Source organism: Photorhabdus akhurstii, from assembly GCF_018448925.1.
Taxonomy (GTDB): domain Bacteria; phylum Pseudomonadota; class Gammaproteobacteria; order Enterobacterales; family Enterobacteriaceae; genus Photorhabdus; species Photorhabdus akhurstii.
On the sequence record NZ_RCWE01000004.1, the window covers coordinates 346030 to 403700 of the forward strand.

The 57671-nt window shown below is 41.6% G+C and carries 53 protein-coding genes (1 of these 53 running past the window's edge); 27 read left to right on the forward strand and 26 right to left on the reverse strand.

The features are described 5' to 3' along the window. Window positions 1-24: 24 nt before the first annotated feature. From gstA to pspF, 9 genes are all read right to left on the reverse strand, one after another. Window positions 25-630, reverse strand: a complete 606-nt coding sequence (gstA, locus tag EAE93_RS08025; protein WP_110086983.1) for a glutathione transferase GstA — start codon at window positions 628-630, stop codon at window positions 25-27. Window positions 631-1005: 375 nt separating this feature from the next. Beyond that, entirely contained in the window at window positions 1006-1764 is a 759-nt protein-coding gene (locus EAE93_RS08030) for a hypothetical protein (RefSeq protein ID WP_105395166.1), read from the reverse strand. Window positions 1765-2202: 438 nt separating this feature from the next. Beyond that, on the reverse strand, window positions 2203-2991 hold the full coding sequence (gene fabI / locus EAE93_RS08035; protein WP_036805451.1) for an enoyl-ACP reductase FabI: 789 nt from the start codon (window positions 2989-2991) through the stop codon (window positions 2203-2205). Between the two features lie 174 nt (window positions 2992-3165). Further along, window positions 3166-3975, reverse strand: coding sequence for a putrescine export ABC transporter ATP-binding protein SapF (gene sapF, locus EAE93_RS08040; RefSeq protein ID WP_036805454.1), 810 nt, complete (start codon window positions 3973-3975; stop codon window positions 3166-3168). Then, on the reverse strand, window positions 3976-4968 hold the full coding sequence (gene sapD, locus EAE93_RS08045; protein WP_036805456.1) for a putrescine export ABC transporter ATP-binding protein SapD: 993 nt from the start codon (window positions 4966-4968) through the stop codon (window positions 3976-3978). Beyond that, complete coding sequence (sapC, locus tag EAE93_RS08050) at window positions 4968-5858, reverse strand: putrescine export ABC transporter permease SapC (RefSeq protein ID WP_105395167.1); 891 nt, start codon at window positions 5856-5858, stop codon at window positions 4968-4970. Before sapC ends, sapD begins: the two co-directional genes overlap by 1 nt. After that, window positions 5845-6810 carry a putrescine export ABC transporter permease SapB gene (gene sapB / locus EAE93_RS08055; RefSeq protein ID WP_105398747.1) on the reverse strand — a complete coding sequence of 322 codons (966 nt, stop codon included), beginning with the start codon at window positions 6808-6810 and terminating at the stop codon, window positions 5845-5847. The genes sapC and sapB overlap by 14 nt, the downstream gene beginning before the upstream one ends. Beyond that, window positions 6807-8471, reverse strand: coding sequence for an ABC transporter substrate-binding protein SapA (sapA, locus tag EAE93_RS08060; RefSeq protein ID WP_214039462.1), 1665 nt, complete (start codon window positions 8469-8471; stop codon window positions 6807-6809). The genes sapB and sapA overlap by 4 nt, the downstream gene beginning before the upstream one ends. Before the next feature lie 263 nt (window positions 8472-8734). Further along, window positions 8735-9754 (reverse strand): phage shock protein operon transcriptional activator, encoded by a 1020-nt coding sequence (gene pspF, locus EAE93_RS08065; RefSeq protein WP_214039463.1) that lies wholly within the window; start codon window positions 9752-9754, stop codon window positions 8735-8737. Between the two features lie 186 nt (window positions 9755-9940). On the opposite strand from pspF, the gene pspA reads away from it, so the two are divergent. From pspA to tyrR, 8 genes are all read left to right on the forward strand, one after another. Further along, window positions 9941-10615 (forward strand): phage shock protein PspA, encoded by a 675-nt coding sequence (gene pspA, locus EAE93_RS08070; RefSeq protein ID WP_036805472.1) that lies wholly within the window; start codon window positions 9941-9943, stop codon window positions 10613-10615. A 37-nt stretch (window positions 10616-10652) separates the two neighbouring features. Continuing rightward, on the forward strand, window positions 10653-10871 hold the full coding sequence (gene pspB / locus EAE93_RS08075) for an envelope stress response membrane protein PspB (protein WP_036805474.1): 219 nt from the start codon (window positions 10653-10655) through the stop codon (window positions 10869-10871). After that, entirely contained in the window at window positions 10871-11224 is a 354-nt protein-coding gene (pspC, locus tag EAE93_RS08080) for an envelope stress response membrane protein PspC (protein WP_110087406.1), read from the forward strand. Before pspB ends, pspC begins: the two co-directional genes overlap by 1 nt. Before the next feature lie 187 nt (window positions 11225-11411). Next, a complete protein-coding gene (locus EAE93_RS08085; RefSeq protein ID WP_040149902.1) occupies window positions 11412-11879 on the forward strand; it encodes a hypothetical protein in 468 nt (155 codons plus the stop codon). Then, a complete protein-coding gene (locus tag EAE93_RS08090) occupies window positions 11876-12166 on the forward strand; it encodes a type II toxin-antitoxin system RelE/ParE family toxin (protein ID WP_229000786.1) in 291 nt (96 codons plus the stop codon). Before EAE93_RS08085 ends, EAE93_RS08090 begins: the two co-directional genes overlap by 4 nt. Before the next feature lie 26 nt (window positions 12167-12192). Continuing rightward, window positions 12193-13590, forward strand: a complete 1398-nt coding sequence (locus EAE93_RS08095; RefSeq protein WP_036805481.1) for a YcjX family GTP-binding protein — start codon at window positions 12193-12195, stop codon at window positions 13588-13590. Further along, the gene (locus tag EAE93_RS08100; RefSeq protein ID WP_110091272.1) at window positions 13587-14651 is read left to right on the forward strand and encodes a YcjF family protein; all 1065 of its coding nucleotides are present in this window, start codon (window positions 13587-13589) and stop codon (window positions 14649-14651) included. Before EAE93_RS08095 ends, EAE93_RS08100 begins: the two co-directional genes overlap by 4 nt. 257 nt (window positions 14652-14908) lie before the next feature. Then, window positions 14909-16492, forward strand: coding sequence for a transcriptional regulator TyrR (gene tyrR / locus EAE93_RS08105; protein ID WP_036805486.1), 1584 nt, complete (start codon window positions 14909-14911; stop codon window positions 16490-16492). Window positions 16493-16659: 167 nt separating this feature from the next. Here tyrR and tpx read toward each other — a convergent pair whose 3' ends face one another. Next, window positions 16660-17163: a thiol peroxidase gene (gene tpx, locus EAE93_RS08110; protein ID WP_036805487.1), complete on the reverse strand. Its 504-nt coding sequence runs from the start codon at window positions 17161-17163 to the stop codon at window positions 16660-16662. 173 nt (window positions 17164-17336) lie between these two features. Between tpx and EAE93_RS08115 the strand changes: the two genes are divergently transcribed. After that, window positions 17337-18977: a peptide ABC transporter substrate-binding protein gene (locus tag EAE93_RS08115; RefSeq protein ID WP_214039464.1), complete on the forward strand. Its 1641-nt coding sequence runs from the start codon at window positions 17337-17339 to the stop codon at window positions 18975-18977. Window positions 18978-18993: 16 nt separating this feature from the next. Continuing rightward, on the forward strand, window positions 18994-19977 hold the full coding sequence (gene zntB / locus EAE93_RS08120) for a zinc transporter ZntB (RefSeq protein ID WP_036805490.1): 984 nt from the start codon (window positions 18994-18996) through the stop codon (window positions 19975-19977). Window positions 19978-20347: 370 nt separating this feature from the next. Here zntB and ttcA read toward each other — a convergent pair whose 3' ends face one another. The 7 genes from ttcA to EAE93_RS08155 form a co-directional block, all read right to left on the reverse strand. Continuing rightward, window positions 20348-21277: a tRNA 2-thiocytidine(32) synthetase TtcA gene (ttcA, locus tag EAE93_RS08125; protein ID WP_200883249.1), complete on the reverse strand. Its 930-nt coding sequence runs from the start codon at window positions 21275-21277 to the stop codon at window positions 20348-20350. Between the two features lie 711 nt (window positions 21278-21988). After that, window positions 21989-22399, reverse strand: a complete 411-nt coding sequence (locus EAE93_RS08130) for a hypothetical protein (protein WP_214039465.1) — start codon at window positions 22397-22399, stop codon at window positions 21989-21991. 1287 nt (window positions 22400-23686) lie between these two features. Then, window positions 23687-24106, reverse strand: coding sequence for a hypothetical protein (locus EAE93_RS08135; RefSeq protein ID WP_214039466.1), 420 nt, complete (start codon window positions 24104-24106; stop codon window positions 23687-23689). Between the two features lie 29 nt (window positions 24107-24135). Beyond that, on the reverse strand, window positions 24136-24543 hold the full coding sequence (locus EAE93_RS08140) for a hypothetical protein (protein WP_214039467.1): 408 nt from the start codon (window positions 24541-24543) through the stop codon (window positions 24136-24138). A gap of 29 nt (window positions 24544-24572) precedes the next feature. Beyond that, on the reverse strand, window positions 24573-24839 hold the full coding sequence (locus EAE93_RS08145) for a hypothetical protein (RefSeq protein WP_250150935.1): 267 nt from the start codon (window positions 24837-24839) through the stop codon (window positions 24573-24575). Between the two features lie 92 nt (window positions 24840-24931). Further along, window positions 24932-25336: a hypothetical protein gene (locus EAE93_RS08150; RefSeq protein ID WP_214039468.1), complete on the reverse strand. Its 405-nt coding sequence runs from the start codon at window positions 25334-25336 to the stop codon at window positions 24932-24934. 2 nt (window positions 25337-25338) lie between these two features. Continuing rightward, window positions 25339-26340 carry a hypothetical protein gene (locus EAE93_RS08155; RefSeq protein ID WP_214039469.1) on the reverse strand — a complete coding sequence of 334 codons (1002 nt, stop codon included), beginning with the start codon at window positions 26338-26340 and terminating at the stop codon, window positions 25339-25341. Window positions 26341-26720: 380 nt separating this feature from the next. Here EAE93_RS08155 and EAE93_RS08160 point away from each other — a divergent pair, with 380 nt between their 5' ends. From EAE93_RS08160 to EAE93_RS08170, 3 genes are all read left to right on the forward strand, one after another. Then, window positions 26721-27200 (forward strand): Hcp family type VI secretion system effector, encoded by a 480-nt coding sequence (locus EAE93_RS08160; protein WP_036805511.1) that lies wholly within the window; start codon window positions 26721-26723, stop codon window positions 27198-27200. A 602-nt stretch (window positions 27201-27802) separates the two neighbouring features. Continuing rightward, window positions 27803-28135 carry a DMT family transporter gene (locus tag EAE93_RS08165; protein WP_036780782.1) on the forward strand — a complete coding sequence of 111 codons (333 nt, stop codon included), beginning with the start codon at window positions 27803-27805 and terminating at the stop codon, window positions 28133-28135. A 53-nt stretch (window positions 28136-28188) separates the two neighbouring features. Continuing rightward, window positions 28189-28506, forward strand: coding sequence for a putative hemolysin (locus EAE93_RS08170; RefSeq protein ID WP_214039470.1), 318 nt, complete (start codon window positions 28189-28191; stop codon window positions 28504-28506). A gap of 119 nt (window positions 28507-28625) precedes the next feature. On the opposite strand, the gene dsbB is transcribed toward EAE93_RS08170, so the two are convergent. Together dsbB and nhaB are read right to left on the reverse strand one after the other, a co-directional pair. Then, entirely contained in the window at window positions 28626-29135 is a 510-nt protein-coding gene (dsbB, locus tag EAE93_RS08175; RefSeq protein ID WP_040153989.1) for a disulfide bond formation protein DsbB, read from the reverse strand. Between the two features lie 178 nt (window positions 29136-29313). Further along, window positions 29314-30861 carry a sodium/proton antiporter NhaB gene (gene nhaB, locus EAE93_RS08180; protein ID WP_214039471.1) on the reverse strand — a complete coding sequence of 516 codons (1548 nt, stop codon included), beginning with the start codon at window positions 30859-30861 and terminating at the stop codon, window positions 29314-29316. Between the two features lie 222 nt (window positions 30862-31083). On the opposite strand from nhaB, the gene fadR reads away from it, so the two are divergent. From fadR to EAE93_RS08200, 4 genes are all read left to right on the forward strand, one after another. Further along, the gene (gene fadR / locus EAE93_RS08185; protein WP_036780790.1) at window positions 31084-31812 is read left to right on the forward strand and encodes a fatty acid metabolism transcriptional regulator FadR; all 729 of its coding nucleotides are present in this window, start codon (window positions 31084-31086) and stop codon (window positions 31810-31812) included. 512 nt (window positions 31813-32324) lie between these two features. Beyond that, window positions 32325-33635 carry a D-amino acid dehydrogenase gene (locus EAE93_RS08190; protein ID WP_214039472.1) on the forward strand — a complete coding sequence of 437 codons (1311 nt, stop codon included), beginning with the start codon at window positions 32325-32327 and terminating at the stop codon, window positions 33633-33635. Between the two features lie 6 nt (window positions 33636-33641). Further along, complete coding sequence (gene alr / locus EAE93_RS08195) at window positions 33642-34724, forward strand: alanine racemase (RefSeq protein ID WP_214039473.1); 1083 nt, start codon at window positions 33642-33644, stop codon at window positions 34722-34724. 262 nt (window positions 34725-34986) lie between these two features. Beyond that, window positions 34987-35739, forward strand: a complete 753-nt coding sequence (locus tag EAE93_RS08200; RefSeq protein ID WP_214039474.1) for a MipA/OmpV family protein — start codon at window positions 34987-34989, stop codon at window positions 35737-35739. 80 nt (window positions 35740-35819) lie between these two features. Here EAE93_RS08200 and EAE93_RS08205 read toward each other — a convergent pair whose 3' ends face one another. Both EAE93_RS08205 and gapA read right to left on the reverse strand, forming a co-directional pair. Continuing rightward, window positions 35820-36698, reverse strand: coding sequence for a D-hexose-6-phosphate mutarotase (locus tag EAE93_RS08205; RefSeq protein ID WP_110087401.1), 879 nt, complete (start codon window positions 36696-36698; stop codon window positions 35820-35822). A gap of 115 nt (window positions 36699-36813) precedes the next feature. Continuing rightward, window positions 36814-37809: a glyceraldehyde-3-phosphate dehydrogenase gene (gene gapA, locus EAE93_RS08210; protein WP_105398769.1), complete on the reverse strand. Its 996-nt coding sequence runs from the start codon at window positions 37807-37809 to the stop codon at window positions 36814-36816. Window positions 37810-38276: 467 nt separating this feature from the next. On the opposite strand from gapA, the gene msrB reads away from it, so the two are divergent. After that, entirely contained in the window at window positions 38277-38687 is a 411-nt protein-coding gene (gene msrB / locus EAE93_RS08215) for a peptide-methionine (R)-S-oxide reductase MsrB (RefSeq protein ID WP_040154000.1), read from the forward strand. An 83-nt stretch (window positions 38688-38770) separates the two neighbouring features. Then, complete coding sequence (locus EAE93_RS08220) at window positions 38771-39040, forward strand: YeaC family protein (protein WP_036780796.1); 270 nt, start codon at window positions 38771-38773, stop codon at window positions 39038-39040. Window positions 39041-39096: 56 nt separating this feature from the next. On the opposite strand, the gene pncA is transcribed toward EAE93_RS08220, so the two are convergent. From pncA to sppA, 3 genes are all read right to left on the reverse strand, one after another. Next, window positions 39097-39735, reverse strand: coding sequence for a bifunctional nicotinamidase/pyrazinamidase (pncA, locus tag EAE93_RS08225; protein ID WP_036780797.1), 639 nt, complete (start codon window positions 39733-39735; stop codon window positions 39097-39099). A gap of 12 nt (window positions 39736-39747) precedes the next feature. Continuing rightward, the gene (gene ansA, locus EAE93_RS08230) at window positions 39748-40767 is read right to left on the reverse strand and encodes an asparaginase (RefSeq protein ID WP_036780798.1); all 1020 of its coding nucleotides are present in this window, start codon (window positions 40765-40767) and stop codon (window positions 39748-39750) included. Window positions 40768-40892: 125 nt separating this feature from the next. Beyond that, window positions 40893-42758: a signal peptide peptidase SppA gene (sppA, locus tag EAE93_RS08235; protein WP_214039475.1), complete on the reverse strand. Its 1866-nt coding sequence runs from the start codon at window positions 42756-42758 to the stop codon at window positions 40893-40895. A gap of 171 nt (window positions 42759-42929) precedes the next feature. Here sppA and EAE93_RS08240 point away from each other — a divergent pair, with 171 nt between their 5' ends. The 3 genes from EAE93_RS08240 to EAE93_RS08250 are packed head-to-tail and all read left to right on the forward strand — an operon-like array spanning window position 42930 to window position 46471. Continuing rightward, window positions 42930-43481, forward strand: coding sequence for an NAD(P)H nitroreductase (locus EAE93_RS08240; RefSeq protein ID WP_214039476.1), 552 nt, complete (start codon window positions 42930-42932; stop codon window positions 43479-43481). A 12-nt stretch (window positions 43482-43493) separates the two neighbouring features. Then, window positions 43494-44537, forward strand: coding sequence for a selenide, water dikinase SelD (gene selD, locus EAE93_RS08245; RefSeq protein ID WP_214039477.1), 1044 nt, complete (start codon window positions 43494-43496; stop codon window positions 44535-44537). A 5-nt stretch (window positions 44538-44542) separates the two neighbouring features. Continuing rightward, window positions 44543-46471: a DNA topoisomerase III gene (locus tag EAE93_RS08250; RefSeq protein ID WP_036780803.1), complete on the forward strand. Its 1929-nt coding sequence runs from the start codon at window positions 44543-44545 to the stop codon at window positions 46469-46471. Between the two features lie 65 nt (window positions 46472-46536). On the opposite strand, the gene xthA is transcribed toward EAE93_RS08250, so the two are convergent. Beyond that, a complete protein-coding gene (xthA, locus tag EAE93_RS08255; RefSeq protein WP_036805539.1) occupies window positions 46537-47343 on the reverse strand; it encodes an exodeoxyribonuclease III in 807 nt (268 codons plus the stop codon). Window positions 47344-47845: 502 nt separating this feature from the next. Here xthA and EAE93_RS08260 point away from each other — a divergent pair. After that, complete coding sequence (locus tag EAE93_RS08260; protein ID WP_036780805.1) at window positions 47846-48709, forward strand: helix-turn-helix domain-containing protein; 864 nt, start codon at window positions 47846-47848, stop codon at window positions 48707-48709. A 268-nt stretch (window positions 48710-48977) separates the two neighbouring features. On the opposite strand, the gene EAE93_RS08265 is transcribed toward EAE93_RS08260, so the two are convergent. Next, window positions 48978-49934, reverse strand: coding sequence for a hypothetical protein (locus EAE93_RS08265; protein WP_105398721.1), 957 nt, complete (start codon window positions 49932-49934; stop codon window positions 48978-48980). Between the two features lie 1176 nt (window positions 49935-51110). On the opposite strand from EAE93_RS08265, the gene EAE93_RS08270 reads away from it, so the two are divergent. The 4 genes from EAE93_RS08270 to EAE93_RS08285 form a co-directional block, all read left to right on the forward strand. Further along, window positions 51111-53636 (forward strand): type VI secretion system Vgr family protein, encoded by a 2526-nt coding sequence (locus EAE93_RS08270; protein WP_214039478.1) that lies wholly within the window; start codon window positions 51111-51113, stop codon window positions 53634-53636. 3 nt (window positions 53637-53639) lie between these two features. Then, a complete protein-coding gene (locus EAE93_RS08275; protein ID WP_214039479.1) occupies window positions 53640-55262 on the forward strand; it encodes an esterase/lipase family protein in 1623 nt (540 codons plus the stop codon). Window positions 55263-55356: 94 nt separating this feature from the next. Next, complete coding sequence (locus EAE93_RS08280; RefSeq protein ID WP_235319346.1) at window positions 55357-56361, forward strand: T6SS immunity protein Tli4 family protein; 1005 nt, start codon at window positions 55357-55359, stop codon at window positions 56359-56361. Between the two features lie 549 nt (window positions 56362-56910). Further along, window positions 56911-57671, forward strand: partial view of a hypothetical protein gene (locus EAE93_RS08285; protein ID WP_214039481.1) — the 5' portion only. Its footprint extends 358 nt past the window's final position; the window shows 761 of its 1119 coding nt (coding positions 1-761); its start codon is at window positions 56911-56913; its stop codon lies off the right edge, out of view.

Below are 57671 nucleotides of genomic sequence, written 5' to 3' on the forward strand. Positions count from 1 at the left end.
ATTGTGTGGAACGGTTTTTTACTCTTAAATTAACCCTTCTGCTTTCAGGGCATCATGAACACTTGGACGTTCTGCAATCTTCTTTTGATAAGCTTTAAGATGAACCAGATCAGATAGATCCAATTGCACTAAAGGCGCCCAGTTACTGAGGGTGAATAAGTAAGCGTCAGCAACAGTAAAGTGCTCCCCGGCAATGTATGGCTGTTCTGCTAATACTTTGTCTATATACTTGAATCTCCTGAGTAGATTATTAATAGCAACAGGACGATAATTTTCTGGTGTTCCCGGGAAAAATAGGGGAGAAAATCCTTTATGGATTTCACTGGAAAGATGGCTAATCCATTCAAGTTGATGATATCGTTCCATCGTTCCGGTTGGTGCGATTAATTTTTTGTCCGGTTTCTGGTCGGCAATATATTGGACAATAACAGCTCCTTCGGTGAGGATCTCATTGTTATCTAACAGAAGAGTTGGTATCTGGCCTTTTGGATTAATTGCGAAAAAATCGTCGCCGTTCTCCATTTTTTTAGTTTTCAGATCAACTTTAATCATGCTGAAATCAAGTCCTGCTTCACGAAGTATGATGTGAGGTGAGAGAGAACAAGCTCCAGGTTGGTAATAAAGTTTCATGTGCCGCTCCTTAAAAGTTTCCGGTAATAGATATAATAGGACAAAGGAACTCAGTAAGGCATTGCTATAGCCTTGATATATACTACCACGACAGATGGAAATAAATGAATGATTAAATAGATATAAGGTGGTGTGATTGTATCGTGAATAATCCTTTTCTATATTCTGGTATAGAGGCGATTATTTATTTTTTTATCATTATTTTCAAATAGATTGGTTACGTTAATTTAGAAGTTTAGGGAAAGATTTTGGATGAAGTGACTTATCCAAAACTTCCCCGTATTTTGTGTCATATAGTATATTTTGCAATTGGTTATATTATATGGAATAAATAATGGCGATTATTGATAGTTACAAGAATTCATTTTATATTGGTTATAAGATAATTAATATATTATTCTTGTTAAATGATTTGTAATCATAGGAAAATAAATTGAATTTATTTGTAAAGTCACTAAAATAAATCATGCATTGTCTATAGTTTCTTGTAAAAATATCTTTTTTATTCTCTTGATTAAAGTTTTCGACTAACTTCTTATAAATATTATTAATTGTTTCTATTTGTCCGTTAAGTCTATTGACGGAATTATTTATATTTCTAAGACTAAATGAAACGTCTGATATATTTAATGTGATTTCTTCCATCAATAAAGAGACTTTGTATATTTGTTTTTTATCTTCTCCATCGGGAATATTCTTTAATAATTGTTGTATTTTTATGTGTGTTTTTTCTGCGAAGTTTTTCTTGTGTTCAAAATCAATTTGAGATATTTCAAATAGTTGTGGTAGTTTTGAGATGAAATCGTTTAGCTTACTAAAATCTGATTCAATTTCTTTCAATGCATGATCGACTCTGGCAATATAACCATGACCTAAATATCCACTGCTAAGTGAACCTAAATAAGTTGTTGCTTTGTGTATATTTTTAATAATTCTATCAATATCTTGTTCATCGGAATTATATGCATATTCATAATCTTCCAATGCTGATGGCCAGTGATATAATGATTCCTTAAACTCATTCCAAGAAACTGCAATTCCTTGGGATGGATCATGATTTTTCAGACATTCTGGAAATTTTATATTGGTGATTGATTTAAACATATTAGATATAATTAAAAAATCATTTTTCATTTTATGCACCTTGCTAAAATAATAAATATCATTAAATTGTATAAAAGCGTGAAATATAATATTTAAACTAAAAGGGTAAAATAATAAAATATTGCATTAAAAATATTTAACTGAAAATATTGTACTGATAATCGATTTAATGAAATTAAGTTATTGATTATATTAAAGGACATATTACTGATTAGCGCAAGGAAACAAGATGATATTTTTTATTTCAGTAAAATAATTATAAAGTAATGTCGTTTAACTCTTTAATTACAAAGGGTTTAATAATTCGTTCCAATAGGTTTTTTATATTTTGACTTAGAATTAATTTTTACCTATTAGTGATGATTTAATGAAGTAATTAATTTGTTATTTTATTGATAATAAAAGGCCCGAAAAACTAGCTCTTCGGGCCTTGTTTTGTGAGTTGAAATTTACTGATTATTAATCAGATTATTTCAATTCCAGTTCATTCATTGCGACAATGCTGAAACCACCATCAACATGCAGAATTTCACCGGTAATACCACCGGACAGATCCGAACACAAGAATGCCGCAGCGTTACCAACATCTTCAGTTGTTACAGTGCGGCGAATTGGGTTAACGGTTTCACAGTGAGCCAACATTTTACGGAAATCTTTGATGCCAGACGCAGCCAAAGTGCGGATAGGGCCAGCAGAGATACCGTTAACACGAATACCTTCGGCACCCATAGCGTTAGCCATATAACGAACGTTAGCTTCCAGAGATGCCTTTGCCAGACCCATTACGTTGTAGTTAGGGATTGAGCGCTCTGCTCCCAGGTAGGTGAGAGTCAGTAAAGCAGAATTTGGGTTCAGCATTTCACGGCAAGTTTTTGCCATAGCGACAAAGCTGTAAGAGCTGATGTCGTGTGCGATTCTGAAACCTTCACGGGTAACGGAATTTACATAGTTACCATCCAGTTGATCAGCCGGTGCAAAGCCAATGGAGTGAACAAAACCATCGAATTTTGGCCAGACCTTACCCAATTCGGTGAATAGGGCTTCGATGCTTTCATCTTCAGCTACATCGCATGGCAGAACGATAGTAGAGTTCAGGGAAGCTGCAAATTCTTCAACACGAGGTTTCAACTTGTCATTTTGATAAGTGAAAGCCAGCTCAGCTCCCTGGTCATGCATTGCTTTTGCAACACCATAAGCGATGGAGAGTTTACTGGCGACGCCAGTGATCAGAATGCGCTTGCCGGTCATAAAACCCATAACAGTATCCTTGTGTGATAACGCCGGTAATGATATTAATGGATTAAAATTGCTCATAGAGACAATATCAATATGACGTTTTATTGTTAATAAACCCAGTAATTCTATCACGCTAGAGAGAAATATGCTGTATTTTGCGTTCTGCTCCGAGCAGTGATTATCGTTTTCTATATGTCAAGGAATATCCTGCCGCCAGGCATCAGCGGTGAGTGGCTCACCAAAATGGCTGGCGATCAGACGGCGGGTCATATCATGCAGAGGAGAAGCCAACACTTCTGCGGTATTTCCCCGTTCGACAACTTCCCCCTGATGCATGACCAGCACCTGATCGCTGATATGTTTCATCATGCCAAGATGCTGGGTGACATAGAGGTAAGAAATACCCTGTTTTTCCTGTAATTCCAACATCAGATTAATGATTTGAGATCGCATAGACATATCGAGTGATGCTAATGCCTCATCAGCAATAATAATCTGCGGTTGTAATATTAATGCGCGCGCCAGTGCTACCCGTTGTTTTTGGCCTGAGGCTAACATATGCGGATAATAATTGGCATGGTCCGGTAACAGGCCAACTTGTCGCAATGTCTGGTTGATCCGTTTTTCCCGCTCCATTGTATTGAGGGCTGTATTAAGTAGAAGGGGAATATCAAGAATTTGCCCAATACGCTGACGAGGATTTAGCGATGTACTTGGGTCTTGAAATATCATGCGAATGCGTTGGCTGCGATAACTGTAATCACCGTAAGTGAGTTTATGGCCTTCGATCATGATTTCGCCGGAAGTGGGTTCAATAACACCTGAAAGCATTTTTGCCAGTGTTGATTTCCCGGAACCGTTTTCACCAATAATCGCCAGTGTCTGTTTAGCTTTTAAAGTAAAACTAACGGGTTTTACCGCATCAAGATGTTGACGGTGAAAAAACCCCGTTCGATAACGAAAAGTTTTAGCCAAGTTCTTGACTTCTAGCAGAGTATTAACCAATTACTGTTCCTCCAGATTCAATGGAAAGTGGCAGGCAAAAGCATGGTTTTTAATCACCCGCAACCGTGGTGTTTCAATACACGTTTTTTGCGCATAAGGGCAACGCGGACCTAAACGGCAGCCGATGGGTAGGTGCTCAAGGGATGGAATAGCGCCGGGTAAGGTGTTTAACCTACTTTTATGAGGCAAAGAGCTGCCAAAATCAGGAATAGCGCGGCTTAACGCTTGTGTGTAGGGGTGATGTGGCGTTATCAGTAATTCATCGGGAACGGCGCTTTCGACCGTTTGACCACAATACAGAACATTAATGCGATCCACCAGTTTGCTCATGACTTGCAAGTCATGACTTATCAGTAAAATGGTGGTGTTATTGTTCTGATTCAATCGTGCTAACAGACGGAAAATCTGAGCTTGGGTGGTCGGTTCCATCGCATTGGTTGGTTCATCTGCAATCAGCAGACGTGGCTGGTTAGCCAATGCGATAGCGATCATGACCTTCTGACATTCTCCTTCCGTTAATTCGCAAGGGAAGCTATTCATGATGTCTTTATGATCTTTAATTCCCACACGGTGGAGTAATTCAATAGCCCGGCGTTTTCGCCATTTGAAACGTTGCCACCAACGGCCTTTGTAAGTCCAGCCGGGGATGGCTTGAATGAGTTGCCGACCAATATTTTCAGAAGGATCAAGACAGGATTGTGGTTCCTGAAAAATCATTGAGATATTGTGGCCGATCACTTTTCGGCGCTGCCGTGGAGTCAGACGGAGCAGGTCAATATCATCGAAGCGAAAACGGTCAGCCGTCACTTTAAGATTATCTTTAGTGACTCCACTTATTGCTTTGGCAATCAGACTTTTACCGGAGCCGGATTCACCAACCAGACCGCGTATTTCGCCTTCTACCAGTGAAATACTGACGCGATCAACCGCTTTAACTGGCCCTTTGGCAGTCATAAATTCAATAGTGAGATTGCGAATGTCGAGTAATGGCATTATTCCACCCCGGAATTAATTGCACGGTGTAATCCATCACCTAATAAATTGACTAACAAGACACTGAACATGATTGCCGCGCCGGGCAACATAACAGTCCAGGGCGCAACATAGATTAGTTCCAGTGAATCGCCCAACATGGCTCCCCATTCGGGTGAGGGAAGTTGGGCGCCAAGATCAAGAAAACCAAGTGAAGCGATATCAAGTATGGCGATAGAAATGGCGCGTGTTAACTCGTTGACCAAGGCGGCGGTAATGTTTGGTAATACGGCATACCATAGAATATGGTAATTAGAGGCGCCATCCAGACGAGCGGCAATAACATATTCTTTATCTAGCTCATCGTGAACGGCGCTGTAAACCGTGCGAACGATACGTGGTAATAGCGCCAACCAAATAGCGATTATTGCATGTTGCAAACTGGCCCCCACAAAGGCGACGACAATAATTGCCAGCAATAGAGATGGGATAGAGAGTAATGTATCGAGAATATGATTGAGTATCGCGGATTTCAGTCCTCGTGTCATACCTGCCAGACAGCCGATGATCAGACCACACAAAGCGGCGGCTAAAGTGACTAACAGCGCTGAACCGAAGGTGGATGCGGTACCTATTAGTAATCGGCTAAGAATATCGCGCCCAAGATCGTCGGTACCTAGAAAAAATGCGATATTACCGTGATATGACCATGAAGGCGGCAGTAGTTGGTGACCAAGAAATTGTTGATCGAGCTGATAAGGGGCCAGATAGCCACCAAACAGACTGAGGGCAATCAGAATAAGCACCCCATAAAACCCCATCATTGCCAACATGTCGGAATAGAAAAAGCGCCAGATGACCTTTATCGGTGACGGCATTTTCTTTTCACGATAAAAATTATCTAAGGGCATACCATTCCTTATGCTTCAGAGGGTTAGTTATTGCGCCAATAATATCAGATAGAACATTGACAGAAATCACCAGTGTGCCAATCACCATAACACCGGCAGAAATGGCGGAATAATCTTGCTGACGAATGGCGCTGACTAACCAGTGGCCAAGTCCCGGCCAGTTAAATACGAGTTCTGTCATCATTGCCAGTGTCAGCATGGTGGAAAATTGTAATCCTAGTTTCGGAATGATAGGGGGCAACGCATTGTGTAACACATGACGACGGATAATTGTCAGCCTTGATAAACCGCGGGTTGCGGCGGCTTTGATATAGTTTTCACCAAAAACCTCTTCTGTACTGTTTCTCATCAACCGAATAACTTCGGTGGTCGGTGCAACTGCGAGGGTAATCACGGGTAGCAGCAAGTGTTGCACGGCGCTAATGATCATCTCATTACGATGGGGTGATTTTGATAACCAGGCATCAATTAATGAGAAACCTGTCACCGGTTCAATCTGATATAGCAGATTAAAGCGCCCTGAGACCGGTAGCCAGCCGAGATAAAGAGAAAAAAATAGGGTGAGCAGTAATGCTAGCCAAAAAATCGGGATGGAAAATCCGACTAGAGCAATGGAAGTGATAACCGTATCCGCTGGTTTGTTACGCCATACCCCCGCAATAATCCCGAGTGGGATGCCGACTAGCAAGGCGGCAGAGAAAGCCAGAATACAGAGTTCCATTGTGGCGGGGAACACTTCCCATAGTTGTTCGCTGATAAGTTCACCGTTGACGCTGGATACGCCAAAATCCCATAGTAATAAGCTGTGGAAAAAGAATATATAAGCATCAAACAGGGATGCTCCGCTGAGAGGGGCATTAGGGGTGAAGTAGCTGAGGCTAAAGCTTATCAGCGACAGGAAAAACAGGGTGATAATCAGCAAAAGCAGACGACGGAGAGTATAAATAATCATTTGCCATCCTTCTGAGTCATTTGATCAGTCTCTTTTTCCCGATAAACACCGGCGAAAGAGGTATTACCAAATGGACTGAGTACTAGCCCTTTAATATCGTAACGGTAAGCCTGTAAATGCAGAGAATAGGCTAATGGTAATACAGGCAATTGCTGTTCAAGGATTTGTTGAGCCGCATGGTAATACTTAATTCGGGATAATAATTGCTGGTTAATCAAAGCCTCCCGCAAAGTTTTATCAAATTCTGGATCACACCAATGGCTGAAATTGGTCTGTGAAGCAATAGCGGCACAACTTAACAGTGGCCGGAAAAAACTGTCTGGGTCATTACTATCAGTCGACCAGCCTGATAGGGTCATATCGTGAGATTTATCCATCAGCTTGGTTTCCTGAAAGCGGCCCTCAACAGGTTTAATACTCATGGTAATGCCAACTTGTGCTAAATCGGCCTGAATCAGCTCTGCCATTTTGAGTGGACTTGGATTATATGATTGAGAGGCGGAAGGTACCCATAAGCTCAATTGCAAACCGTTTAATCCAAGACCATTAAGTATTTTGCGGGATTTTTCTGGGTTGTATTCCGTAATTTCAGTTTGATTATCATAAGCCCATGACGCTCGAGGTAAAATTGATGAGGCTGTTTCCGCCGTACCATAATAGATGGATTGCATCAGCCGTTGGTTATTAATAGCGTAGGCAATGGCTTGGCGAACCTGTAGTTTATCAAGTGGCGGCTTGCTGGTATTGAAAGCCAGATAAGCGATATTCATTCCTGGGCGTAAAGTCAGACGCAAGCGGGGATCATCTCGTAAAACTGTCAGTTGGCTGGCAGCGGGATACGCTAATACATCACATTCACCGGTTAAAAGCTTAGACATTCTGCCGGTGCCGCCAGCGCCGACATCAATAACTATTTGCCGCATTTGTGGTTTGCCTTTCCGGTATTTATCATGGCGAACCAGACGGATAAATTGTCTGGTCCGATGATCTTTCAACATAAACGGGCCGGTGCCGACAGGTTTCCAATCAATTTGTTCATGGCGGTTCATTTGATGCAATTGTCGCCCATATTCTTGTGAAAGTATCGGGGCATAGTGGGTTGCCAAATGCCAAAGAAAAGAGGCGTCTGGTTCGTTCAAGCGAAATTCCACCGTATATTCATTAATCTTACGGATACTTTGAATAGAGTCGGCCAGTTGGAGACTGTCAAAATAGGGGTAATGCCCGCCGTTGACGTTATGATAATAGTGCTGCTTATCAAACAGACGCTTAAAGCTAAAGATGACATCATCAGCATTCATTGTCCGGGTCGGAGTAAACCAGTCTGTTGATTGAAATGAGACATTACGGCGCAAATAAAAACGGTAAGTAGCGCCGTTATCCAGTATCTCCCAATGGGAAGCTAATTCAGGGAGCAAACGGTAAGTATAGGGATCAACATCTAATAGACGTTCGTAAAGTTGGGCGGCCAGTGTATCGACAGTTAAGCCACTACTAGCCAGTTGGGGATTAAAGGTATTTAGATTGCCATTAACGCAATAAATAAACCCGTGTTGCTGAATGTCAGCCGGAACGTGGGGCTGTTTTTCAGGCACAGCCATTGTTTCTGCAATAGCTGGGGCTGAAAGGGATAATATGATCCAATAAATCAAACTGCGCATATAAGGCATCTGTTATTAATTAGAATTGACACATTGTATCTCAAGTAGCGCTTGAGCCCAAAAAAACGCGGTGGTGATGATAATGAGAAAAATTCTCAATAAAGTGCTTTACAAATCGTATTGAGAACCATTATCATCTATACCGCACTTCCGGGGAACAGTTACAGTTTCTATGTCCCAGGAAAGGCACGACATTGCTCACATTGCTTCCAGTGTTTTTTTAGCCAGCTCGGGTGCTGGCTTTTTTTTATCTGTCATTCGGATCACTTATCGCCGACGTTGATATCATGTTTCTTCATTAAGCCTCGTAATTGATAATAGGTCAGCCGTAGTTTCTCTGCCGCTTTTCTTTGGCTAAACTTGCTCTCTTTTAGTGATAACTCTATTAATTGTCGTTCGCTGTCATGTTGCCACTGTTTCAAATCAACAGGCAGTGACGGCAGAGGTTGCGAAGATAAATCATTACTGTCATCAATATTACTATCATCAACATTGGCTATAAAATGCGGTGTGGAGGCGAATGGGTTAATAATAATATTATCAAGTTGATCAGCATTCTCGCCGTGACGATAAACGGATCGTTCCACAACATTTTTCAGTTCACGGATATTACCGGGCCAAGTGTAATTCTGTAACTGTTGTTTTGCTTGGTCAGTGAAACCGGGAAATAGCGGCAAATCAAGTTCCCGGCACATCTGAATAGCAAAGTGTTGCGCTAGCAACATGATATCCTGTTGTCGCTGGCGCAATGGAGGAATTTTGACCACATCGAAAGCCAGTCTATCGAGCAAATCAGCGCGGAATTGCCCCTTAGCGGCCATTGCGGGCAGATCATCATTGGTTGCGCATATTAATCGAACATCGACCTGCAATGGTTGTCTGCCGCCAACGCGTTCAAGATGCCCATATTCAATGACGCGCAACAGCTTTTCCTGAACTTGCATTGGCGCGGTTGCCAACTCATCAAGAAATAGCGTTCCCCCATCGGCACGTTCAAATCTGCCTTGGTGCTTTTTTTGTGCGCCGGTAAATGCGCCAGCCTCATGACCAAATAACTCTGAATCCAATAGATTTTCATTCAACGCCGCGCAGTTTAGGGAGATAAATGGCCCTTGCCAGCGGGGGGATAAATAATGCAAACGGCGGGCAATCAGCTCCTTGCCGGTTCCGCGTTCCCCAATAACAATAACGGGTTTGCTTAATTTTGCGAGTGTGGATACTTGTTCCAAGATTTCGACAAAGCTGTTTGCTTCACCTAATAGATTTTCTGTGGCGTCATTCATGGTTATTTTCACCAATAATTGGTTATTTAGACCACTTTATTTTGTTGTGATAAAAAGTCAAATAAAAAATTCTCTTTGTATTTCATGAGAATAGAACAAATAAAAAGTTGGCACGATTCTTGATAATAAATTATAGGAGTGACATGAATAGTATTAACTAACCTTAACCAAAGAGGATAATTTATTATGGGTATTTTCTCTCGTTTTGCCGATATCGTGAATGCCAATATCTCTTCATTATTGGATAAAGCGGAAGATCCGCAGAAAATGATTCGTCTGATGATTCAAGAAATGGAAGACACTTTAGTTGAAATTCGCTCAACTTCCGCCCGCGCTCTGGCAGAGAAAAAGCAGTTGTCTCGCCGTATTGCCGCAGGTGAACAGCAAATGCACGATTGGCAGGAAAAAGCGGAACTGGCGTTGAATAAAGAGAGAGAAGATTTGGCGCGAGCAGCGCTGATCGAAAAACAGAAAGCGGCTGCTTTAGTGGATACATTGAAGCATGAACTCACCATACTGGAAGAGACGCTTGAGCGGATGAAAGGGGAGGTTGTGGAGCTTGAAAATAAACTGAGTGAAACCCGAGCAAGACAGCAAGCGTTGGCTTTGCGTCATCAGGCGGCGGCCTCTTCCCGACAAGTTCGTCATCATTTAGACAGCGGTAAAATTGATCAGGCAATGGCTCGCTTCGAGCAATTTGAGCGGCGTATCGATCATATGGAAGCGGAAACAGAAGCCGTGGGCATGGGAAAACAGAAATCTCTGGATCAACAGTTTGCTGAATTAAAAGCAGACGATGAAATCAGTGCGCAGTTAGCGGCAATGAAGGCTAAAATAAATGCTAATAAAGAACAACATTAAGTGTTGGCGCACTCAACTAACCGTTTAAGGAAAAGTGATGGGCTCGATATTTCTCGGCATTCCACTGACTATCTTTGTACTTTTTGTATTACCCATCTGGTTGTGGTTGCATTATAACAGCCGGAATTCCAATCACAGCCAGTTGGATCAGAATGAAATTCAGCGTCTGGCAGAGCGTGTACAACATATGCAGACACGAATCAAAACATTGGAAGATATTCTGGATGCAGAACATCCTGATTGGAGGCAATCATAATGTCGAATAGTAACCGTAGGAAACTGTATCGAATGCCCGAAAAGGGCAAAATTAAAGGTGTTTGTGCCGGGCTGGCCGATTATTTTGATGTACCAGTGCGCTTGATTCGTGTCATCGCGGTATTGTCACTCTTTTTTGGTCTGTTTGGTTTTGTGGTTGTCGCTTATATTGTACTGGTTTTCGTCCTTGACCCGGCACCGCCGGGTTATACCCAAGAAGCTCATTTTTCAGCGCAAAACTTGCTGAATGAAATCGATTATCAATTGAAATCGGGAGAGATTCGTCTGCGCCAAATGGAACGTTATGTTACCTCAGAAACGTTCAGTGTTCGCAGTCGTTTCAGGCAGCTTTGATATTGACCTTCGTCCACAAAAAGTGAAGAGTGCGCTTTTTCATCTATTCATCGTTGCTGCCGTTTGGTTTTTTGTTCTCGGTTTGATGAGTGGAATCTCTTGAGAGGAAAAGGCAATGGAGTATCTTTGCATGTTAATTATTATTTATGTACATTGATAATAATTAACCATGCATATGGAGATAACCATGTACACGCTTACCTTGGAGCAGTTACGAGCTACTACAAATTCTGGCGGTGTCGCCAGTGTTACTCTCAAGGCAGAAGGCGGCTCTTTCATTGTTCAAATAGACACCCTAAAAGGGGGGGAGGCGGTGCTTACTAAAGCGCGTAGCAAGGAACCGCGCCGTTTTGGCAACCCTGTGCAAGCTTTCACACTACTGAAAGGTCTTGGGCTAGTTGTGGGGGCATTTAATGTTGAGCAATGGGAGCCGGATCAGAAGGTTACCCACAGAACCCGACCTGACCGCGCCGAGGCGTTGAAGCGAGCTCACGAAGCGGTAGAACACGATAAATGGTTCCGGGAACAAGTGAAACAGGGTCTCAATGAAGCAGATGATCCTAACACTGTTTGGGTTTCTCATGAATCGGCCAAACAAGAGATGCAGCGTCAACGAGAAGTCCTGCAAGCACGAATTGCAGGAAAAGTTAAATGATGGAGTTGGTATGGACACCTCGTGCTAACCGTGTCCGAGAAGCTGCAATCGATTTTATTGCACAAGATGATCCTATTGCAGCATTAGGCCAGCTAGACGAAATCGAATATCAGACTGACTTGCTGCCCTACCAGCCTGAAATGGGCCGACCGGGGCGCGTCAAAGGGACTCGCGAATTAGTTATCAACGGAACTCCTTTTATTGTTGTGTATCGAGTTAAACCACGTTTAAAGCGTATTGAAGTTATCCATTTTCTGCATGGGGCACAGCAGTGGCCTAAGGTTTGAAGTGATAGATCTTACACAGGAGAGATATGAAACGGCTGCAAAATGAATTAACTGCGTTGGTTAATCGTGGGATGGATCGCCATTTACGGTTAGCGGTGACAGGATTAAGTCGTAGTGGGAAAACAGCATTTATCACATCTCTGGTTAATCAGCTACTTAACCTCCATAGCGGCGCCCGGTTGCCGCTATTTTCTGCTGTACGTGATGGTCGCTTGTTGGGTGTAAAACGGGTTCCTCAACGCGATTTAGGCGTTCCTCGTTTTACTTATGATGAAGGATTGACCGCGCTTTACAGCACACCACCTTCATGGCCGACCCCGACAAGGGGTGTCAGTGAAATCCGTCTGGCGCTTCGTTACCGTTCTGAGGATTCTCTGCTGCGTCATTTTAAAGAAACAGCCACGTTATATCTGGAAATTGTGGATTATCCCGGTGAATGGCTGTTAGATCTACCGATGTTGGCACAAAGTTATTTAACATGGTCCCACCAGATGAATAGCTTATTGCAGGGACAAAGAGCTGAATGGGCAAAGCCTTGGCTGGAGCTTTGCAAACAGTGCGATCCACTGGCGCCAGCAGATGAGAATCTATTGGCTGCTATTGCTCAGACCTATACGGAATATTTGATTAAATGCAAAGAGCAAGGGTTGCATTTTATTCAGCCGGGGAGATTCGTTCTGCCCGGTGATATGATGGGCGCTCCAGCTTTACAATTTTTCCCGTGGCCGGATATCAACTCTATCACTGAGTCACAATTTGCTCAGGCAGATCAACACACCAATATCGGTATGTTGCGTCAGCGCTTTGAATATTACTGCCAGTCGGTTGTGAAAGGGTTTTATAAAGCACATTTTCTACGTTTTGATCGGCAGATTGTGTTGATAGATTGTTTACAGCCATTGAACAGTGGACCACAAGCATTTAATGATATGCGTTTGGCGCTGACACAATTAATGCAGAGTTTTCATTATGGTAAACGCACTCTCTTCCGCCGCCTGTTTTCCCCTTGTATAGATAAATTAATGTTTGCTGCCAGTAAGGCGGATCATGTTACCGCAGATCAACATGCTAATTTGGTATCTTTACTGCAACAATTGGTTCAGGAAGCCAGACAAAATGCGGCTTTTGAAGGTATCAGCATGGATTGTGTCGGCCTGGCATCGGTACGGGCGACAGAAAGCGGCATGATTGAACATCATGGTGAAAAGATTCCGGCGTTGAAAGGATATCGACTTACAGATGGTAAATCACTGACATTTTTTCCCGGTGAAGTGCCGCGGCGTTTACCTGACGATAATTTCTGGCAAAAACAGGGTTTCTCTTTCGAGGAGTTTGGCCCTTGTCCGGTAGATACTGATAGACCATTGCCTCATATTCGGTTAGATACCGTGCTGGAGTTTTTAGTGGGAGATAAAGTGAAATGACGGAACCCTTGAAGCCAAGAATTGACTTTGAAGAACCCTTATCAGGGCCACAAGAGCCGGTTTTAAAACCCGCTCAGATTTTCGATGAAAAAGATATGGTCAATTTCTATTCTGTATCGCCAGAGCTTGAGACGGAAGAGCGTGAAGGTCAGGTAGAAGGGATAGTTAATGCAGCGCTGAAACCTAAGCGTAGTTGCTGGCGTAAAATGGTATATGGCGCTCTGACTTTACTGGGCGTGAGTGTTGTTGCTCAGTTTGTGCAGTGGATTTATCAATCATGGCAGCAACAGGACTGGAGCGCATTAGGTGTCGCGGCGGCAGGAGGCATGATTGTCTTTGCCGGCATAGGTTCTCTTGCCAGTGAGTGGCGTCGTCTTTATCGGTTAAGAATGCGGTCTGAAGAACGCGATACGGCTAAGGCGTTATTACAGCATCATGGTGTGGGTAAAGGTCGAGAATTTTGTGAGAGATTGGCAAGTCAAGCGGGTATCGAACAGCATAACCCTGCGTTACAGCGCTGGCGGGCCGCTTTACATGATACACACAACGATCGTGAAGTGGTGTTGTTGTACAGTAAATGGGTTCAACCTGTTTTGGATGCTCAAGCCAGAACGGAAATCAGCCGCTATGCTGCGGAATCGGCATTAATGATAGCTGTTAGCCCGTTGGCGGTTGTCGATATGGCATTTATTGCCTGGCGTAATATCCGGCTAATTAATCGAATTGCAGCTTTATATGGTATTGAACTGGGATATTTCAGTCGTATTCGGCTTTTCCGCCTTGTTCTGCTGAATATTATTTTTTCTGGTGTCTCAGAAATGGTGCGGGAAGTGGGTATGGATTGGTTATCGCAGGATATCACCGCGCGTCTTTCTGCCAGAGCCGCCCAAGGGATCGGTGTAGGTTTACTGACCGCCCGGTTGGGTATTAAAGCGATGGAATTATGCAGACCATTACCTTGGATAGAAGGTGATAAACCTAAATTAGGAGATTTCCGTCGTCAGCTAATCACTCAACTTAAGAATATCCTGCCAAATAAATCTAAGAATATAGTTGATTAAATGATATATACTTTAATTCTATATGAAGGCACAAAATATCCAGATAACAAAAACGTTTTACGTTATTTTATTAATCTGTCTTATAATCAATTGTAGAATTTGTTTATTTTAGTGAAAGTTTCAAATGCTATGTTATTTACGACATTGAAAAAACCGGAGTCTGGTCAATTTTTACTGACAGAATGCTTCATATGAATAATCGTAGAGAGTAGTATTTTAAAAAATTATATGTATTAGTGTAAATAAGGTCAAAACAGATGCGCTTAGAAGTTATTTGCCATGATCGAATTGGGCTTACCCGTGAATTACTCGATCTACTGGTATTAGAGAATATTGATTTAAAAGGGATAGAAATATCCCAAATCGGCCGGATTTACCTTAATTTTTCACCTGTTGATTTCAATGTATTTCGTAAATTGATGGCGGAAATTCGCCGTATTAACGGTGTTATTGATGTTCGTACCGTCTCTTTTATGCCTTCGGAAAGAGAACACAAAGCGATGTGCGCACTGTTGGAGTCCTTGCCTGAGCCTGTTTTTTCAGTTGATCTGAAAGGAAATATTGAGCTTGCTAACTCTGCGGTGTTTAAGTTGTTTGGTGTGAGCGAGGAACAAACTTATCAAAAGCCTATAGGGCAGTTTATCAGCGGTTATAACTTTTCACGCTGGTTTGAAAATAAAAATGTCCAACAACGAGTGGAAAGGATAACTCTCAAAGGTCTGGACTACCTGATGGATATTACGCCCATCCAACTGATGGATGAAAAGCAGAAAATGCAGTGTGTTGGCACGGTGATTATGCTCAAATCTGCTGCTCGAATAGGGAATCAATTGAAAAAACTGGCTGTCAATGACGGGAGTGAGTTTAAGAAAATTATCTCTGTTAGCCCAAAAATGACTCAAGTCATTGAACAGGCTCGTAAAATGGCGATGCTGGATGCGCCGCTGCTGCTGATTGGCGAGACAGGAACGGGCAAAGATATTCTGGCAAAAGCTTGTCATTTGCACAGCTTACGCGGAAAACAGCCCTTCTTGGGGTTGAATTGCGCATCGATGCCGGATGATGTAGTAGAAAGTGAACTGTTTGGCTATGCTGCCGGCGCTTATCCTAATGCGATTGAAGGAAAGAAAGGTTTCTTCGAACAGGCTAATGGCGGCACTGTTTTACTGGATGAAATTGGTGAAATGTCACCACAGATGCAAATTAAGCTCCTGCGTTTTCTGAATGATGGGACTTTTCGCCGAGTAGGGGAAGAAAACGAAGTCAAAGTGAATGTCAGGGTTATCTGTGCTACGCAAAAAAATCTGGTTGAATTAGTCCAACGGGGGGAATTTCGCGAAGATCTCTATTATCGCCTTAATGTGTTGGCGATTACACTTCCGCCGTTGCGTGATCGTAAAGCGGATATTATGCCGCTGGTGGAGTATTTTATTGAGCGTTTTGCTGAAGAACAGGGGGTATTGAAGCCTAAACTGTCCCCGGAACTTCCCCATTTCCTGACCAGTTACAGTTGGCCCGGTAACGTAAGGCAGTTACAAAATTCCATCTATCGGGCATTGACTCAGCTCGAAAATATGGAGCTGACGCCGCGGGATATACAACTACCGGAGTTTGAAACAGAGGTGTCTTTTAGTGAAGATGTGTTCAACGGTTCTCTGGATGAAATCAGTAAACGTTTTGAACGTTCAGTATTGACGCGTCTTTATCGGCACTACCCAAGCACGCGTAAACTGGCTAAACGTCTTGGGGTATCGCATACTGCGATTGCCAATAAACTGAGAGAATATGGCCTGAGTAGCAGGAAACATGCTACTGAATATGAACCGGATGATGACGAGTAAATTAATGCCCACCGGAAGTGGGCATTATATATATCCGTCGTCTTTCAAGTTGCCTCTTTGTTGGCTGCGCTCGCTCACCCCGGTCACATAGTTACCTATGCTCTCGGGGATTCACTCCCTTGCCGTCGCGATGCATCTTGAAATCCATAGGGTATAAATCACGGGATCTATTTCAGTACGGCCAGTGCGCTATCGTAATCTGGCTCATTAGTGATTTCATCCACCAGTTGGCTATAAATCACGTTATCGTTTTCATCAAGCACAATGACAGCACGGGCTGTGAGACCACTCAGAGGGCTGTTGCTGATGGCAACGCCATAATCTTCACTGAAAGTACCGCCACGCAGGGTAGAGAGCGTGACGACATTTGATAACCCTTCCGCGCCACAGAAACGGGACTGAGCAAAAGGCAGATCGGCGGAAATGCATAGAACGACAGTATTTTCTAAATCATTCGCTGCCTGATTGAATTTACGTACTGATGCCGCGCAAACACCGGTATCGATACTTGGGAAAATATTCAGCACCTTACGCTTTCCGGCATAGTGGCTAAGAGAGACATCGGAGAGATCTTTGGCTGTCAGAGTAAAATCTTGCGCTTTCTCCCCTGATTTTGGGAACTGGCCGCTTACGGAGATATCATTGCCTTGAAATTTTACTGTTTGTGTCATCGTTTTCTTCCTCTGATAAATGAACCACGATTGCCCAGTGTAGAAGAATATTCGGCTCTTGCCCATCAAAAATAGTACTTGTGAGAGTAAAATTGTCTGATTGTGTCATTTCGACAATGGCTTATAATTTAACAACGGGATATTTATTTTATAACAGGGCAGATTATTACCTTATGCGTTATTTCAATCTGATTTCTTGTGCACTACTTATCAAGAGTTCTTTTATCATCAGTAGTTCTCTTATCACTGTTTCTGCTTTTGCTGCGGAAATTCCTCCTGGCACTCAGCTTAACGACAGACAGGAACTGGTGCGTCACCTAAAAGACGAACCGGCGTCCTTAGATCCGATTAATGCGGTGGGTCTGACAGAAGCGCAAGTTCAGCGTGATCTGTTTGAAGGGTTGGTGAATCAGGATGCGTATGGCAAAGCCATTCCCGGCGTCGCAACAGCGTGGAAAACCGTGGACAACAAAACTTGGTTTTTTACATTGCGTTCTGATGCCCGTTGGTCAAATGGCGAATCGGTTACTGCGACAGATTTTGTGTATAGTTGGCAGCGGTTGGTCACTCCGGCTAATACCTCTTCTTTTGCTTGGTTTGCCTCGCTCGCGGGTATTGAAAATGCCCAGGAAATTATTGACGGCAAACTGCCGCCGACAAAACTGGGTGTTGAGGCTATTGATAAGTACACATTAAAAGTGACGTTAAACCGGCCAGTGCCTTATTTTCCCAACCTGACGGCGAATTTCAGTCTCTATCCGGTAAATAAGAAAATAGTAGAGAAATATGGGAAAGAGTGGATAAAGGTTGGTCATTTGGTGGGAAATGGCGCTTTCAAATTACATGATCGAATTGTTAATGAGAAAATCGTTCTGACACCAAACCCTTATTATTGGGATCATAAAAAAACCGTCCTAACCAAAGTCACATTTGTACCCATTAATCAGGAATCACACGCGACTAAACGCTATCTGGCGGATGATTTGGATATCACCGAATCCTTCCCAAAAAATATGTATAAAAAATTGCAGCATGAATTACCCGGGCAAGTCTATACGCCGGATCAGTTAGGAACCTATTATTACGCTTTTAACACCCAACGCGCGCCCACTAATGATGTCAGAGTGCGTAAAGCGCTTTCTATGGCAATTGACCGTAAAGTCATTGCGGAAAAAGTTTTGGGGACAGGAGAGAAACCAGCCTGGCATTTTACGCCGGATGTGACGGCGGGTTTTCATCCTGCGCTCAGTGACATGGAACAACATACACAGGCAGAACTGGACCAACAGGCTAAGGTTTTATTACAAGCGGCTGGTTACGGGCCGAACAATCCATTGAAACTTTCTCTGCTCTATAATAATTCCGAAAACCACCAGAAAATTGCGATTGCTATTGCCTCTATGTGGAAGAAAAAACTGGGGGTGCAAGTGAGTTTGATGAATCAGGAATGGAAAACTTATATTGATAGCCGTAATACGGGTAATTTTGATGTTATTCGTGCATCTTGGGTGGGTGATTATAACGAACCCTCTACATTTCTAAGCCTGTTAACGTCAACGCATAGTGGCAATATTGCTAAATTCCATCAGGCAAATTATGACAAACTGCTACAATCTGCTAGCTTGCGAACAGATGACGGCTTAAGAAACGATGACTATAACAAAGCGGAGCAAATGATTGCTGAACAGGCGCCTATCGCGCCGATTTATCAATACACTAACGGTAGATTGATAAAACCTTGGTTAAAAGGATACCCGATCACCAATCCAGAAGACGTGGCATATAGTCACACTATGTACATAATTAAGCACTAAGGGTAAGGAGCTGGATGTGGAAACCATTTATGGTTCATCATTGCAAGAGGCTGATGCAGTCTATGCTTGTCAGTTTGATGGTCAAGGCGGTATGACGCCGATTGATATGAATGGATTAGCCACACCAGCTCAACCTTTCTGGCAACATCTGGATTACCACAATCCTAAGAGTTATCGCTGGATAATGGACACTGATTTGTTGCCGGAAACAGTCAAAAAGGGGCTGGCCGGAGAGAGTTTTAGGCCGAAAATAGTTCGTACCGGAGATGGTACGATGATTACGCTGCGAACAATTAATAGCAATAAAAGCGAACGTCCCGATCAACTGGTCACGTTCCGTATTTATATTAATTCTGAAATTATCGTTTCCAGTCGCCATCGTAAAGTTCATTCACTTGAACAGGTACTGAGTGATTTACAGAATGGAATAGGCGCGAAAACGACCGGGCACTGGTTGGTTGAAATGGCTGATGCAATAACCGATGAAGTGGGTAATTTTATTGAAGATCTGCATGACAACCTTATTGAGCTTGAGAATATGATTCTTGAGCAACGGATACCGGGGCGGGGTGGATTAGCTTTACTGCGCAAACAATTGATTATTCTGCGCCGTTATATGGCGCCTCAAAGAGATGTATTTGCTCGTCTCGCCAATGAAAGATTACTCTGGATGAGTGATGAAGATCGTCATCGAATGCAGGAAATATCTGACCGCTTGGGAAGGGAATTGGATGATTTGGATGGTTGTATTGCTCGCACAGCGATTATTTCAGATGAAATTACATCCATGATGGCGGATGCGATGAACCGTCGTACTTATACTATGTCATTATTTGCCATGATTTTTTTACCGACAACATTCCTGACTGGATTATTTGGTGTCAACCTTGGCGGTATTCCTGGTAATGAAAACCATCTGGGTTTTAGTATTTTTTGTTTGCTGTTATTGGGATTGATTATATTTGTTGCCTGGTGGTTAAAAAGAAGTAAATGGCTATGAAAATTAAATAGTTATTTAGGGAGATGAAACACGGCTGCGAGAAAGTGTTACAAAAATCGGTTCTTAATTTGAGATATATCAATATTCACCAAACGTCATTGAGGCATGATAACTCTCGCAGGTGAAAACAACGTTAAGCGATGAACGTTGTTCTCCGTAATTGTAGTTTTTCTCACATAAGTCTTTATACAGAATAATTGCCCATTCTTGTGCCGATGTTAATTTCTAATGTCGGCTTTTTTTTATTTTTCATTTTCGTGGAGGAAAATAAATAAAAATCAAGGCGAAAGAGCAGAAGAAATTAGCGCTCTGAAATATATCCAGAGCGGTATGATTAAGATCCTGCTATTGGGATAGGCAGTAAGAATAGCTATTTGACTTCAATCACATCCAATCGTTCTGATTGATAATCGGATTGATCTTCTATATCACTGACGAGTTGTATGGGTAATTCTTCGCGGTCAAAGGCGAGATCGCCACCATCAATCACTTCGCTGCCGTGAGTGATATTTTTAAAATCGAATAGATTAAAATCGCTGAGATGCGATGGAACGACATTTTGTACCGCACGAAACATGGTTTCAATTCTGCCGGGATAACGCTTATCCCATTCCCGTAACATATCCTTGATAACCTGACGTTGCAGATTGGGTTGTGAACCACAGAGATTACAAGGAATGATCGGGAATGCTTTAGCGGTCGCATAGCGTTCAATATCTTTCTCGCGGCAATAAGCGAGAGGGCGAATAACAACATGTTTACCATCATCGCTCATCAATTTTGGCGGCATACCTTTTAGTTTGCCGCCATAAAACATGTTGAGAAATAAGGTTTGCAAAATATCATCACGGTGATGGCCTAATGCAATTTTCGTGGCGCCCAACTCAGTGGCTGTACGATATAAGATGCCACGGCGCAGGCGGGAGCAGAGAGAACAAGTTGTTTTACCTTCGGGTATCTTCTCTTTCACTATGCCATAAGTATTTTCTTCGACAATTTTATATTCGACACCCAGTTCATCCAGATAAGCGGGAAGGATATGCTCAGGAAAACCGGGTTGTTTCTGATCCAGATTAACTGCAACAAGTGAGAAATTAACCGGAGCGCTTTTTTGCAGATTTTGCAGGATGGACAGCAGGGTATAGCTGTCTTTACCACCAGAAAGGCAGACCATAATGCGATCGCCTTCCTCAATCATATTGAAATCAGCGATTGCCTGACCGACATCACGGCGTAAACGTTTCTGTAATTTGTTCAGGTTATATTGTTGTTTCTGATCCACCACGGACGCTCTGTAAATAATGTTTAAATGGGATTTAGGCGGTGGAGTATACCATTTTTGTTACCTTAACACCTTAAAGAGTTTGTGATAGATTCCGCTCGTTTTTACCTGTTAATGCGGATGAATTGACAGTTTTTTCTGTATGGGAGATGAGGATTGCCTATATTCTAGATGCTAAACGTCATTAAACCTTCACTATTGTTAATGATAGCGGATGCTAACACGTGAAAAACTGGAACTGACATTTGATGTTTATTGAGCTTCTTAAATAGATTTAACACAATGAATAATGTTTTTGAATTAAGATTATTATTGTTGATATTAGAGAAAATGCTCCACCTATATAAGTGGTAATGATATATATTTTTATCCAATGAGTTAAGCTGGAGGGTGGATTTTTAATAAAGTAATAAAATTCTTGGTGCATATATTTACTATCAGGCTGATTTGTCTTCATTCTTTTTTCGATTAACAGCATGTAGAATAACAAAATGACGTAAATCTGATCACGCATCCTTCCGAAGCGTTTTATTATTATGCCTATTGGTAAATAAAACCCTTCTTCTATATATAATTCAATAATTTGATCCATATTTTTCTGATTTATTTTGCAAATGGCTATTGATATAATAATAAAAATAGTGAATGAAATATATGAAATAAATAAGATGATATATGTGACTCTGTTCATATTAATATTCAATTGAATGTTGAATATAAATTTATAGTCTATTTGATGTATTTGAAATATAAAACAAATATCATTCCGATAGAGAAAGATAATATACTGATGGAGGTGGTTAAAATATAGGGCTTTAACCACCTTGTCATATTTTTCGGTAATCTCTGGATAAAGTCGTAGGACTCTTTATACATATATTTACTATCCTTTTCATTGATTCTTATTCTCTTTCCAATGAGTAATTGGTAAAAAAACATAGCAACTTGAAATTGACCATAAACACCCAAAAAACGGCCCAGCTTTACTCCTGCTGATAAATAAAGTCCTTTTCCTATATATAATTCAATAATTTCATCCATCTTACTCTGATTTATTTTGTAAATAATGATTGATACAACTAAAAAAACAATAAATAAAATATAAAGGATAGTCATAATGATAAGAGTTAATCTGTTCATGTTAATTTCCTATTTGTGTTTTAATCAATAGGGTGTGTTTTATGTATTCGTTATATACTTGTATAACAAGAGAAGCAGACAGCTTAAGATGAATAAAAATATAGAGGCAGAGAATAAGTAATAATAGATAATCATTATTGATGCAAGTTTTTTAGGTATACTCTTTGCGAACTCATATGCTTCTTGTGGGATGGAATTACCTATAAAAGCACGAGATATTATAGTCTTTCTTCTAGTTATTATCTGGTAGAGGAAACATGATAGATAATAACTCCCATAGAAGCCAGAAAACGATATTACATATATAATTTGTGGTATAAAAAAACCATTTTGTATATATTTTCCTCTGATTTCTATGAAGGATTTTTTATTTATTCCATAAAAAACGAATAAAGATAGTAACAAAAACATACTAACTAAAAATAAAGAAATCATGATAAATTTAACTGTATTAATTAAGATGTTCATGTTATTCATTCACTATTTTATCAATTAAAAAATCTCCTGCTGTGCTTCCGGCAACTCCACCTACTACACTACAGACAGCTACGCATATCCATTTAGCACGATGAATAATATTTTTGAATTAATATTATTATTGTTAATATGAGAGCAAATGCTACACCTATATAAGTGATAATGATGCATGTTTTCATCCAATGCGTTAAACTGGAGGGTAGATTTTGAATAAAGTAATAAGATTCTTGGTGCATGTATTTACTATCAGGCTGATTTATCTTCATTTTTTTTCCAGTTAACAGCATGTAGAAGAACAAAACGACGTGAATCTGATCACGCATCCTTCCGAAGCGTTGTATTATTATGCCTGTTGGTAAATAAAGTCCTTCTTCTATATATAATTCAATAATTTTATCCATCTTTTTTTGGTTTATTTTGTAAATGGCTATTGATATAACCAAAAATAAAAGAGATAAGAAAAAACATATGGTCATTACCAAATCCAATATGCACATATTTAATTTCCTATAAAAAAATCTACAGTAAATTCCGCAGCTTTCTCAAATCCATAGTTATCTATAGTCTTCCTGGCTACGTGTTCTTCTAAAAAAGTCTTAATTAAAAAACGGTAAGATATATTTATCATATGTAAGAAATACTATTCCAATAGCGAAAGATAATAAACTGATTAAGAGATAATAACAACAAGAGGAATTATTCTGTGCATATTCATCTCCAAAAAATACTCAATAGCAGATTTACCCATTACATTCTCCATTTTTATTCTTAATGTGATCTCCAAATTTTAGTGCGTATTTTGAGTTGAATTCAGTTAAAAATATAAGAGTATTTATGACATAAAGCCGTTACTGTTGATATAAAGAAGGATATAAAACTTATATTAATGGTGATGAAATATATTTTTATCCAGTGGGTCAAATTGGAGGGTAAGTTTTGAATGAAATCATAGGATTCTTGGGGCATATATTTACTACCAGGCTCATTTATCCTTATTCTTTTCCCTGTTAATAACTTATAGAAAAATACGGCAGGATGAATCTGACCATGAATACCCATAGAATGACCAATGTATGCTGCTGATGATAAGCAAAAACCTTTTTCCATATATAATTCAATAATTTTATCCATCTTTTTTTGATTTATTTTGTAAATAGATGCTGATATAATGAAAAAAACAATAAAAGAAGAGCAAGAAATAAGTAAAATGATAAAAGTGATTCTATTCATATTAAAATCCTATTGAACATTTAGTATGGTTAAGCGTATTTTTCAAACAGGTATATTGCCATTGATATAGACAAGGATACAAGGCTTATATTGATAGTGATGAAATATATTTTTATCCAGTGGGTTAAATTGGAGGGTAAATTTTGAATGAAATCATAAGATTCTTGGGGCATATATTTACTACCAGGCTCATTTATTCTTATTCTTTTTCCTGTCAATAACTTATAGAAAAATACGGCAGGATGAATTTGACCACGAATACCCATAGAATGACCAATGTATGCTGCTGCTGATAAGCAAAAGCCTTTTTCCATATATAATTCAATAATTTTATCCATCTTTTTTTGATTTATTTTATAAATAGCTATAGATATAATGAGAAAAAGATTGAAGGAGATAAAAGAAATAATCAAGATGATAAAAGTGATTATATTCATATTAAAATCCTATTGAATGTCCAGTATAGTTAAGAATATTCTCTAAATAGAAATGACTTCATTGTTATGAAGAAAAATGCACCACTTATATTAAAGGTGATGAAATATATTTTTATCCAGTGAGTTAATCTGGAGGGTAGGTTTTGAATAAAGTTATAAGATTCTTGGTACATGTATTTACTATCCTTTTCATTGATTCTCATTCTTTTCCCGGTGAGCTGCATATAGAAAAACATTGCAACCTGATACTGACTATAAATGCCCAAAAAACGGCCCATTTTTGCTCCTGCTAACATATAAAGTCCAGCCTCTGTATATAATTCAATGATTTTATTGATGTTGCGCTGATTTATCTTGTAAATAGCTACTGATATTAGGTTTAGCACGATTAATAATACTTTTGAATTAAGATTATTATTGTTGATATGAGAAAAAATGCTGTACCTATATAAGTGATAATGGTACATATTTTCATCCAATGCGTTAAACTGGAGGGTAGATTTTGAATAAAGTTATAAGATTCTTGGTGCATATATTTACTATCAGGCTGATTTATCTTCATTTTTTTTCCAGTTAACAGTCTGTAGAAGAACAAAACGACGTGAATCTGATCACGCATCCTTCCGAAGCGTTGTATTATTATTCCTGTTGGTAAATAAAGTCCTTCTTCTATATATAATTCAATAATTTTATCCATCTTTTTTTGATTTATTTTATAAATGGCTATTGATATAATCAAAAATAAAAGAGATAAGAAAAGACATATTGTCATTATCAAATCCAATATGCTCATAATTAATTTCCTATAAACAAATCTACAACGAATTCAGCAGCCTTTTCGCCACTTTTACTGCCGATATAACCACCTGCTAAGCCACCCCCTGCAATGCAAATTCCAGCAACTAGTCCCCCAGTTGCAGCACCAAGAGCAACACATGCTGTGCCTGCTGCAATTCCGCCGTAATATCCTCCCAAAAAGCCTAGGCTTGTCCGACCGGAAAATTTACTATATTCTTTGATAGCCACTTCTTCACATTGTCCTGTTTGTCCATAATTACAGGCATCAATAACCTGCCCGGTGGTATCGATAAAATCTAGACCAATAGCAACTCGGCCACCATATTTCATCCATTTAACCATTTTAGCACTGCGGGTGATTATATGACTATATCCCTTTATCGCGCCAATCCCTGCTTTATCCCATTGGTGAGCAATGGCTTTGGTTGATAACTTTAACGCATGTTTTAAATTAGGATGTTGGTCGATTTTCAAAGAGAGTCTGCTAAATTTATTTAATAATCCCTTTAAGTTACCCATAATCAACTGTCTTTCTATATAAAACTCGTGACTGATAAATTTTCGGTTTAGCCCATTTAACCGATATTCTTTTTCATAAAGCTTCTGTAACTTTGACAGATTTTTTTTGATTTGGGAGAAATAAGTGTCACCCATTGATGATGCGGTGCCAACTAAGGTTCCTCCTTGATCCAGTACATAGTGAAACAGACCAAAATGACGATGCAAAAATGCTGCGGATTCACCAGGCAGAGCTGAAACGGATTGGTTGACTTCATACTGAGATTGTTTCAATAGCTGTATGAGATGTGGGGGATTATAAGAGTCTGGATCTGCCACCAGCAAGATTTGCCCCGGTTTCAGGAGTCGGTAATTTGAATTTAATTCCATAAAATAGCGGGCCGCTTCGCTATTTGAATGGCTGAATAACAGACTTGCTTGAAAGCTCAATCCTCCGGGTTGCTGTACAACACAGAAACCGGGTTGTATGTTTCTTTTCATATACCCTAATTTGTTCCGCTAGTGGCTTTTAACATGCTGACTCAACGTTAGATAACATCACTTAATCAGATAATCGGATTATCTTCAACATATAGTAAACGGGTCTATAATCTCTACAGAGTGAGAATTCATAGGGGGTTAGGTGATGGATAAATTCAATCTGATGTTGTCCGTTGATATTGATTAATTTACGGTTTTTTCTATACTAAAGGATAGTAATAGTGTAAGAAGTTCGTTTGTATATTTTGCCTGACTACAAGCCCTCAATATTTACATTTATATAAGATAACTAACGATTCATTACAATTCTCTTCTTGAAATCAAAGGAAAATAATTCAGAATGCGAACTCGAACATAAGGTAAACTAAGTAGGTAAAGCTATGGCAAATATGATTTATGTGACGATAAAAGGTGAATCTCAGGGGCTTATTTCTCAAGGATGTTCAACTTTGGATTCTATTGGTAATCGGTATCAGAATGGACATGAAAATCAAATTATGGTGTTGCAATTCAATCATGGTCTGACTGTCGCTCAACATGTCAATTACCAGCCGGTAAACTTCATTAAACTATTAGATAAATCTTCCCCATTGTTAATGATAGCGGCAGCTAATCGTGAAAAACTGGAATTGACATTTGATATTTATCGGACTTCTCAAATAGGTTCACAGGAACTTTTTTATTCCATTTTGCTCACTGGAGCAAAAATTTGCGATTTAAATGTTAATTATCCGCATGTTATTAATGATAATAACGGCCAGCCGGAGGAAGTTGTTTCAGTTCAGTATGTTAATATTACTTGTCGACATCATATGGCGGGAACATCAGGATATTGTATCTGGGATGAGATGGTTTATTGATAAATGCAGCTTATACGCTTAGTTTTCATTTAATAGCTAAGCGTATTTTTAATAGTAAATACATTGCCATTGATATCAAGAATAATATAAGGCTTATATTAATGGTGATGAAATATGTTATTGTCCAGTGAATTGCTGTACGATACAGGAACTGGGTTGAATGTTTCTTTTCTTTGCTTCGGTAGTCGTTTTTAACATGTTGACTCAACGTTAGGTAACATAACTTTCTTATCGTTTCATCACCACCATTGCTTAATAAAATGATAAGATTATTTTTAGTTTATAAATGTACACGTTTTTAATTCTACCGCGCTATGTTTTCTTAGCAATCCTAAAGGGTGTCGTGCGAATGATTCTGATCTAAATCTCAAAGCTGGAACCTATCGTTAGCGCTTTTCCATATTCTCTGTAAAATCTCTCCAGCGATTTTCCTGCCTGAGCGGTGCCTCTTAAGCGGGGAGTAAATAAGGCTTGAATTGGATTTAAGGAACGAAATATATCAATTTTGTTACGTTACACCTTAAAGGGTTTGTGATAAATTCAATCCGTTTTTGTCTATTAATATTGGTCGATTTGTTATTTCTACTATAGAGAGTAAGGATATGAATGGATTTGCATATTTAGCAATGGCAATTGTTGCCGAAGTTATCGCAACGGCTTCATTAAAAGCCTCCGATGGGTTTAGTAAATTATTCCCCTCTATACTGGTCATTGTTGGATACGGCATTGCTTTCTGGGGGTTATCCCAGGTGGTTAAAGTGGTGCCATTAGGAATTGCTTACGCCATATGGTCTGGCTTGGGTATTGTGCTGGTTTCTGTTGCCGCGATATTCTTATATCAGCAGAAGCTGGATTGGGCGGCTATTTTAGGTATGTCTCTTATTGTCGCCGGTGTCATGGTAATAAACCTACTTTCTAACACCAGTGCGCATTAATGAACAATTAACGGTGCTTCTGTTTTCCCTGAATCGTTTTCTGGAGAAGAGATATGTTAAACGTCAGTAATAAGAAAGGATGCCAGACAGTCTTATTAGGAGTATTCCTTAGTATTGCTCTATTAACGGGTTGTAGTAGCCAGGCAGGGAAAACATCTATCCAATATCAGAGGATACAATACTCTCAACCGGGAAATTTTCAATCGGAAGTTGCTCTTAGAGATAATGCCAGAGCAATCTGTTCTTATGCAGGGGGTATACCGGCGTTAGCAATACAATTAAATGGTGCGCAAATACCTGTTTGCCAGTTGGCGAATGGTAAGCGTTGTGATGAAAGGGCGTTATTGCAAGGTTCTTGTGCATCAATTTGAGGCAATTGAGATGAGCAGAAACATGCCGTTGGAATATCCGATTATAGGCTGCCTTGGGCATGATTCTGTGAGTATATTTGATTCATCAGACAATCATTTTCAACTATCTAAGTTGGAAATTATTTACGGCCAAAAAATTGGCTAATTAATACTAATGCAGCAACAATCAAATAAGCCGCAAAAATACCGACCAGCCATTGCGGCATCTCTAATGTCAGGAATTGCCACTGTCTTACTGAGCAATCACCTGTAGCTTCGAATACAGAAGGCAGCCATTGATTTAACGCCAGCCATGAAGGGAAGTTGACGAAGAAATCACAGGTATTAAATGGCGAAGGGTGCAACAGCATCATAGTATGTTCCCATGCGAGTCGCAGGCCGCTCCAGGCACTGTAGATCCACAAAACAATAGCCAGCCAGCGTAACGGCGTTTTTGGCGCGATCATACCCAATACTCCGGCGCCTAACACACCAAACAGAGCAACCCGCTCATAAATACACATCACGCAGGGCTGTAATTTCATCATATGTTGAAAATATAATGCCGAGCTTTCCAGTATCAGGGCAGTCAAGGTCATTAACAGCCATGCGCTTCGTCCTTGAGAACAGTGGTTTAAAAATCGCATCATTTCCGTTTTTCCATGCAGATTAAGATAAACAATTGAACGCTTATTTTGCCGATTTACAGGTAACAAAAAAAGTCAATTAGGGTAAATTTGGTTTTTTCGGAGAAAAAACTAAAACCGTATTGCGTGTAGTCACTGTGCAATACGGCTTTGATTATGTTACGAAATAAATTGTTGCTGATTATGGCAAGGCAATTAAGCCCCATTGAACCATCATGTCAGTGACCGGAATTAATAGAAATTCTACGCACAGCAAACCGACCAAAGTCATCACGATAGTGTAGGGTAATGCCATCATCACCATACGACCGTAAGATAAACGAATTAACGGCGATAATGCCGAAGTCAACAGGAACAGAAATGCCGCTTGCCCGTTCGGTGTGGCAACGGAAGGTAGGTTAGTGCCGGTATTAATGGCGACAGCCAGATATTCAAATTGTTTATGTGAAATTAGCCCCTCTTGTAGAGCTGCTCTTGCTTCATTGATATAAACCGTACCGACAAACACGTTATCTGATACTGATGAAAGCAGGCCGTTAAACAGGTAGAACAGGGAAAGTTGAGAAGTTTCAGAAACTTGTAATACGAACTGAATAAATGGCGTAAACAGTTGCTGGTCAACGATGACCGCAACGATAGAAAAGAATACAGTCAGTAATGCTGTGAATGGCAGCGCCTCTTCAAATGCTTTACCCAGTGCATGTTCTTCGGTAATACCACAGAACGACGTGGTTAGAATAATGACTGAAAGGCCGATCAGGCCAACTTCTGCCAGATGAAATGCCAGCGCGACAATGAGCCATATACCAATCAGCGCTTGAGCAATAAGTTGCGCTTTTTCTTTAGGTGTTCGTTTTGCGCTAGTTTTTTTATCATAATCTTCCAATACTTGTCGGACGCGTTCTGGCAATTCTGCGCCATAACCGAACAGCTTAAAGTGTTCGACCAGAAAGCAGACTAACAGCCCGCAAATAAAGACAGGCAAGGTAACCGGAGCCATGCGAATAAAGAAGGTGACAAAATCCCAATTAACGTTTTTGGCGATAATCAGATTTTGCGGTTCTCCTACCATCGTCATCACGCCGCCGAGGGCAGTACCTAAACCGGCATGCATCATCAGACTGCGCAAAAAAGCACGAAATTGTTCAAGCGTTTGTTTCTTTTTTGCTGTGTCAATGTGATCGTCATGTTTGGAATTAATGACATCATGTTGATCGGTAATAAAGTTGTTGTAGATGGAATAGAAGCCAAGGGAGACACTAATAACCACGGCAATAACTGTCAGCGCATCAAGAAATGCCGACAGAAATGCACTAGCCAGGCAGAATGCCAAGGCAAGCATGCGCTTGGATTTTATGGAGAGCAGGAGTTTAGTGAAAGCGAATAATAGTAATTGCTTCATAAAGTAAATTCCTGCCACCATAAATATCAGCAACAGTACGACTTCCAAATTATTAGCAATTTCATGACCCACTTGTTGAGGCGAGGTCATGCCGATGATAACTGCTTCAATTGCCAATAAGCCACCTGGTTGTAACGGGTAACATTTAAGTGCCATTGCTAACGTAAAGATGAATTCAATAACAAGCAGCCAGCCTGCGACAAATGGGTTAATAAAGAAAAATATCAATGGGTTGGTGATGAGAAAGGTGATGATAGCTAGCTTATACCAATCTGGCGAGTTGCCGAGAAAGTTTTTTACCGCTGTTTTTAGGATACTGGTTTCCATTGCAATTAAAGTTCCTCTAAATTCGTAAGATCGTGTTCTTTAAACAATAGTACGCTTTAATACAGAATATTTTAAGGGAAATGAGTCATAGTTAAGCATGAGTACGCTTTTTTTCATGACCGCCTTTACGCTTTCTAGACTACATAGCTATATTGAAGTTGCGTATTCTGATATAATTTCATCTATTATTAGTTGAAAAAATCACGTTGGAATAACAAAAATATGGTCATTAAGGCTCAAAGTCCCGCAGGTTTTGCGGAAGAGTATATTATTGAGAGTATATGGAACGGCCGTTTTCCTCCTGGCTCTATTCTTCCAGCAGAACGTGAATTATCTGAGTTAATTGGTGTGACAAGGACTACCCTGCGTGAAGTATTGCAGCGTTTGGCACGCGATGGTTGGTTAACTATTCAGCATGGCAAACCAACAAAAGTGAATAACTTTTGGGAAACATCGGGTCTTAATATTTTAGAGACTCTGGCCCGTCTTGATCACGATCGTGTTCCTGAGTTGATTGATAACCTACTGGCGGTAAGAACGAATATTGCAGCGATATTTATTCGCACGGCTTTTAGGCATAATCCGGGTAAATCATTGGAAGTATTGGCAGAAAAAGAGAACGTGGAAGATAATTCAGAGTCATTTAGCTCGCTGGATTATGATATTTTCCGTGGTTTGGCTTTTGCTTCCGGTAATCCAATTTATGGCCTGATTATCAACGGCTTGAAAGGGCTGTATACCCGTGTAGGGCGTTATTATTTCTCTAATCCTGAAGCGCGTAAATTGGCGCTGAATTTTTATCAGCAACTGGTGATATTATGCCGCGATAAATCCTACGATAAAGTCATGGAATGTGTTCGTAACTATGGTAAAGAGAGTGGTGTCATTTGGCATAGTATGCAAAGTACAATGCCAAGTGATTTATCTGAATTGTCGCTGATATCCCGTTAGTATTTTTACTTAATCTCAGGCTTTATCCAATCTATTAGTTTCAAATCAAAATTATTTTGAGTTGGCCCGGTGCAGCATGCTCTGTACCGGGAGTTTTGTTTTTTTCTCACTCAATTTCAAGCCAATCGTTAATGTCTCTATTTTAGAGTATTATTCTAAATATTCGGTTTTTATTTGAATTTTTATTTCGATTAATTGATGGTTATTGGTATCTTGTGGTTGTTTAATTGATTCGTTTTTTTCGCCGAAAAACTCAGAATAATGACTTGATATGAAATAATTATCATGCGATTCATATGGTAATTATTATCTTAATTTTATGATTTTAATATTAATTTTTATAATTTGGTTATGTATAAATCACAAATAAGACTGTTGCATAAATGTAATCTAATTGTGACCTAAATCATAAATGTAGATTATTGACGTGACCGATGATTGTTCTATATTGGTTTTTTATAAACAGCATATTATGCTTGCCTAAAATTTTAAATCATCGTCTGGGGGCTATGATGAAAATCCTTGTTTTAGGTAGTGGTGTTATTGGTGTAACCAGTGCCTGGTATTTGGTACAGCAAGGTCATGAAGTCACTGTCATTGATCGCCAGGGAAGTGCTGCTGAGGAAACCAGCGCGGCTAATGCCGGGCAGATCTCGCCGGGATACGCGACCCCGTGGGGAGCGCCGGGTATTCCATTGAAAGCCGTTAAATGGATGTTTCAACGCCATGCTCCATTGGCTATTCGTCCTGATGGATCGTTGTTTCAATTACGCTGGATGTGGCAGATGTTGCGTAATTGCGATGCCGGTCACTATGCGGTAAATAAGAGCCGGATGGTGCGATTGGCAGAGTATAGCCGTGATTGTATCAAACAGTTGAGGGCAGATACCGGTATTCAATATGAAGGGCGTCAGGGGGGTACGCTTCAGTTATTCCGTACGAATAAGCAGTTTGATAACGCCGTGAATGACATAGCCGTTCTTGAACAGGAAGGTGTTCCTTACAATTTATTAACGGCGGATAAACTGGCGACAGTAGAGCCAGCGTTAGCGCATGTCGCTCACAAGTTGGCGGGGGGCTTGCAATTACCGAACGACGAAACGGGGGATTGTCAGCTTTTTACCAAAGAGTTGGCAAAAATGGCAGAAGCGGCAGGGGTAACGTTTCTGTTTAATAAACAGGTCAAACAGTTATTGGTGGAAGGGCGGCGGATTACCGGCGTTCAATGCGAAGATGACGTTATGACAGCAGACAGCTATGTTGTTGCGATGGGTGCTTATTCCACTGAATTGTTAAAAGATTTTGTCAAAATCCCCGTATATCCACTGAAAGGTTATTCATTAACGATGCCTATTGTCGATGCAGAACGGGCTCCGGTATCTACTGCATTGGATGAAACATACAAAATTGCGATTACCCGGTTTGATAACCGTATTCGTGTGGGCGGAATGGCAGAAGTTGTAGGCTTCAATCGGGATCTACTTAAAGCACGCTATGAAACACTGAAAATGGTGGTGCAAGACCTTTATCCTGGCGGAGGCGATATTACTCAGACCCGTTTTTGGACGGGATTGCGCCCAATGACGCCAGATGGTACCCCAATTGTTGGTCCGACTGAATATCACAATCTCTACCTAAATACAGGGCATGGTACATTGGGATGGACAATGGCATGTGGTTCCAGTCAATTACTGGCTGATATTATTTCGGGTAAAAAGCCCGCCATTGCATCTGATGATTTATCAGTATTTCGTTATGTTAATGGTTTTAATACAAAATTGGCACCATTTAGCCACCAATTACACACTGAACTAAGAGGCTAATAGAATATGCCACGTCCGATTTCGGCAACGATTCATCTTGATGCATTGGGAAATAATCTGGCGATTATTCGTAATAAGATCGGTAATAGTAAAATCTGGGCTGTCGTTAAAGCAAATGCTTATGGGCATGGTTTGAATTGCATATGGCAGTATCTCGATCAGGCTGATGGATTTGCTTTACTTGATTTTAATGAGGCGATTTTATTACGGGAGCGGGGGTGGCAGGGGCCAATCTTGCTATTGGAAGGATTTTTTAAACCCGAAGATTTGTCGATAATTGATGAATATCGGCTAATAACAGTAGTGCATAGTCATTGGCAACTGAAAGCAATAGAGATGGCCAATTTAAGTAAACCAATCGATATTTATCTCAAACTCAATAGCGGTATGAATCGATTGGGGTTTCCTGCGGATCAATATAGAGCGGTTTTGTTATCGGCAAAGCGTATCCGGCAAATTGGGCAAATAACATTAATGTCACATTTTGCGAATGCGGATAAGGATAATAAGGAGATTAGCGTTGCTGAACAACTTAATGTTATTAATTCGGTTAGTCATGGATTGGATATTTCTCAATGCCTGGCTAATTCAGCCGCTTCTTTGTGGTATCCACAAACTCATCGAGATTGGGTACGTCCCGGTATTGTGTTGTATGGCGCTTCACCGAGTGGAAAGTGGAAAGATATTGCCGATATTGGATTGAAAGCAGTGATGAGCCTGCAAAGTGAAATTATTGCCATTCAGAATCTCAAAGCAGGAGACAAAATTGGTTATGGTAGTGAATATACAGCACCGGGTCCTATGCGAGTTGGTACAGTTGCCTGTGGCTATGCTGATGGTTATCCCCGTCGTGCAATGACGGAGATGCCGATTATTGTCGATGGTGTTAGGACCAAAGTATTAGGTACAGTATCAATGGATATGTTGTCGGTGGATTTAACGCCTTGTCCGCAGGCCCAAATTGGTAGTTCTGTTGAATTATGGGGGCAAAATTTGCCGGTGGATGATGTGGCCGAGATTTCCGGGACGATTGGCTATGAATTATTGTGTGCATTGGCAAATCGGGTCCCGGTATCTTTATGTCATTAAATACCATGTCGTTAAATACCAGACAGTGTGTCAAATAGTAGTTAGCGACGGGTATTATTACAGGAAATAAGTTACCGCTTTCGTCAAATTAATATATTTTTGTTTTGTACAATCTATCTATTCTCGCCAGAAAAATTGGATGGGCAGTAAACATATTGTGCTCTTTAAGAAAAATAGGACATTATTACTTGAAAATGAGGGAAATGATCTCTTACACTTGATATAGCTAATCGCATAATTGTTTTAAAGGAAATAGTTAATCATGATCAACAAAGCTAAAATTTTAGCCACAGTCGTCACTTTTTGTCTGTCTTCATCTTTAGCTTATGCAGGGCAGTGGTCAATTGGCGCTTCTGTTTTGGCTGAGGCATCACCTTATAAGGGTGTGAAGAATAAAGATAAAGTGTTGTTTGTTCCAATGGTTAATTATGAAAGTGACAATTTCTATTTTCATACTTTGGCCGCCGGGTACTATTTGTGGAATCAACCAAAAGATCAGTTATCTTTAGATGTCTATTACTATCCTCAAAATTTCCGCCCAAAAGATAGTGAAGATAAGCAGATGAAAAAGCTGGATCGTCGTGATGATACTATGATGGGCGGTTTTAGCTATCGTCATATTGAAGATTGGGGTACGTTGCGTAGCTCTTTTGCCGCGGATACGTTGAGTAAAAGTAAAGGTATAAGGATTGACCTGGCTTATTTGTACGAATTTAAAAGTGATGATTGGTCATTACAACCAGGGGTAGGTGTGGTTTGGAATAGTAAAAAACAAAATCGTTATGAATATGGTATTGAAGGTAATGAATCGCGCCGTAGCGGACTAGAAAAATATACGCCAGATGATAGTTGGACTCCCTATGTGGAATTATCTGCCAATTATAAATTTAACCAAGAATGGTCTGCGTTTATGATGGGACGTGTTGAGCGTTTACCGAGTGAAATTAAGGATAGTCCGATGGTTAATAAGTCATATTCAAGTATTGTTTGGACAGGTGTTACATATAGTTTTTAATTACTCACTGCGATAATATTGGATAGAGACTGAATTCATGGGATAGTATTCAGTCTTTTTAATGTGAATGAGTGAGATATTTACTGGTAATCTTTCCGGCAACGGATTAGAACCGAAATATGGGCTGGACTATCATCTTGAGAGATTAATGGTTTATTGATACGAGCTGTTTCTACACAAACCATATTCTTATAACCTTCATTGCACATATCTTTCATTCCGTTTGATAGTTGGGCGCCGGGATTCCAGCATACAACATCACTGTGATGATAATGGTGAATTTCAATGGTTCGTTTCAGCGATTTATCCCTTATCAGATTAAAATCTTCTGGCTCGGTATAAATATGATCAGTACGACCGTTGAAAATAAGATCCTCTGTTGTTGTGTATTGCTCTTTATCGGCAACCGTATCAATAAAATGTTTACCTAAGCCACTGACTGAAATTTGATTAATATCGCCAATATTCAGATAAGTGTGTAGGGCACAGGTTGCTTGATAATCACCATAGGTTTCCAATTCCATTTCACAGGTTTCACACAGTTTGAATCGGGCAATCAAAGTAAAATCATAAGGCCACAATTTATGGGTATATTCATTGTCTCTCAGCGTGAAAGTGAGTATGACACCATTTTCATGTTCATTATGTGCGCTAAATTCCCAGGGAAGAATTCTGGCAAAACCGTGACTTGGCGCTCTTGAGGAACCAAACCAAGGCCAACAAATAGGGATACCGCCGCGGATAGCAGTACCTGCTGCAAATATGGTTTTTCTGCTTAACCACAATCCCGGTTCCTCACCACTGGGTTGCCAGGCGATGAGATGTGCTCCTTGCAGACTGATTGCGCCACGAACCTTAGGATGATCGACGACTATCAGTGGGAAGCCATCTATATTTCGTTGACTAATCGCTGGAGAAATTTGTTCTGCAACCGGTAATGAAAAGATTCTATCGTTCATCCGTATAACCTTGTGAATCAAAGTTGGGCGATGGCATGGCCCAAGAATAACGCATGTTGTATACAGATTGAAACAAAAGAGCTGCCGGGGAAGGGCAGCTCTTTTCAGGCCTCAGTTATTTGGCGATGTGAGCAATCAGATCCAGAACTTTGTTAGAGTAACCGGTTTCGTTGTCATACCAGGAAACCAGTTTCACAAAGTTGTCGTTCAGAGCGATACCTGCTTTGGCGTCAAATACAGAAGTCAGTTTTTCGCCATTGAAATCGTTGGATACGACGTCATCTTCGGTGTAACCCAGAACGCCTTTCAGTTCACCTTCCGCAGCATCTTTGATGGCATCACAGATTTGTTGATAAGTGGCTGGTTTTTCCAGACGCACAGTCAGGTCAACAACCGATACGTTAGGAGTAGGCACGCGGAAAGCCATGCCAGTCAGTTTACCGTTCAGTTCAGGGATAACTTTACCCACCGCTTTAGCCGCACCGGTAGATGATGGGATGATATTTTGAGCAGCGCCACGACCACCACGCCAATCTTTCGCAGAAGGACCGTCAACGGTTTTCTGAGTTGCCGTTGTTGCGTGAACAGTGGTCATCAGACCTTCAACAATGCCGAATTCATCATTGATAACTTTAGCCAGCGGGGCCAGACAGTTAGTGGTACAGGAAGCATTAGAAACAATGTCCTGGCCTGCGTAAGTTTTGTGGTTAACACCCATAACAAACATAGGCGTGTCATCTTTGGACGGGCCGGTCAGAACAACTTTTTTCGCACCAGCGGCAATGTGCTTACGTGCGGTTTCGTCAGTCAGGAAGATACCTGTTGCTTCTGCAACAACATCAACACCCACTTCATTCCATTTCAGGTTAGCTGGGTCTCTTTCTGCTGTAACGCGGATAGTTTTGCCGTTAACAATCAGGTGGCCGTCTTTTACTTCAACAGTGCCGTTGAAGCGACCGTGGGTTGAATCGTATTTCAGCATGTAAGCCATGTATTCGGCGTCCAGCAAATCGTTGATTGCAACGATTTCGATGTCTGAGCGTTCTTGTGCGGCACGGAAAACAATACGGCCAATACGACCAAAACCGTTGATACCTACTTTGATAGTCATAGTGTTCCACCAGCTATTTTTTAGTGAATTAAAAATTATTACTAAAGTTACCAAAACCTTGCCAGCCGTCAAGCGGAATCGTGTCAATAGCTGAAAAACATTAGCTTTGAGTTCACCATTTAGGCGCTTGCTATCGGGTACTGGCAATTGAGCCGCCATCATTATCAAGGCACAGACAGATATTGAAAGTTAATTGGTTAGATATGCGAGTCACATCACAAATAGTAGGATATACCCGTTATCTTTCAAGTTGCCTCTTTGTTGGCTGCACTCACTCACCCCGGTCACATAGTTATCTATGCTCCCGGGGATTCGCTCCCTTGCCGTCGCGATGCATCTTGAAATCCATAGGGTATAGACAGATTCTGTTAACCACTTAAAATAAATTCCACTGATGTGATGTTAATTTTTTGTTATTATTAATCAATTTTATTGAGAACATGAGTCTTATTATTAAGGTGGTCGTTATGGCTAAGAATCCTGATGTTTCCCTTTGTAAAGAACTTACTGATATTCAGCGTCATGTAACCCAGAATGCCGGGACAGAGCCGCCATTTTCAGGGAAATTACTACATAATAAGAAAAGTGGCGTGTACCATTGTTTGTGCTGCGAGCAGCCGTTATTTATGTCCGATACTAAATTTGATTCTGGTTGTGGTTGGCCGAGCTTTTACCAGCCTGTTACTCAGGATGCGGTGAAGTATCTTGATGATAATAGTCACAATATGCATCGTATTGAGGTTCGTTGCGGTCATTGCAATGCTCATTTGGGGCATGTGTTCCCTGATGGCCCGCAACCGACAGGAGAACGTTTTTGCATCAACTCGGCTGCATTAAGCTTTACTGATGAAAATACAGGCGAAAAAACAGTAGGTTAATCGTTTTTATTATTGCGGACATAATCTTAATTTACGCAAAAAATCGTTTCAGCTAATTCTGGAAAATGAATGAGGAAATATCAATGGAACTGGATGATCTGTTATCTGTAATGACACCAGAAATATATCAACGCTTGGTTCAGGCGGTAGAACTAGGTAAATGGCAGGATGGCGTGCCTCTAACGGTAGAGCAGAAAGAGCATAGTTTGCAAATGATTATGCTATGGCAATCAAGGCATAACCATGATCCGCAACATATGACGATTGGTACTGACGGTCAGTTGGTGATGAAGAGTAAACAAGAACTGAAAGCGACCTTTCAGTCTGAAATGGTGGCAACATTCAAGCCATAATCTTTGGCGAGTTGAAAAGGCTGAGTGTGTAAACTCAGCCTGACCTTGGATTGATATCAGAGGAGAGCGTTTTCTAGTTGATCAAGTTCTATCAATATAGCGCCTTTCTCTTTTATCTCGTTAAATGCTGATTGGCTATCATTTGGGCTGAGGTTAACCCCCCGGCAACCATCAGTAATGACCCAAGTTTCATAACCTAATGCCAGCGCATCCAGCACAGTAAACTTCACGCAATAATCAGTCGCGATACCGATAATAAACAGGCGTTCAATTTGCTGTGCTTGCAACCAGTCATCAAGCCGGGTTTTACTCAGATGGCCGTTGTCAAAGAAAGCGCTGTAGCTATCGATCTGTGGATTTTCACCTTTATGGAAAATTTCGAGAATGGCTTGCTTGTTTAGCTGTGGATGGAAATCAGCGCCTGGCTGCCCCTGAACACAGTGTACCGGCCACCATACTTGTGGAATACCGTTTAATATACCGATATCACCGATCTGTTGCCCGGAATTTACTGCGAAGCTCATATGTTCAGCCGGATGCCAGTCTTGAGTGGCAATAATGCTGATATTGTGTTTCAGACAAATATCAATTGCCTGATTTGCCGCAACAATGACTTGTTCACTCTCTTCTACGGCTAAAGCGCCGCCGGTACAGAAGTCGTTCTGTAGATCAATAAGTAATAGGGCTGTTTTCATCTTTTTCCTTGATTATTTATCAGGATAACTTAATTCACCACGTAAATTTTGTTGCATTAAATAACGAATTTTTTCATTGCTATAGGGTTGACTGAGTAAATAGTGCAACTTGGTTAAAGTTGCTTCAAAAGTCATATCGTAGCCGCTGATTACCCCTGCTTCCGCCAGAGCATGGCCTGTTGCATAACCTTCCATATTTACTCGGCCAGAAATGCATTGAGTCAAATTAACAACCACGATCCCTCTCTCTGTTGCCTGTTTTAGCTCTTTCAGTAGTTCAGGGTGCTGAGGTGCGTTTCCGACGCCATACGAGCGCAGGATGAGAGCCTTAACCGGCTGCATTAAAATATTATTCACAACCTGACTGGAAAGGCCAGGGTAAATGGTGATTACGCCAATTGGCTGAGGGGTAATCCGATGAGTAATAAACTCGCCATGACTGGCAGGGGCAGAACAAGCATTGAAAGTTTTGATGTTAATACCGGCTTCCATTAATGGAGAACAGTTTGGTGAGGCAAAAGCATCGAAACCGTCGGCATGTGCTTTGACGGTCCGATTCCCACGAAACAGTTTATTATTGAAAAACAGGCTGACTTCGTTAACCGGGTAATTAGCGGCAAGGTAAAGCGCGTTCAATAAGTTTGTCTGCCCATCAGAGCGCAGTGCTTCCAGTGGGATTTGCGACCCTGTGACAATGACTGGCTTACCCAGATTCTCAAACATAAAGGAGAGGGCCGATGCCGTAAATGCCATTGTATCCGTACCATGCAGGATCACGAACCCATCATAATCATGGTAATTTTCTCGGATATCATCAGCGATAAACTGCCAGTCTTCTGGGGTCATATCAGAAGAATCGATCAGTGGTTGATGTTCACGGATGGTGAATGTCGGCATTTCCGGTCGATGGAATTCGGGCATCTTTGTTAATTGACGCTGTAAGTGCCCGGAAACGGGAATGTATCCCTGAGATGAGTGTTGCATCCCAATAGTTCCGCCAGTATAGACGACATAAATAGACTTCTTCTGCATGACTGTACCTCATAAAAAGATCAGCTGGATTATAGGAGTATTACAGAAGAAAAAAAGCCTGACAGGGATTTGTCAGGCTAAATTAATCGAGTTATTACTTGGAATCAGACATTATTATGGGCTGTTTAACGAATATCTCCGCAATTTAAACAGAATGCATAACGATTTTGTGGATCATTCAGATGGCGATAGAACTCACTTTGTTGTTTCACTTCCTGAGCCACCTGCGCCAATGGAGCGGGGAGCCAGGCTTGAACAGCTTCCGGTACGATAACTTGCGCGGTTGTTGTCAACTGACTCATCAGCAACTCACTGAATGACATTTCAGGCTGCATCCAGTCAAGTTCTGGGTTATCCAATTTTGCCAATTCAGCCGCTTTAGTGACCGCATCATCGAAATCCCCTAATTGGTCGACCAATCCATTGGTTTTAGCATCATGACCAATCCACACATGCCCCTGAGCAATTTTATCGACTTCTTCACGTGTTTTATGGCGTGAATTAGCAACAAGGCCGATAAAGTTGTTATAGCCATTTTCGATATTAAGCTGCATCAGCTCTGAGAACTGTTTGCTGAGTCCTTTGGTAACAGAAATACCCGCGAGTGGCGTCGTGGAAACGCCGTCAGTGTGGATACCAATATGTTCTAGACTGTTTTCATAAGTAGTGATGACACCGAAGATACCGATAGAACCCGTCAACGTACTTTGGTTTGCGATGATGTAATTAGATGGAGTAGAGATCCAGTAACCACCGGATGCCGCCATTCCCCCCATAGAAACCACCACAGGTTTATTCGCTGCGCGTAGCGCGGCCAGTTCGGTGCGAATAACATCAGAAGCGCTCACACTGCCGCCAGGGCTGTTTACTCGCAGAATAACAGCTTTGATATTATCATCCAGACGAGCTTGACGAATCTGAGCGGCGGTTGTGTCACCGCCAACCATACCTGGCGTCTGCTGCCCATCGACGATTGCGCCTTGTGCGACAATAACGGCGATATTGCCTTTAGATGATGATCTGCCTTCCACCAATTGCGGTGCATAATCGTAAATGCTGATAGCATTGAAGTGGCGGTTTTTTTCGTCCCAACCAAAGGCTTTTGTCATGTCGCTTTCAATGACATTGCGTGGCGCAACATAATCGACCAGCTTGTGTTTAAGCGCATATTGCGCATTGTCTCCGCCAACAGCACGTAAGCCGGCAATCATCTCATCAGCGCCTGGAAATACCTGATCAACAGTGAGTTTGCGGTTGGTAGCGACAGTATTGAGATAGTTGTGCCACAGACCGTTGACCCAACGGCTATCAGCTTCGCGGGCATCGGGGGACATATCATCACGCATAACCGGTTCAACGGCTGATTTATACGTGCCGACGCGGAAAATATGCGCGGTGACTTTCAATGAGTCCAGCAAGGATTTGTAATACAGGTTATTGGTTGAATAGCCATAAAGACCAACCGTTCCTTGTGGCGATAGATAGATTTTATCGGCAAAGGTAGACAGATAATACTGTGACTGATTATAACTATCACTGATAGCATAAACGGGTTTACCGGAAGTTTTAAACTCATTAATTGCCTTACCGATATACTGCATGGATGGCTGGTCGGCGCCGATGAAATCATCAAGTTTCAGCACCAGACCCGTGATTTTGGTATCGGTTTTTGCCTGGCGAATGCTATCAACAATATCAAACAGGGAGTTTTCCTGAAATTTATTGCCGGATGCGCCAAACAGTTCACGGCTCAATTGAGTCAATGGAGTACGGCTGGAGACCTGATCCACAATAACACCGGTGAGATTGACATATAATGCTCCCCGATAACTATCCGCCGTTTTGTTTGGCTGTTGATAAAGCAGAAAACCGCCAATCACAACCAGAACCAGCATGATAAAAATCAGGTTTGAAATGACTTCCCGAATAAAATTTAATAGTCGCCAACTCCATTTAAATAATCTTGCGATCAACTTCCATAAAATACGCATATCATCTCCAAAAACAGGATCAAGTGAAGCTATCCTAATGATCAGACATGTAAATGTCAGCTTCAAATAGTGGCATATTGTCTGAAAAGACAGCTTTTGGGACTTTTATTTGTTAACAAATAAACAGAAAATGTTAGCTTATAACAAAATACATTATCTAGGAGAGAAAAGATGGATGCATTAGAACTTTTGTTGAACAGACGTTCAGTATCACGTTTAACAACCCCGGCGCCTCAAGATGAAGCATTACAGCATATTCTGGCTGCGGGAATGAGAGCGCCTGATCATGGCGCACTACGTCCGTGGCACTTTATTGTCATGCAGGATGAAGGTATTGAACGGTTCAGTCGATTACTCCATCAAGCAGCCATTGATAGTCAGCTTGGTACTGATGCGGAAGAAAAAGCGAAAAGCGCGCCTTATCGCGCGCCATTAATCATCGCTGTCATTGCAAAAGTGGCTGAGAATTCCAAAATACCGGAATGGGAACAGGTGGTTTCCGCGGGTTGTGCGGTACATGCGATGCAAATGGCGGCGGTGGCTCAAGGGTTTGGCGGTATCTGGCGTACCGGTCCGTGGATTGATGATAATACCGTGCGTGCCGGTTTGGGGTGTGATGAACATGACAAAATAGTGGGTTTTCTCTACCTTGGAATGCCTGTGTTAAGAGCGCCCAATAAGGTTACTCCGCCGGATATGACCAATTTTGTCAGCTACTTGTAACCGGGGTCTGTTATGTCAACAGAAGTTCGTCTTACCCAATACAGCCACGGCGCTGGATGCGGTTGTAAAATTTCGCCAAAAGTTTTGGAAACCATTCTGCATAGTGAGCAGGAAAAATTTCTTGACCCTCATTTACTGGTTGGTAATGAAACCCGTGATGATGCTGCGGTTTATGATATTGGCAATGGGACCGGTATTGTCAGTACGACAGATTTCTTCATGCCGATTGTAGATGATCCATTTGATTTTGGGCGCATTGCCGCCACAAATGCTATCAGTGATATTTATGCGATGGGCGGTAAGCCCATCATGGCGATAGCTATTTTAGGATGGCCTATCGATAAATTGGCGCCGGAAATTGCCCGTAAGGTGATTGAAGGTGGCCGGGCTGCGTGTAAAGGGGCTGGGATTACGCTGGCGGGAGGGCACTCTATTGATGCGCCTGAACCTATTTTTGGTCTGGCTGTAACCGGTATCGTTAATATTGACCGAGTGAAGCAGAACAGCGCGGCGAAAGCGGGTTGCCAGCTATTGCTGACCAAGCCGCTTGGCATCGGTGTATTGACCACGGCGGAGAAAAAAGGCTTGCTGTTGCCTGAACATCAGGGCGTCGCGATAGAAACCATGTGTCGTTTAAATAAGTTGGGGATGGATTTTGCCGAGGTGGCGGGTGTTACCGCAATGACTGATGTAACCGGGTTTGGTCTGTTAGGGCATTTGAGTGAAATTTGTGAAGGATCGGGGGTTCAGGCCACTCTCCATTTTGCAAAAGTGCCTAAATTGCCGGAAGTGGAATCCTATATTGAAAAGGGTTGTGTTCCGGGGGGAACCGGGCGTAACTTTGATAGTTACGGTCATCTTGTTGGTGAAATGACAGAACTTCAACGCAAACTGTTATGTGATCCACAAACATCCGGTGGCCTGCTGTTGGCTGTTCTACCAGAAGCTATTGACGAAGTGAAAGCAATTGCACGATGTCATGGCATCGAACTGACCGCGATTGGTGAATTGTCTGAGCAACAGTCAGGCAGAGTACTCATTGAGGTTAATGAATAATATCCATGCGGCTTTTTATTGCAGAAAAACCTAGCCTGGCCAGGGCGATTGCCGATATTTTACCCAAACCGCATCGCCGTGGTGATGGCTTTATTGCTTGTGGCGATAACCAGTTTGTTACCTGGTGTATCGGTCACTTGCTGGAACAAGCGGAACCTGATGCCTACGACGGTCGTTTTGCCCGTTGGTCATTAGTTGATCTTCCAATTATTCCTGAAAGATGGCAGTTAAAACCGCGACCTTCTGTTGAGAAACAGCTCAACATTATCCAGACGTTGTTGGAAAAAGCCGATGAAATAGTGCATGCCGGTGACCCGGATCGGGAAGGGCAACTGTTGGTGGATGAGGTTCTGGATTTTTTGAAGCTGGATGATGTCAGGCGTAAAAATGTTCGTCGTTGCTTAATAAGTGATCTAAATCCACAGGCGGTGACCAGAGCGGTTGAGCGGTTGAGAGATAACCGGGATTTTATTCCGCTATGTGTTTCAGCTCTCGCCAGAGCCAGAGCGGATTGGTTGTATGGCATTAATATGACCCGCGCCTATACCTTGCTTGGCCGTAATGCAGGGTATCAGGGGGTATTATCTGTCGGGCGTGTTCAGACTCCGGTTTTGGGGTTAGTGGTCCGCCGAGATGAAGAGATTGAGCATTTCGTACCCAAAGATTTTTTTGAGGTGAAAGCGCATATTGTTACGCCGAAAGATGAACGTTTTATCGCTATCTGGCAACCAAGTGAATCTTGTATCGATTTTTTGGATGAAGAAGGACGATTGATCCACCGGCCTCTGGCTGAACATGTGGTTGCCAGAATAACCGGTCAACCAGCCTATGTGACCTCTTATCAGGATAAACGGGAATCTGAAATCGCGCCTTTGCCATTTTCATTATCTTCTTTGCAGATTGAAGCTGCTAAGCGTTTTGGCCTAAATGCGCAGCAAGTGTTGGATATTTGTCAGCGATTGTATGAAACACATAAGCTAATTACTTATCCCCGTTCTGATTGCCGTTATTTGCCTGATGAACACTTTGCCGGTCGTCATGCAGTGCTTAATGCGATATCTATTCACGCAACAAATCTGTTGCCACAAGAATTATTGGAAATAGATAGAAAGAATCGTTGTTGGGATGATAAAAAGGTTGATGCTCACCATGCAATTATCCCGACAGCCCGAAGTAGTCATATAAATCTGACAGATAACGAGGCTAATGTTTATGGTTTGATTGCCAGGCAATATTTGATGCAATTTTTCCCGGATGCCATATTCCGTAAATGTGTTATTGAATTAGAAATTGCTGGTGGAAAATTTATTGCTAAAGCTCGTTTTCTTGCTGAGGCAGGTTGGAGAACGTTGCTTGGTAATAAAGAGCGTGATGAAGAGAATGACGGAACGCCATTACCGGTTGTTGCTAAAGGTGATGAATTATTGTGTGAAAGAGGAGAGGTGGTAGAGCGCCAAACCCAACCGCCGAAACCGTTTACTGATGCAACTATCCTTTCTGCTATGACGGGAATTGCCCGTTTTGTACAGGATAAGGAACTGAAAAAAGTTCTTCGTGCAACAGATGGACTGGGGACGGAAGCAACACGGGCTGGCATTATCGAACTGCTGTTTAAACGGGAGTTTCTTTATAAGCAAGGGCGCCATATTCATGCTACACCTGCGGGTAGGGCGTTGATTCATGTATTGCCTGATATGGCTGCTTTACCGGATATGACCGCCCATTGGGAATCCCGGTTAACACAAATCAGCGAAAAACAGTTCCGCTATCAAGATTTCATGGGGCCGCTTGAGGAGACATTGCAGCAATTAATTTGGCAGGCTAAACAGAACCGTAATTTAACTGCTTTTCGTGATTTACCACCACTGCCGGTTAAAGATAAAAGAGGGAAAAAAACGAAAGCGACAAAAAATAGTAAAACAGCTGCGCCATAGGGCGCAGCAATTATTAATTAACGTTATTTTAAAATAAACGATTGATATTCTATGTTAATAGAATATCAGATTTTAAATTCTGCCCAAACAGGGGCATGGTCCGAAGGTTTTTCCATCTCACGGATTTTATAGTCAATACCTGTTGCGATACAGCGCTCCACCAAGGGTTTAGTTGCAAGCAATAAATCAATACGTAGCCCGCGATTATCATCAAACCCTTTGGAGCGATAATCAAACCAGGAAAATTGGTCGTTACATTCAGGATTGAGATGGCGGAATGTATCAACCAAGCCCCAGTTTTTCAGGCGATCCATCCAATCTCTCTCTTCTGGCAGGAAAGAACATTTACCCGTTTTTAGCCAGCGTTTTTGGTTGTTCTCACCAATTCCGATGTCCAGATCTGTCGGGCTGATATTCATATCGCCCATGATAATCACTTGTGATTGAGGGGTTAAGTTTTGCTCCAGATAGTTTTGCAGATCCTGATAAAATTTCTCTTTTGCCGGAAATTTCACTGGATGTTCACGGCTTTCTCCCTGTGGAAAATAGCCATTAATAACGGTCAATGGCCCGTGTGGGGTTTCCATTTCTGCCATGATAACACGGCGTTGAGCATCTTCATCATCCCCTGGAAAACCACGATGTACGGCAAGAGGCGCCTGGCGCGTTAACAGAGCGACGCCGTAATGGGCTTTCTGGCCGTGATAAAATACATGATAGCCAAGTTCTCTCACCTCTTCTAAAGGGAACGCTTCGTCATGAACTTTTGTTTCCTGTAAGCCGATAACATCGGGTCGATGTTGCTCGACGATCGCAGCTAACTGATGGGGGCGGGCACGTAATCCATTAATATTAAAAGAGATAAATTTCATCTTTTACAGCCATCCAGTAAAAAGACACAGGAACAATAGTAACAGATGGATCTTAAAAAGTAACTATTGACAATGGTCAGTACGAAATAGTAACGGCCCCCCTAATATTATAATTTGTTGTGGAAAATATAATAATTTGTGGTGAGAAACAGCCTCTGTTAGACCGTTTTTATCTCAAGTGTTACAAAAATTGATTACTGAAAAATGTAGAACCCTATCCTAATCTTTGATAGAAAATTGAGCTCGTTAGTAATGTTTATATTTTCTAATGGTTGATTGGTTGAGATTAATTTTTGAACCATGATAAACATGAATAATAGAGTTTATTGAGCCACCTATGTATTGAACATACGCTTTTTTTATGTGGTATATGTTTGAGAAGTATTTGTTTTTTTGTACAAAATTTATGCCTTCACAGTATCAAACTTGATTTAGCTGTCATTTGGTGAAGGCTATTTCAAAGAAATTATTTTAGCCACAAGTTATATAGGAACGGTGAATTATGTTTTTTTCTCGTAAATTAGAAGCATTCATGGCAGTGGTGGAAAATGGTTCTTTAAGTAAAGCGGCAAGAGTGATGAACCGTACAACTCCTCCAGTAGCTAAATCAATCAAAGACTTCGAGGCAACATTAGGGAAGCGCCTTTTCAAAAGGGAGAAATTTGGGATGAGTCTGACTAAAGATGGTTTAGAATTATATAATGATCTTAAAGATCTTTATTTACAAGAAAAAGAAATAACTAAAAAACATATCAGTGGTAGTATATGTAACATAGTTAATATTTATTACGATTGGGGGAAAAACAAACATCTTATTTATTTATATAAAGCAGCTGACAGAAATAGCTCCCAGGTAAATATATTCCGGTTTAGTTATGATAACATTGAAGAAATAGTGGATTACGACGGCAACACGCTCATTCTGAGCTCAGAAAAGATACTAAGTGACCGTTTTAGTCTCATTCGTAAAATAAAAGGGCCTGAATTGGGAATTTGCTGCCGAAAAGAATTATTGGATATTGCTGGTGGCGATGTGATGCAATTGCTCAAGAGTAATACTTGGCTATGCGATCCTGTACTTTATAAAAGTAGTTTCATTAAAAACCTGGAAGAAGAAGTTATTCAAAGTGGTGGAAAAGTAAATATGCGTCAGATGGATAATATGGGATGCTGCATGAATTTCATTTATTCCAGAGATTATATATTTATTACCGATTCTCATCCTGACGAATTGGAAGGAGGAGATGCTTTGAGTTTTGTTCCTATTGCAAAACCTGGTGCAGCAAATCAATGTTATATTTATAAATCTAAATCGCACTCAAGTGTACTTAATCGTTTCATCGATTCAGTCAATGACATGAGTTAAAATTCACCTACGCGGAGAGGATTATTGTAAGCTCCGCGTTGTTGTTATGTGGAGATAATTATAAAGACTTTTCACTGTACCTAAATGATAAACTTATATTTATAATTCTTATTTGAATATTCCGAGTGAATATCTGGTAATGGTGAGGAAAAATGGACTGTTCCTCGCCTTTTGGGGCAACGTATACGAAAGCCTGACATACTTATTCATTCTTGTCTGGTGTCAGGACAACCCATTTGTGCATGCACAAATCTGCATGGCCTTTGTTTTACTGCTTTAGCCACGGTGTTGTGGCGCTCCAAAAAATGATGTTCGCCCCTAAATAGCTTTCGGCAAAATCGGTAAACTCCTGCTGAGTGAAGGGTTTTTTGGTTTTTGGGTTGGTATAGGTTAGCGTGGGCTCCTGGACTGCCATTGCCACCAAATCCAGTTTGCCCTTGTAGCGGTTGAAAAAGGGGTAAGCGTTTTTCATCTGAGCAGATTGATACGGTACGATATCGGGGCCGCCGAGACCAATCTTATTTTTCGACGCGAAATTAAAAAAGCGAGACATATACTGATGATCATTATCCCATTCACATGGCCAGAAATTAACGTATTGTACCACGTAGGATTTTTTAAATACCTGGCGGGCAAATTTGATATTATCAAGTTCGGCGGCAAAATAGCGGTCACAGCTAAAACCAGTCTTATCCTGTTTCATATCAATATCAACGGCGGTTTCTGGTAGATTAATCCCGGCAATACGGCCATCAAATTCTTTTGCCAGTTCGGAAAGCAGATTCTGATAGCTTTTACGCAACGCTGTATTCCACTGAATAGCAACCCAACCATAACTTTGTGCTTTGCCTTCACCGGGATTATCAACTTGAGCAACTAAACCGCCTTGATATTTTGTGTCTTGTTGGAGATAAAATGGAATGTAGCGAGCATTTTTCTCAAAAAAGCGATCTTGGATCTGAATAAACAGCTTCTTTTTTATTCTATTAAGCAACGACAAATCTTTTTCGATGGCGGAAAAATCATATTTCCCTGGCTCGCTCTCCAATTGTTTCCAGCTATAAACAACCTGTACACCGTCAATGTCTTGACGTTCTAACAGAAGACGTAATTGATCGAGCTCATCGGATGAAGTGTAGAGATAGTTTTGTGGTTTTCCTGCGAGTGCAGCAGTTGACAGTAGACTAAAAATCAGAGTAGCTGAGATAAGTTGTTTTAGCATTATAGTTTCTATCCTTAATTATAGGGGAATGAATCTCATCAATTTATGACAGCTTAACAAGGTAGATAGTTCCATTACTTGATGAATTTATTTAACATCAAAAAGTTACTTTATTGATTAATTGGTAATTATTTGCCACGTCTTAGTACTCATTTATCTCTATCTTTGTGAATAAATTTTCATTAAAAACAAATGAGCATGTTATCAATGAATATCATATTCATTGGGATTGTTGACTGTTTTACAGAGAAACGTTTAGTGATTTATTTTGAAGTTTAATGAAAATTAAACGAAATGCATTTTATGATAAAAAAAATATTGACTTTATTATCGGCTAATTAAGAGAATTGTCCTGCTCTACAAATAATTTATCTTGCTGTAGAAGATTAAGGAATAAATGGTGGGCATATCAGCATGAAATGTAATTTACACTCATTCTTGATAATAGGTTGTTTGAATCGGTTAATCGAATTGCTAATTCTTGGGACAGTAAAAGGGTAGATATCCTGAGAGAGTATCATTAACAATATTCTGATTAATCCATCGGATTGTATTCGTGGTAGCGCCTTTACACTTGCCTTGTGGCGACAAGGTTGGTCTGTTTTTTTTATCTTGCATCACTGGATATCTTGTTATTCGTATAGCATGAATGAGAATTATTCTTTTTTACAGTGAATTGATGCGTGATATTTAAAAAGGAATAATGAAATTGAAATCCATGTAACATATTGAATAGGAATGAAAATAGGATATTGCTCTTATAGGGGATTATCTGATTATAACAGAATGCTCAAGTCTTTCTCATTTTATGGCAATCAATGCAAGCTTATTTTTGTCAATAAATGTCATGTTACTGTTTATGGAGTCTAAATATTCTGTCCGACATGCTGTTATATCGGCAGAGATAAGGGGTGTACATTAAAAATCGTATTTTTTTGAAAAAAAGAGTTGATCTTTATAAGCACCCGCCAAGAAGATAGGAAAATTTAGAAATCGCTCATCCTGTTCATGTGTTGATGTATTGCGAAAACATGAATGACACATGTAAATATTTACGGCTCAGTTAACTGCCGACCGGGAAATACCGGTGTGGGTTGCTTCCCGATATAACCATAATGACATGGCCCTATATTGAGTTCTTATCATTTACTCATGATCGCAGAAGATTTAGGAGAAAATATGACGTATTCAACACCGGTGATTATCTTTGATCACAGTCGTTACAGACTAAAAGTGTGGCACAATAGAGCCCCGCTGGATGTGCTGGCCTTTACCGGGCAGGAAGCCTTAAGCCAGCCGTTTCGCTATGCCATCGAATTCACCAGTGCGGAGAAAGGGATTGAACCGGCACAGATGCTGATGCAGCAGGCTGCATTTACCCTGACTTCGCCTGAAATCAATCCGGGTATCCGGGGCTGGCCGATCGAACCGCCGGCGCCATTGCGCTCGGTTTACGGGGTGATCAGCGGTTTTAAACTGCTCTCCACCTCGCGGGACGAAAGCCGTTACGAAGTGACGCTCGAGCCGCGACTGGCGCTGCTGGCGAGAAGCCATCAATACGCCATCTACCAAAAACTGTCGGTGCCGGAGATTGTGGAAAAAATCCTGCGGGATCGTCACGGATTTCGCGGGCAGGACTTCCTGTTCAGTCTGGCGTACAACTACCCGAGGCGGGAACAGGTGATGCAGTATGGCGAAGATGACCTGCGCTTTATCCAGCGCCTGCTGGCGGAAGTGGGTATCTGGTACAAAGTGACCGCCGATGACCGATTAAATATCGATGTGGTGGAGTTTTACGACGACCAGCGTGACTACCAGTTCAACGTCTACCTGCCTGCCCGCAATCCATCGGGTATGCACGGCGAGGAGGACGCCGTGGTCTGGGACATGGAAACCGCGTATCAGGTGGTGGAGGGAAAAGTCGCGACCCGCAATTATGACTACCACGATGCCCGGCCGTATCCCGGCCTGAACACCGAGGCGGATGTGGCACGGGGCGACCGCACCACCTATGGTGAAGCATACCATTACCGTGATGACTACCGGATACCCGGCGACCGTTACGCCTATCAACCGGAGACGGAAAGTGGAGTGTTTTATGCCCGCCTGCATCACGAGCGTTACCTGAATCAACGCATTCGCCTGCGGGGAATGACCACCTCCGCCACGCTGGTGCCGGGGCAGGAACTGAAAGTGAAAGGGGACGCCCCGGAAGCGTTTCGCAAAGGGGCGATCATCACCCAGATCACCAACAGCGCTCGCCGGGACAGCAGTTTTGAAATGGCGTTTACCGCCATTCCTTATTCTGAAACCGTCTGCTTTCGCCCGGAGAGGGTGCCGAAACCGGTGATGGCGGGCACGATACCCGCGCGGGTGAGCAGCACGAAAGTGAATGATATCTACGGCGATATCGACAAAGACGGCTTATATCGGGTGTCGTTTAACTTTGACCGGGAGAAATGGCCGCAAGGAGGCGAAAGCCTGTGGGTGCGTCTAGCGCGTCCGTATGCGGGGGAGAAGTATGGCTTTCACTGGCCGTTGCTGGAAGGCACCGAAGTGGCGATCGCCTTTGAAGGGGGCGACCCGGACCGGCCCTATATCGCCTATTCCCTGCATGACTCGGAGCACCCGGATCACGTCAATCTCTACAACTACAAATGCAACATTCTGCGCACCCCGTCGAATAACAAACTGCGGATGGGTGACGAACGCGGTCGGGAACATATCAAACTGAGTACCGAATACGGCGGTAAAAGCCAGTTGAACCTAGGTCATCTCGTTGATAGCCAGCGCCCACACCCGGAGAAACGGGGAGAAGGCTTTGAGCTGCGCACCGACGACTGGGGCGTGATCCGGGCCGGTAAAGGGTTGTTTATCAGTGCGGATAAACAGGCCAAAGCGGGGGGTGAGGTGCTGGCGATGGAGGCGGCGCTGAATCAACTTCAACAAGCGCAGACCTTAACCGAGGCATTATGCGGCGCGGCTGAAATCGCTAAAGCGGAACTGGCGGATTTGCAGCAACAGAAGGCGCTGTTAAGTGAAACGTTAGCTGAACTGAAAAAATCCGCGCTGTTACTCTCTGCGCCGGAGGGTATCGCGCAGACGACGGCAAAAAGCCTCCAGTTGGCGGCCGGGGAAAATATTATCGCCACCAGTGGGAAAAATGCCGATTTCAGTGTGTTGAAAAAATTCACGGTAGCGGCGGGTGAAAGGATCAGCCTGTTTGCCCAAAAACTGGGCATCAAACTGTTTGCCAGCAAAGGCCGGGTAGAGATTGAAGCGCAGGGTGATGCAATGGGGCTGGCGGCACTGAAAGATATCACGGTGAATAGCCATGAAGGGAAAGTGATCATCAGTGCCAAACAGGAGATTTTGTTGGTCAGTGGCGGTGGTTATATCCGAATAGGGAATGGTCAGGTGGAATGTGGGGCGCCCAATCACATCATCCAACGGGCGACAGCGTGGCAGAAGTTTGGCGGGCAGAGTGTTAGTCAGACAGTACAGCAATGGCAAACCGCGAATTATGCTGTAACGCCGAAGGCTGTACGGGCTTATAAGGTTTCTCCGTTAGACCGTCAGAATATGCAGTTCCATGCCGAAGATGGCGGCGTACGGGCATTATCAACCATACAGAATGGAAAAACCCCTTTGCAAAAACAGGTTGGGGTGGAAATCAGTCAATTGAAAATAAAAGATGAGGAGTAAATGATGAGTGAACCGAAGGAAAACGAGATTTTTATTCACCCTGAATATGATGAACTTGGTCTCCCTTATTACAACGTGCCGAATGCCAGAATTGAAGAAAATCTGGTGGCGACGTGTTTGAAATACGCGACTAAAGTGATCCCGGTGATTTTTCTGCCGGGGGTGATGGGGAGTAATTTGAAATCGACAGAGGGGGAGTCAGTTTGGCGGCTAAACAGGATATTAAGTTTTGATGTTTTAGGTTGGATGTGCTCGGGTGCGTCTTACAGGAAGAAAACTTTAGACCCAAATAAAACAGAGGTTGATGATTCCGGGGATATTACACCTGATCACACTGAGAAGAATAAATTCCAGACTTGCAAGCAGCGTGGTTGGGGGGAGATAGTTCATATCAGCTATGGCACATTCCTGCCCTGGCTTCAAGCGGTGTTGGATGATGAGCGTCTGGCCTTTGAGTATTGTCTGGCCGGGAAGGGGGAAAAAACCCTTCGGCAACGTATGGTTGATATGAGTTTGAATGCGGAGTGGGGGGAAGAGCCGCTGACCGAGGCAGAGGTTGACCATAGTTATGATTTTCTCTACCCGGTTCATGTGATGGGCTATAACTGGTTGCAATCTAATAAGGAGTCTGCCAAGCGGCTGGCGGAATATGTGGATAAGGTTTTAGCTTTCTATGGTAAACGGTGTGCAACCAAAAAGGTGATTTTAGTTACTCATTCAATGGGGGGGCTGGTTGCTCGTTATTATTCAGAACTGCTGAATGGCAGAGATAAAATTTTAGGCATTGTGCATGGAGTGATGCCTGCTACGGGGGCCCCGACCACCTATAAAAGGATGAAAACCGGTGAAGATGGAAGTGTTGGACTGGTTATCGGCAGTAATGGCGCGGCGATGACCCCGGTGTTGGCACAATCTCCCGGCCCTTTACAGCTCCTGCCGGGAAAAGCGTATGGTAAAGGCTGGTTACATATCGCCGATGGTAAAATGATACACAAATTGCCGGAATCCGACCCGTATAAGGAAATTTATCTGGAGAAGAACCGATGGTGGGGATTATGTGAAACCCGGTTTTTAAACCCGGATAAAAAGGATAAATGGACAGATAAGTGGAAAGATGAGGAAAGCTGGAGTAATTACTGGCGATTAATGAAAAAAATAGTTAAGCCGTTTATTGAAGAGTTAACCAGTAAGTATCATCCGAATACTTATGCCTTTTATGGCGCCAGCGAGAAACATTTATCCTATGGAGTTATCTCCTGGCAAGAAGCCAGTAAGGATTATTACAATAAAACGGAAGATTATTCCGGCCTGACATTTGATCGGCCAATATACGATCCTTATAACCTGGATACGGGCACAACCCGTATGGTGCAGTTTTCTGTTGGCCCTTCTTTTCAGGATATTGCGGCGAAAACTTTTAAGCTGGTGCCACCCAAAGAGCCGGGAGATGGGACGGTGCCGGTGAAGTCTGGCCGTATTACCACCGAATATTTACGTGGCTTGCTGGCAACAGAAGTTGACCATGAAGGTGCATATAAAGGAAATAGCGAGACGGAAGAGACTTTTGCCCGGTTATTCACCTTACGCTCAATTGTGAAGATGGTGCAGGCGGTGAAAATTGAATAGGAAAACGACCTTACTGACTTTAGCGGTTATTTATATCTTATGGTGGTATATGCCCGTATTTTATTACCCGATTTTAACTGAAAAGGAAAAGAAAGTGACAACTGAAATGTTAGCGAATATGCAGCCCCGTTGTGTTGGCCGTTATTTGATAGATCTTCCTGCTGGATTTGAAAATGTTGCCAATCGAGGGATATTTATTGGTGATGCGAGAATAGAAACTGAACGCTTGTACCCGCCTGAATTTGAATATCGGATAGAGGCAAGAGAGCAGGAGTTAAAAAAAATGCAATTTGTTAAACCAAAAGATATGCCTTTTTTAAAGAAAGTCTATCGCCTCCCGGATGATATGGAAGGTGTAATCTTCGACAGGAATGAAAGTTCAGGTATTCCTGGTTATGCCAGAGTATTAGAAGCGCATTTGTATAGTCATGGTGTCGCTTTTATTGTGACAATGGAGTTTACTGAGTTATCAGATGATAAGTATAAAGAAGATAGGGACGATTATATCAGAGGTGGATTTTCTGAAAGGCAATACAATCAATTATATCAAACCCTGGAGAAGATGAAAAGACTGTTATCCAGAATCAGCGGCCGGAAAGATACAGAAATTCCTACAGAGGCAGGTACCTGTATTCCTGATGGTTTTATTACTGGCAGTCATGATGAGAAAGAGAATATGACTTTTGTCTATAAGCGAGATGAAAGTGATCATTTTACTTTCAGTGTTGAAATATTGAATGATCTTCAAGAGAAAGACCATCTGTTAGAGCGTCTGAGGGGAATGGAAGGTATGTTTTTGGCCATGCATGCTAAGATAATAAGGAAAGAGAAACGGGAAATTAATGGCACTTATACGGAGGAAGTTTTAACGACCGCTTCGACAGAAAAAATTGATGAACCGGAAACCAAAATTCCGGGATATAAATTTATTTTAATTGCTAATGAAACAATCGGGGATTATAAGAACCCTTTTGTTAGAATTAATCTGAGAAATGATCGGTTATCCGCAACGCCGTTCAGTGAAAATGAACTGATAAAGTTTTGGGATGCGGTAACAAGTACTTTTCGTAAAAGGCCCGGTGCTTTTAAACGGCAATAACATGCTTCAAATAAAACTCCTTATAGGGATGTAAGGGTTAACCATCAGCAGAAGGAGAAACCAGATGTTTAAAGAAATAATCAGTTAGTGAGGTTAGATGTGATTAGTTTTGGTTTTTGGGGATCGGCATTATTAGTCTATCTTTTAATATTATTTTACACTTGGCCGATAATTGTGATGCTTGATGTATCTGCCATTTGTCGGATAAAGAAAAGCATTAAAGATAAGAAATACTGGCGTGCGTCATTCTTGATTTTTGCCGCTGTATTAATGAGTGGCTCTCTTATCTTCTTCATAGTATGGATAAAATTATATGGTTAAACGGATGAGAATATGAGGAGATAATTATGTTTATCAGCCATATCACTGATCAAAGTAGAATCGTAAGCGTGACAGCGTTAACGTTCTATGATAAGGACAAACCGGTTAAATTAATCGGTGGCCTGATTTTTTATTTAAATGCGAAACAGGGTATGCATTCAATGGTGATATATGATTGTTGTTGCCCGTTTTCGATTCCATTACCCAGGATAATATCGAGTTATTATTATGAGTTGGCCTATTCCTGAAATACCGGAACTTAAAGTCGTGGCGCCTTTGCGTTATCGATTATGGTTTATCATTTTACTTTTGATATTGATTGTCGGCACATTGGTTTACGCTGTGCTAAAAGATACCACCGATTTCTATCACGCGGCGATTTATAGCAGCTTACCGTCCTTTCTGGTGTGGCTGCTGTTATTTGGTGCGGTATTAAATCGCTATGAGCAATATTGCGCGGCAGCATACGCTTGGGAAGAAGCCAGTGCTGAAACTCGTTTCCAATGGCAGCAATGGAGCAGAAAACAACTGGCGGTGATCGGTAATATTATTCTGACGCCTGAGCAACAAGGTATTGCGCCACTGTTAGGTGATGCGAAAGAGATTCCTGCTTTTCCTGAACAAGGACGGGCATTATCTCTGCCATCGAGCGATAAGCGGCAATTATTAGCTAAAATTGATCAGGATTTTGAACAACAATGTCCGGGTTATCGTTCTCTTTTACGCCAGATTTATATTGCTTCCGACGATCACTCGTTGTATGAATCTGCGATATATCAACAGTGGAAAATAAGCATCTTACCGATAATAAACCGAGATGAGATCGATAAATTATACGATAAGGATGATTTTGAAGGGCTGATAATGGTTATTGCATTCCAGTGCTGGCCTTCTGAAAACAATAAGAAAGCCTACAGCGAATTTGTCTCGGCTCAATTATTTTCGTCGACAAAATTTGCCACGCAGGAAAAACTTACTGTCCTTGCCGG

What these genes read in the sequence shown, in the direction of transcription:
- xthA (WP_036805539.1), bottom strand. Translation starts at nt 47,343, where the DNA reads ATGAAATTTATCTCTTTTAATATTAATGGATTACGTGCCCGCCCCCAT.
- pspF (WP_214039463.1), bottom strand. Translation starts at nt 9,754, where the DNA reads ATGAATGACGCCACAGAAAATCTATTAGGTGAAGCAAACAGCTTTGTC.
- EAE93_RS08130 (WP_214039465.1), bottom strand. Translation starts at nt 22,399, where the DNA reads ATGAACAGATTAACTCTTATCATTATGACTATCCTTTATATTTTATTT.
- EAE93_RS08140 (WP_214039467.1), bottom strand. Translation starts at nt 24,543, where the DNA reads ATGAATATAATCACTTTTATCATCTTGATTATTTCTTTTATCTCCTTC.
- EAE93_RS08090 (WP_229000786.1), top strand. Translation starts at nt 11,876, where the DNA reads ATGATGGAGTTGGTATGGACACCTCGTGCTAACCGTGTCCGAGAAGCT.
- EAE93_RS08220 (WP_036780796.1), top strand. Translation starts at nt 38,771, where the DNA reads ATGGAACTGGATGATCTGTTATCTGTAATGACACCAGAAATATATCAA.
- EAE93_RS08030 (WP_105395166.1), bottom strand. Translation starts at nt 1,764, where the DNA reads ATGAAAAATGATTTTTTAATTATATCTAATATGTTTAAATCAATCACC.
- tpx (WP_036805487.1), bottom strand. Translation starts at nt 17,163, where the DNA reads ATGACACAAACAGTAAAATTTCAAGGCAATGATATCTCCGTAAGCGGC.
- tyrR (WP_036805486.1), top strand. Translation starts at nt 14,909, where the DNA reads ATGCGCTTAGAAGTTATTTGCCATGATCGAATTGGGCTTACCCGTGAA.
- sapB (WP_105398747.1), bottom strand. Translation starts at nt 6,810, where the DNA reads ATGATTATTTATACTCTCCGTCGTCTGCTTTTGCTGATTATCACCCTG.
- EAE93_RS08270 (WP_214039478.1), top strand. Translation starts at nt 51,111, where the DNA reads ATGACGTATTCAACACCGGTGATTATCTTTGATCACAGTCGTTACAGA.
- sapD (WP_036805456.1), bottom strand. Translation starts at nt 4,968, where the DNA reads ATGCCATTACTCGACATTCGCAATCTCACTATTGAATTTATGACTGCC.
- EAE93_RS08100 (WP_110091272.1), top strand. Translation starts at nt 13,587, where the DNA reads ATGACGGAACCCTTGAAGCCAAGAATTGACTTTGAAGAACCCTTATCA.
- EAE93_RS08135 (WP_214039466.1), bottom strand. Translation starts at nt 24,106, where the DNA reads ATGAATAGAATCACTTTTATCATTTTACTTATTTCTTGCTCTTCTTTT.
- dsbB (WP_040153989.1), bottom strand. Translation starts at nt 29,135, where the DNA reads ATGATGCGATTTTTAAACCACTGTTCTCAAGGACGAAGCGCATGGCTG.
- EAE93_RS08150 (WP_214039468.1), bottom strand. Translation starts at nt 25,336, where the DNA reads ATGAGCATATTGGATTTGATAATGACAATATGTCTTTTCTTATCTCTT.
- pncA (WP_036780797.1), bottom strand. Translation starts at nt 39,735, where the DNA reads ATGAAAACAGCCCTATTACTTATTGATCTACAGAACGACTTCTGTACC.
- EAE93_RS08165 (WP_036780782.1), top strand. Translation starts at nt 27,803, where the DNA reads ATGAATGGATTTGCATATTTAGCAATGGCAATTGTTGCCGAAGTTATC.
- pspA (WP_036805472.1), top strand. Translation starts at nt 9,941, where the DNA reads ATGGGTATTTTCTCTCGTTTTGCCGATATCGTGAATGCCAATATCTCT.
- EAE93_RS08155 (WP_214039469.1), bottom strand. Translation starts at nt 26,340, where the DNA reads ATGAAAAGAAACATACAACCCGGTTTCTGTGTTGTACAGCAACCCGGA.
- pspC (WP_110087406.1), top strand. Translation starts at nt 10,871, where the DNA reads ATGTCGAATAGTAACCGTAGGAAACTGTATCGAATGCCCGAAAAGGGC.
- nhaB (WP_214039471.1), bottom strand. Translation starts at nt 30,861, where the DNA reads ATGGAAACCAGTATCCTAAAAACAGCGGTAAAAAACTTTCTCGGCAAC.
- EAE93_RS08145 (WP_250150935.1), bottom strand. Translation starts at nt 24,839, where the DNA reads ATGTTAGCAGGAGCAAAAATGGGCCGTTTTTTGGGCATTTATAGTCAG.
- pspB (WP_036805474.1), top strand. Translation starts at nt 10,653, where the DNA reads ATGGGCTCGATATTTCTCGGCATTCCACTGACTATCTTTGTACTTTTT.
- EAE93_RS08170 (WP_214039470.1), top strand. Translation starts at nt 28,189, where the DNA reads ATGTTAAACGTCAGTAATAAGAAAGGATGCCAGACAGTCTTATTAGGA.
- sapA (WP_214039462.1), bottom strand. Translation starts at nt 8,471, where the DNA reads ATGCGCAGTTTGATTTATTGGATCATATTATCCCTTTCAGCCCCAGCT.
- alr (WP_214039473.1), top strand. Translation starts at nt 33,642, where the DNA reads ATGCCACGTCCGATTTCGGCAACGATTCATCTTGATGCATTGGGAAAT.
- EAE93_RS08115 (WP_214039464.1), top strand. Translation starts at nt 17,337, where the DNA reads ATGCGTTATTTCAATCTGATTTCTTGTGCACTACTTATCAAGAGTTCT.
- sapC (WP_105395167.1), bottom strand. Translation starts at nt 5,858, where the DNA reads ATGCCCTTAGATAATTTTTATCGTGAAAAGAAAATGCCGTCACCGATA.
- EAE93_RS08205 (WP_110087401.1), bottom strand. Translation starts at nt 36,698, where the DNA reads ATGAACGATAGAATCTTTTCATTACCGGTTGCAGAACAAATTTCTCCA.
- fabI (WP_036805451.1), bottom strand. Translation starts at nt 2,991, where the DNA reads ATGGGTTTTATGACCGGCAAGCGCATTCTGATCACTGGCGTCGCCAGT.
- EAE93_RS08085 (WP_040149902.1), top strand. Translation starts at nt 11,412, where the DNA reads ATGTACACGCTTACCTTGGAGCAGTTACGAGCTACTACAAATTCTGGC.
- EAE93_RS08095 (WP_036805481.1), top strand. Translation starts at nt 12,193, where the DNA reads ATGAAACGGCTGCAAAATGAATTAACTGCGTTGGTTAATCGTGGGATG.
- EAE93_RS08240 (WP_214039476.1), top strand. Translation starts at nt 42,930, where the DNA reads ATGGATGCATTAGAACTTTTGTTGAACAGACGTTCAGTATCACGTTTA.
- gstA (WP_110086983.1), bottom strand. Translation starts at nt 630, where the DNA reads ATGAAACTTTATTACCAACCTGGAGCTTGTTCTCTCTCACCTCACATC.
- EAE93_RS08190 (WP_214039472.1), top strand. Translation starts at nt 32,325, where the DNA reads ATGAAAATCCTTGTTTTAGGTAGTGGTGTTATTGGTGTAACCAGTGCC.
- EAE93_RS08260 (WP_036780805.1), top strand. Translation starts at nt 47,846, where the DNA reads ATGTTTTTTTCTCGTAAATTAGAAGCATTCATGGCAGTGGTGGAAAAT.
- sppA (WP_214039475.1), bottom strand. Translation starts at nt 42,758, where the DNA reads ATGCGTATTTTATGGAAGTTGATCGCAAGATTATTTAAATGGAGTTGG.
- EAE93_RS08275 (WP_214039479.1), top strand. Translation starts at nt 53,640, where the DNA reads ATGAGTGAACCGAAGGAAAACGAGATTTTTATTCACCCTGAATATGAT.
- gapA (WP_105398769.1), bottom strand. Translation starts at nt 37,809, where the DNA reads ATGACTATCAAAGTAGGTATCAACGGTTTTGGTCGTATTGGCCGTATT.
- msrB (WP_040154000.1), top strand. Translation starts at nt 38,277, where the DNA reads ATGGCTAAGAATCCTGATGTTTCCCTTTGTAAAGAACTTACTGATATT.
- fadR (WP_036780790.1), top strand. Translation starts at nt 31,084, where the DNA reads ATGGTCATTAAGGCTCAAAGTCCCGCAGGTTTTGCGGAAGAGTATATT.
- ansA (WP_036780798.1), bottom strand. Translation starts at nt 40,767, where the DNA reads ATGCAGAAGAAGTCTATTTATGTCGTCTATACTGGCGGAACTATTGGG.
- EAE93_RS08200 (WP_214039474.1), top strand. Translation starts at nt 34,987, where the DNA reads ATGATCAACAAAGCTAAAATTTTAGCCACAGTCGTCACTTTTTGTCTG.
- selD (WP_214039477.1), top strand. Translation starts at nt 43,494, where the DNA reads ATGTCAACAGAAGTTCGTCTTACCCAATACAGCCACGGCGCTGGATGC.
- EAE93_RS08250 (WP_036780803.1), top strand. Translation starts at nt 44,543, where the DNA reads ATGCGGCTTTTTATTGCAGAAAAACCTAGCCTGGCCAGGGCGATTGCC.
- EAE93_RS08160 (WP_036805511.1), top strand. Translation starts at nt 26,721, where the DNA reads ATGGCAAATATGATTTATGTGACGATAAAAGGTGAATCTCAGGGGCTT.